Source organism: Cryobacterium sp. M91, assembly GCF_002929615.1.
GTDB classification, from domain to species: domain Bacteria; phylum Actinomycetota; class Actinomycetes; order Actinomycetales; family Microbacteriaceae; genus Cryobacterium; species Cryobacterium levicorallinum.
On the sequence record NZ_PJJT01000082.1, the window covers coordinates 1 to 56,026 of the forward strand.

57 protein-coding genes and 2 pseudogenes (1 of these 59 cut by a window edge) are annotated in these 56,026 nt (G+C 64.0%); 34 read left to right on the plus strand and 25 right to left on the minus strand.

What is annotated here, in order from left to right; translation table 11 throughout:
- Window positions 1–89: 89 nt before the first annotated feature.
- Together CXY80_RS20100 and CXY80_RS20105 are read left to right on the plus strand one after the other, a co-directional pair.
- Window positions 90–257: pseudogene (locus CXY80_RS20100) on the plus strand (IS110 family transposase); the annotation flags it as partial.
- A 265-nt stretch (window positions 258–522) separates the two neighbouring features.
- Window positions 523–657 carry a hypothetical protein gene (locus CXY80_RS20105; RefSeq protein WP_369828662.1) on the plus strand — a complete coding sequence of 45 codons (135 nt, stop codon included), beginning with the start codon at window positions 523–525 and terminating at the stop codon, window positions 655–657.
- Window positions 658–1,017: 360 nt separating this feature from the next.
- Here CXY80_RS20105 and CXY80_RS08145 read toward each other — a convergent pair whose 3' ends face one another.
- The 7 genes from CXY80_RS08145 to CXY80_RS08175 form a co-directional block, all read right to left on the minus strand.
- The gene (locus tag CXY80_RS08145; protein ID WP_104132197.1) at window positions 1,018–1,842 is read right to left on the minus strand and encodes a glycosyltransferase family 2 protein; all 825 of its coding nucleotides are present in this window, start codon (window positions 1,840–1,842) and stop codon (window positions 1,018–1,020) included.
- A complete protein-coding gene (locus CXY80_RS08150) occupies window positions 1,839–2,549 on the minus strand; it encodes a WecB/TagA/CpsF family glycosyltransferase (protein WP_158251610.1) in 711 nt (236 codons plus the stop codon). Before CXY80_RS08150 ends, CXY80_RS08145 begins: the two co-directional genes overlap by 4 nt.
- Window positions 2,550–2,604: 55 nt before the next feature.
- Entirely contained in the window at window positions 2,605–3,447 is an 843-nt protein-coding gene (locus CXY80_RS08155; RefSeq protein WP_146070708.1) for a glycosyltransferase family 4 protein, read from the minus strand.
- A gap of 236 nt (window positions 3,448–3,683) precedes the next feature.
- Complete coding sequence (locus CXY80_RS20710) at window positions 3,684–4,628, minus strand: glycosyltransferase family 2 protein (RefSeq protein ID WP_104132200.1); 945 nt, start codon at window positions 4,626–4,628, stop codon at window positions 3,684–3,686.
- Window positions 4,585–5,784, minus strand: coding sequence for an O-antigen ligase (locus CXY80_RS08165; RefSeq protein WP_158251612.1), 1,200 nt, complete (start codon window positions 5,782–5,784; stop codon window positions 4,585–4,587). Before CXY80_RS08165 ends, CXY80_RS20710 begins: the two co-directional genes overlap by 44 nt.
- 31 nt (window positions 5,785–5,815) lie before the next feature.
- The gene (locus CXY80_RS08170) at window positions 5,816–7,087 is read right to left on the minus strand and encodes an oligosaccharide flippase family protein (protein WP_104132202.1); all 1,272 of its coding nucleotides are present in this window, start codon (window positions 7,085–7,087) and stop codon (window positions 5,816–5,818) included.
- Window positions 7,077–8,156, minus strand: a complete 1,080-nt coding sequence (locus CXY80_RS08175) for a glycosyltransferase family 4 protein (protein ID WP_104132203.1) — start codon at window positions 8,154–8,156, stop codon at window positions 7,077–7,079. The genes CXY80_RS08170 and CXY80_RS08175 overlap by 11 nt, the downstream gene beginning before the upstream one ends.
- A 744-nt stretch (window positions 8,157–8,900) precedes the next feature.
- Here CXY80_RS08175 and CXY80_RS08185 point away from each other — a divergent pair.
- A pseudogene (locus CXY80_RS08185) lies at window positions 8,901–9,902 on the plus strand (ISL3 family transposase); the annotation flags it as partial.
- A gap of 76 nt (window positions 9,903–9,978) precedes the next feature.
- On the opposite strand, the gene CXY80_RS08190 reads toward CXY80_RS08185, so the two are convergent.
- On the minus strand, window positions 9,979–11,448 hold the full coding sequence (locus CXY80_RS08190) for a sugar transferase (RefSeq protein ID WP_233195148.1): 1,470 nt from the start codon (window positions 11,446–11,448) through the stop codon (window positions 9,979–9,981).
- A gap of 511 nt (window positions 11,449–11,959) precedes the next feature.
- Between CXY80_RS08190 and CXY80_RS08200 the strand changes: the two genes are divergently transcribed.
- On the plus strand, window positions 11,960–12,349 hold the full coding sequence (locus CXY80_RS08200) for an NAD-binding protein (RefSeq protein WP_104132207.1): 390 nt from the start codon (window positions 11,960–11,962) through the stop codon (window positions 12,347–12,349).
- A 365-nt stretch (window positions 12,350–12,714) separates the two neighbouring features.
- Here CXY80_RS08200 and CXY80_RS08205 read toward each other — a convergent pair whose 3' ends face one another.
- From CXY80_RS08205 to CXY80_RS08225, 5 genes are all read right to left on the minus strand, one after another.
- Entirely contained in the window at window positions 12,715–13,041 is a 327-nt protein-coding gene (locus CXY80_RS08205; RefSeq protein WP_092453178.1) for a hypothetical protein, read from the minus strand.
- Window positions 13,034–13,288 (minus strand): AbrB/MazE/SpoVT family DNA-binding domain-containing protein, encoded by a 255-nt coding sequence (locus CXY80_RS08210; protein ID WP_092453175.1) that lies wholly within the window; start codon window positions 13,286–13,288, stop codon window positions 13,034–13,036. The genes CXY80_RS08205 and CXY80_RS08210 overlap by 8 nt, the downstream gene beginning before the upstream one ends.
- Window positions 13,289–13,512: 224 nt before the next feature.
- Window positions 13,513–14,244: a response regulator transcription factor gene (locus CXY80_RS08215; protein ID WP_104132208.1), complete on the minus strand. Its 732-nt coding sequence runs from the start codon at window positions 14,242–14,244 to the stop codon at window positions 13,513–13,515.
- On the minus strand, window positions 14,237–15,529 hold the full coding sequence (locus CXY80_RS08220; RefSeq protein ID WP_104132209.1) for a cell wall metabolism sensor histidine kinase WalK: 1,293 nt from the start codon (window positions 15,527–15,529) through the stop codon (window positions 14,237–14,239). The genes CXY80_RS08215 and CXY80_RS08220 overlap by 8 nt, the downstream gene beginning before the upstream one ends.
- Window positions 15,530–15,624: 95 nt before the next feature.
- Window positions 15,625–15,918, minus strand: a complete 294-nt coding sequence (locus CXY80_RS08225) for an LPXTG cell wall anchor domain-containing protein (protein WP_104132210.1) — start codon at window positions 15,916–15,918, stop codon at window positions 15,625–15,627.
- Between the two features lie 176 nt (window positions 15,919–16,094).
- Here CXY80_RS08225 and aroQ point away from each other — a divergent pair, with 176 nt between their 5' ends.
- Complete coding sequence (gene aroQ, locus CXY80_RS08230) at window positions 16,095–16,553, plus strand: type II 3-dehydroquinate dehydratase (RefSeq protein WP_104132211.1); 459 nt, start codon at window positions 16,095–16,097, stop codon at window positions 16,551–16,553.
- A 193-nt stretch (window positions 16,554–16,746) separates the two neighbouring features.
- Window positions 16,747–18,249: an amidohydrolase gene (locus CXY80_RS08235; protein ID WP_104132212.1), complete on the plus strand. Its 1,503-nt coding sequence runs from the start codon at window positions 16,747–16,749 to the stop codon at window positions 18,247–18,249.
- Between the two features lie 115 nt (window positions 18,250–18,364).
- Here the strand turns inward: CXY80_RS08235 and pstB are convergent, their stop codons facing one another.
- The 4 genes from pstB to pstS form a co-directional block, all read right to left on the minus strand.
- Window positions 18,365–19,144, minus strand: coding sequence for a phosphate ABC transporter ATP-binding protein PstB (pstB, locus tag CXY80_RS08240; RefSeq protein WP_092449481.1), 780 nt, complete (start codon window positions 19,142–19,144; stop codon window positions 18,365–18,367).
- 20 nt (window positions 19,145–19,164) lie between these two features.
- On the minus strand, window positions 19,165–20,253 hold the full coding sequence (gene pstA / locus CXY80_RS08245) for a phosphate ABC transporter permease PstA (protein ID WP_092449483.1): 1,089 nt from the start codon (window positions 20,251–20,253) through the stop codon (window positions 19,165–19,167).
- Window positions 20,253–21,194: a phosphate ABC transporter permease subunit PstC gene (pstC, locus tag CXY80_RS08250; RefSeq protein ID WP_092449485.1), complete on the minus strand. Its 942-nt coding sequence runs from the start codon at window positions 21,192–21,194 to the stop codon at window positions 20,253–20,255. The genes pstA and pstC overlap by 1 nt, the downstream gene beginning before the upstream one ends.
- A gap of 155 nt (window positions 21,195–21,349) precedes the next feature.
- The gene (pstS, locus tag CXY80_RS08255; RefSeq protein WP_104132213.1) at window positions 21,350–22,444 is read right to left on the minus strand and encodes a phosphate ABC transporter substrate-binding protein PstS; all 1,095 of its coding nucleotides are present in this window, start codon (window positions 22,442–22,444) and stop codon (window positions 21,350–21,352) included.
- A gap of 374 nt (window positions 22,445–22,818) precedes the next feature.
- On the opposite strand from pstS, the gene infA reads away from it, so the two are divergent.
- From infA to CXY80_RS08295, 8 genes are all read left to right on the plus strand, one after another.
- Entirely contained in the window at window positions 22,819–23,040 is a 222-nt protein-coding gene (infA, locus tag CXY80_RS08260; RefSeq protein ID WP_035834638.1) for a translation initiation factor IF-1, read from the plus strand.
- 67 nt (window positions 23,041–23,107) lie between these two features.
- On the plus strand, window positions 23,108–23,221 hold the full coding sequence (gene rpmJ / locus CXY80_RS08265; RefSeq protein ID WP_035834639.1) for a 50S ribosomal protein L36: 114 nt from the start codon (window positions 23,108–23,110) through the stop codon (window positions 23,219–23,221).
- 126 nt (window positions 23,222–23,347) lie between these two features.
- Window positions 23,348–23,722 (plus strand): 30S ribosomal protein S13, encoded by a 375-nt coding sequence (rpsM, locus tag CXY80_RS08270; RefSeq protein WP_092449488.1) that lies wholly within the window; start codon window positions 23,348–23,350, stop codon window positions 23,720–23,722.
- A gap of 45 nt (window positions 23,723–23,767) precedes the next feature.
- On the plus strand, window positions 23,768–24,166 hold the full coding sequence (gene rpsK, locus CXY80_RS08275; RefSeq protein ID WP_035834641.1) for a 30S ribosomal protein S11: 399 nt from the start codon (window positions 23,768–23,770) through the stop codon (window positions 24,164–24,166).
- Window positions 24,167–24,300: 134 nt separating this feature from the next.
- Window positions 24,301–25,290 (plus strand): DNA-directed RNA polymerase subunit alpha, encoded by a 990-nt coding sequence (locus tag CXY80_RS08280; protein WP_092339419.1) that lies wholly within the window; start codon window positions 24,301–24,303, stop codon window positions 25,288–25,290.
- Between the two features lie 48 nt (window positions 25,291–25,338).
- The gene (gene rplQ, locus CXY80_RS08285) at window positions 25,339–25,896 is read left to right on the plus strand and encodes a 50S ribosomal protein L17 (protein WP_092449490.1); all 558 of its coding nucleotides are present in this window, start codon (window positions 25,339–25,341) and stop codon (window positions 25,894–25,896) included.
- Between the two features lie 136 nt (window positions 25,897–26,032).
- The gene (locus CXY80_RS08290; protein ID WP_104132214.1) at window positions 26,033–27,076 is read left to right on the plus strand and encodes a GNAT family N-acetyltransferase; all 1,044 of its coding nucleotides are present in this window, start codon (window positions 26,033–26,035) and stop codon (window positions 27,074–27,076) included.
- 36 nt (window positions 27,077–27,112) lie between these two features.
- Window positions 27,113–28,156: a GNAT family N-acetyltransferase gene (locus CXY80_RS08295; protein WP_104132215.1), complete on the plus strand. Its 1,044-nt coding sequence runs from the start codon at window positions 27,113–27,115 to the stop codon at window positions 28,154–28,156.
- A gap of 4 nt (window positions 28,157–28,160) precedes the next feature.
- Here the strand turns inward: CXY80_RS08295 and CXY80_RS08300 are convergent, their stop codons facing one another.
- Window positions 28,161–30,128, minus strand: a complete 1,968-nt coding sequence (locus tag CXY80_RS08300; protein WP_104132216.1) for an acyltransferase family protein — start codon at window positions 30,126–30,128, stop codon at window positions 28,161–28,163.
- Window positions 30,129–30,221: 93 nt separating this feature from the next.
- Here CXY80_RS08300 and truA point away from each other — a divergent pair, with 93 nt between their 5' ends.
- The 4 genes from truA (at window position 30,222) to glmM (ending at window position 33,668) form a co-directional block, all read left to right on the plus strand.
- Window positions 30,222–31,160, plus strand: a complete 939-nt coding sequence (gene truA, locus CXY80_RS08305; protein ID WP_233195155.1) for a tRNA pseudouridine(38-40) synthase TruA — start codon at window positions 30,222–30,224, stop codon at window positions 31,158–31,160.
- A gap of 144 nt (window positions 31,161–31,304) precedes the next feature.
- Window positions 31,305–31,751 (plus strand): 50S ribosomal protein L13, encoded by a 447-nt coding sequence (gene rplM / locus CXY80_RS08310; RefSeq protein ID WP_092449498.1) that lies wholly within the window; start codon window positions 31,305–31,307, stop codon window positions 31,749–31,751.
- A 50-nt stretch (window positions 31,752–31,801) separates the two neighbouring features.
- Window positions 31,802–32,287 carry a 30S ribosomal protein S9 gene (gene rpsI, locus CXY80_RS08315; protein WP_092107287.1) on the plus strand — a complete coding sequence of 162 codons (486 nt, stop codon included), beginning with the start codon at window positions 31,802–31,804 and terminating at the stop codon, window positions 32,285–32,287.
- Window positions 32,288–32,306: 19 nt separating this feature from the next.
- Window positions 32,307–33,668 (plus strand): phosphoglucosamine mutase, encoded by a 1,362-nt coding sequence (gene glmM, locus CXY80_RS08320; protein ID WP_104132218.1) that lies wholly within the window; start codon window positions 32,307–32,309, stop codon window positions 33,666–33,668.
- Between the two features lie 176 nt (window positions 33,669–33,844).
- Here the strand turns inward: glmM and coaA are convergent, their stop codons facing one another.
- Complete coding sequence (coaA, locus tag CXY80_RS08325) at window positions 33,845–34,801, minus strand: type I pantothenate kinase (RefSeq protein ID WP_092449502.1); 957 nt, start codon at window positions 34,799–34,801, stop codon at window positions 33,845–33,847.
- Window positions 34,802–34,835: 34 nt separating this feature from the next.
- Here coaA and glmS point away from each other — a divergent pair, with 34 nt between their 5' ends.
- Genes glmS through tsaE form a run of 4 tightly spaced genes read left to right on the plus strand, consistent with a single transcriptional unit; the run spans window position 34,836 to window position 38,708 of the window.
- A complete protein-coding gene (glmS, locus tag CXY80_RS08330; protein WP_092449504.1) occupies window positions 34,836–36,686 on the plus strand; it encodes a glutamine--fructose-6-phosphate transaminase (isomerizing) in 1,851 nt (616 codons plus the stop codon).
- A 6-nt stretch (window positions 36,687–36,692) separates the two neighbouring features.
- Window positions 36,693–37,043 carry a holo-ACP synthase gene (locus CXY80_RS08335; RefSeq protein WP_092449506.1) on the plus strand — a complete coding sequence of 117 codons (351 nt, stop codon included), beginning with the start codon at window positions 36,693–36,695 and terminating at the stop codon, window positions 37,041–37,043.
- A gap of 47 nt (window positions 37,044–37,090) precedes the next feature.
- Window positions 37,091–38,161 carry an alanine racemase gene (gene alr / locus CXY80_RS08340; RefSeq protein ID WP_104132264.1) on the plus strand — a complete coding sequence of 357 codons (1,071 nt, stop codon included), beginning with the start codon at window positions 37,091–37,093 and terminating at the stop codon, window positions 38,159–38,161.
- A complete protein-coding gene (gene tsaE, locus CXY80_RS08345) occupies window positions 38,154–38,708 on the plus strand; it encodes a tRNA (adenosine(37)-N6)-threonylcarbamoyltransferase complex ATPase subunit type 1 TsaE (RefSeq protein WP_104132219.1) in 555 nt (184 codons plus the stop codon). Before alr ends, tsaE begins: the two co-directional genes overlap by 8 nt.
- 11 nt (window positions 38,709–38,719) lie before the next feature.
- Here tsaE and CXY80_RS08350 read toward each other — a convergent pair whose 3' ends face one another.
- Window positions 38,720–39,421: a FadR/GntR family transcriptional regulator gene (locus tag CXY80_RS08350; RefSeq protein WP_104132220.1), complete on the minus strand. Its 702-nt coding sequence runs from the start codon at window positions 39,419–39,421 to the stop codon at window positions 38,720–38,722.
- Between the two features lie 123 nt (window positions 39,422–39,544).
- On the opposite strand from CXY80_RS08350, the gene CXY80_RS08355 reads away from it, so the two are divergent.
- The 8 genes from CXY80_RS08355 (at window position 39,545) to CXY80_RS08390 (ending at window position 46,990) form a co-directional block, all read left to right on the plus strand.
- Complete coding sequence (locus tag CXY80_RS08355) at window positions 39,545–40,912, plus strand: SLC13 family permease (protein WP_104132221.1); 1,368 nt, start codon at window positions 39,545–39,547, stop codon at window positions 40,910–40,912.
- A 39-nt stretch (window positions 40,913–40,951) separates the two neighbouring features.
- Entirely contained in the window at window positions 40,952–42,178 is a 1,227-nt protein-coding gene (locus tag CXY80_RS08360; protein WP_104132222.1) for a CaiB/BaiF CoA-transferase family protein, read from the plus strand.
- On the plus strand, window positions 42,175–43,686 hold the full coding sequence (locus CXY80_RS08365) for a carboxyl transferase domain-containing protein (RefSeq protein ID WP_104132223.1): 1,512 nt from the start codon (window positions 42,175–42,177) through the stop codon (window positions 43,684–43,686). The genes CXY80_RS08360 and CXY80_RS08365 overlap by 4 nt, the downstream gene beginning before the upstream one ends.
- An 87-nt stretch (window positions 43,687–43,773) precedes the next feature.
- Window positions 43,774–44,409: a tRNA (adenosine(37)-N6)-threonylcarbamoyltransferase complex dimerization subunit type 1 TsaB gene (tsaB, locus tag CXY80_RS08370; RefSeq protein WP_104132224.1), complete on the plus strand. Its 636-nt coding sequence runs from the start codon at window positions 43,774–43,776 to the stop codon at window positions 44,407–44,409.
- A complete protein-coding gene (gene rimI / locus CXY80_RS08375; protein ID WP_104132225.1) occupies window positions 44,406–44,927 on the plus strand; it encodes a ribosomal protein S18-alanine N-acetyltransferase in 522 nt (173 codons plus the stop codon). The genes tsaB and rimI overlap by 4 nt, the downstream gene beginning before the upstream one ends.
- A gap of 5 nt (window positions 44,928–44,932) precedes the next feature.
- A complete protein-coding gene (gene tsaD / locus CXY80_RS08380) occupies window positions 44,933–46,018 on the plus strand; it encodes a tRNA (adenosine(37)-N6)-threonylcarbamoyltransferase complex transferase subunit TsaD (RefSeq protein ID WP_104132265.1) in 1,086 nt (361 codons plus the stop codon).
- Between the two features lie 81 nt (window positions 46,019–46,099).
- Complete coding sequence (locus tag CXY80_RS08385; protein WP_104132226.1) at window positions 46,100–46,552, plus strand: DUF4190 domain-containing protein; 453 nt, start codon at window positions 46,100–46,102, stop codon at window positions 46,550–46,552.
- A 30-nt stretch (window positions 46,553–46,582) separates the two neighbouring features.
- On the plus strand, window positions 46,583–46,990 hold the full coding sequence (locus CXY80_RS08390) for a hypothetical protein (protein WP_092449534.1): 408 nt from the start codon (window positions 46,583–46,585) through the stop codon (window positions 46,988–46,990).
- Here the strand turns inward: CXY80_RS08390 and CXY80_RS08395 are convergent.
- Complete coding sequence (locus tag CXY80_RS08395) at window positions 46,987–48,192, minus strand: class I SAM-dependent methyltransferase (protein ID WP_104132227.1); 1,206 nt, start codon at window positions 48,190–48,192, stop codon at window positions 46,987–46,989. The genes CXY80_RS08390 and CXY80_RS08395 overlap by 4 nt on opposite strands.
- Window positions 48,193–48,316: 124 nt before the next feature.
- Here CXY80_RS08395 and groES point away from each other — a divergent pair, with 124 nt between their 5' ends.
- The 4 genes from groES (at window position 48,317) to CXY80_RS08415 (ending at window position 51,904) form a co-directional block, all read left to right on the plus strand.
- Window positions 48,317–48,613 carry a co-chaperone GroES gene (gene groES, locus CXY80_RS08400; RefSeq protein WP_092107311.1) on the plus strand — a complete coding sequence of 99 codons (297 nt, stop codon included), beginning with the start codon at window positions 48,317–48,319 and terminating at the stop codon, window positions 48,611–48,613.
- 121 nt (window positions 48,614–48,734) lie between these two features.
- Entirely contained in the window at window positions 48,735–49,679 is a 945-nt protein-coding gene (gene rarD, locus CXY80_RS08405) for an EamA family transporter RarD (protein WP_104132228.1), read from the plus strand.
- Between the two features lie 88 nt (window positions 49,680–49,767).
- Window positions 49,768–50,475, plus strand: a complete 708-nt coding sequence (locus CXY80_RS08410; RefSeq protein ID WP_104132229.1) for a hypothetical protein — start codon at window positions 49,768–49,770, stop codon at window positions 50,473–50,475.
- 127 nt (window positions 50,476–50,602) lie between these two features.
- The gene (locus CXY80_RS08415; RefSeq protein WP_104132230.1) at window positions 50,603–51,904 is read left to right on the plus strand and encodes an ABC transporter substrate-binding protein; all 1,302 of its coding nucleotides are present in this window, start codon (window positions 50,603–50,605) and stop codon (window positions 51,902–51,904) included.
- Between the two features lie 187 nt (window positions 51,905–52,091).
- Here the strand turns inward: CXY80_RS08415 and CXY80_RS08420 are convergent, their stop codons facing one another.
- The 4 genes in view from CXY80_RS08420 to CXY80_RS08435 are tightly spaced (at most 49 nt apart) and all read right to left on the minus strand, a layout consistent with a single transcriptional unit that may run on beyond the window.
- A complete protein-coding gene (locus CXY80_RS08420; RefSeq protein ID WP_092449545.1) occupies window positions 52,092–52,859 on the minus strand; it encodes an ABC transporter ATP-binding protein in 768 nt (255 codons plus the stop codon).
- Window positions 52,846–53,736: an ABC transporter ATP-binding protein gene (locus CXY80_RS08425; RefSeq protein WP_233195182.1), complete on the minus strand. Its 891-nt coding sequence runs from the start codon at window positions 53,734–53,736 to the stop codon at window positions 52,846–52,848. Before CXY80_RS08425 ends, CXY80_RS08420 begins: the two co-directional genes overlap by 14 nt.
- Window positions 53,737–53,785: 49 nt before the next feature.
- A complete protein-coding gene (locus tag CXY80_RS08430; RefSeq protein WP_092449549.1) occupies window positions 53,786–54,766 on the minus strand; it encodes a branched-chain amino acid ABC transporter permease in 981 nt (326 codons plus the stop codon).
- Window positions 54,767–54,774: 8 nt separating this feature from the next.
- Window positions 54,775–56,026, minus strand: the 3' portion of a protein-coding gene (locus tag CXY80_RS08435; protein ID WP_092449551.1) for a branched-chain amino acid ABC transporter permease. The gene runs 14 nt beyond the window's last position; the window shows 1,252 of its 1,266 coding nt (coding positions 15–1,266); its start codon lies off the right edge, out of view; the stop codon is at window positions 54,775–54,777.

Here is a 56,026-nt window from a genome sequence, read left to right on the forward strand (position 1 = left end):
CCCGACCACGCGACAGCCCGGCACTCGAAGGCAATACCGGTGGCCCCCGCAGGCAATACTCAGTGGCCCCTAAACACTCAAATACTCACAGAGCGGCCAACGCGGCAATCCACCACGTCGTCTCACGTCTCGCGACCGACTCCCGGACGAGAGAATATGCGGCCCGACGAACGGCTCAAGGCAAGACCAAGAAGGAAATCATGCGCTGCCTAAAACGATACGTCGCCCGGGAACTCTACCGTCAGCTCACTAACCCGCAAGCCGCGCCCGCAATCACCGACCTACGCACCATGCGCGAGGAACTCCACATCACCCTCCGCGAGGCAGCAGGCCACGTCAACACCTGGCCCGGCACCCTCTCCCGAATCGAACGCGGACTCAGCCGAGACGACAACCTCGCTTACCAATTTCGGGACTGGCTCCACGAGCAAGAAGCAGTCCAAAATATCAATTGACAACTATAGGAGCATCACGTAGGGCCTCGCCGAGGCGAAGGCCGTCGAACGGGCAGCGACGCTGGACGTGGCCAGGGCACGCTTCCCCGAGCGATTCAGCACCAGCCACGCACCAAAGATTCTGACCATTCCCGCGACGGCATGGATCAACAAACCGGCCGACAAACCGACTGAGAACGACGGGCTCGAACTAGCCGCCTAAACTCCCACTGGTCTCATTCGCCTTGACAAATTCCGTCCTGCCGGAGATACGCGCCGCCCTCGTTGCGGAGGATCGTGTCTTCGTAGCCCGCGCGAAGGTCAAGTTTCTGGGCCGGGGTGAATATTCGCCGGGATTTCGGGCCTCCGGCGTGGGGCCCGGGCTGGTGTTGGTCATAGGCATATCGTCGTGCAGAGCCGACGGGGATGAGCTGGACATGATCGATAATTCCTGGTTCTCGCCCCACATCAGACGGGAGACTTGCCCTGAGGCGTTGGCCTCATCCAACCTTAACAGCTCGGGGACGGCCGTTCCAAGTTTAGATTAGCTCGTCGGGGTAGACGGGGCATTTCAGCCGGCTATCTACTTATTTCGACCATTGCGCGACGACATCTGAACAAGGGCGCGACGGATGATTTGGCGCCAGCCCGATGCTGGGGTGATGTCTACACCGCGGCCCATTTGCAGCTCCTCCCATTCGACTAGTGAGCCGCCGAAATCGCTACGAATATGAACAGCCTGGCCCCTGCGATCCGCCCATTTTGTCTTATAAGGTTCGGGGAAGTAGTTGGCGTAGTAGTCACATTTTGCCTCCCACGCCTCCGCCGAGATTGCCTTGCCATAGTGACGAACGCGCCAGTCTCCGTCGGAGACCTTTTGGAGCAAACCCAAAGTAGGCTCGCGTTGATCCAGCCCGACAAAGGAGACGCGCGCTCGCCAGCTCCAGAGCATCAAAATGTGTCGGTATTCAATCCCGAACCTTCGCGGAAGGGACGAGATCGGCCCCGAGACATACGGACAATGCGACTCTGGTGTTAGATACGCATCAAACAACGTAAGCCGCAGGGCAGTGACACTCTTGTCCTGCTCAGCAAGCACTTGCCGCAAGTCGAAATCAAGACGCTCGTCCGCATCGATGTAGAGACACCAGTCGTATCCCGCCCTCTGTGCGTGCTCAAGGAGAAGTGCGCGATGCGCCGTTTCCTCCGAAACTCGATCTATGCGCCATGTGGATCCCCTGATGAGTCGGACCGACTCAGCGCTGAAAGATTCAACTATTGAAACAGTTGCATCATTGGAGCAATCGTCGTACACGATTATTTCGTCGCACCACTGCGCAAGGTGCGATAGTGCATCAGCGATGAGTAACTGCTCGTTCCGCACTCGCAGGAGGGCGACGATTTTCACTCCTTCTCCGCTTCGTCTCTTGGCTCAAGAGCGTGTCGAATAAGGAGAGCACACGTTGCAACAAAACCTCTGGTGTACCGGGGAAAAAGCCGCCTCGGATTCTGCAACAAACGGCCAAACCACTCGAGGGCAAAACGCTGCAGTACCCGCGGGCTTCGCTTCTCGTCTCCAGACAAGAAGGAGAACCAACCGCCGCAGGTCATGACGACTGATTTAGGTAGCGCATCTCGCCACTCCAAACACCAATACATCTCCAGCGGCGCGCCCAGCCCGACCAGCACCAGGTCTGGCGCTGCCTCCGCAATCTCACTCACCGCCGGCCTCCAGTCTTCGTGGTAGCCGTGCGTCACAAATACAACAAGTGCGTTACCTGTCTCCGCAAGCACACTCGAGGCGCGGGCCGCGAGGCCGGGTGGCCCACCGACCAGAGCTAGCCGGACGGGCCTGTCAAGTCGCTCGCGCAGTTGTGCGATTACAGTCCACCCGATGTCGGTCGTCGGCGCGCGCTCCATGCGGAACGTTGTCCCCGTTCGACGAGCGACTTGGCGCGCGATCAAGACCACCGCGGTTCCGTCTGCGTAGACCATGTCGGCCTGTGACATCGCAGAGATGAATCGTCGGTCATGTCGGAGGATCAGGCCGCCCACGTGAATCGCAAAGAAAAAGTGTGTGCGAGCTTCAAATCCCGACTGCACGATCTCGCTCACGACGAGAGACGTCGGGCGGTTCCTGACCTGAATACCCGCAATAGTCAGGGTGCTGTCAGCGACTCGCATTCTTTACCCCCGTAAGTATGATGTTGGCCAGGTCATATTTGTGCCGAGCCATTTCTAGCCACTTTCGCCCCCGGTCACCAAGCTCAGAGCACAGGACTGGATTGTCGAGCAAGAGCGACACGGCCTCCCGCCACGAGTCCTCCGAGTCCGCAAGCCTTCCAGCTTGCGAGGCGTTCAGGACCCAGATGTTCATGCCAACTGGGCTCATGACAACAGGCCAGCCCGCCGAGAGATAAAGCAGTGCTTTGTACGCTCCCTTACCCTTCCCCCACGTATCTGATGTCAAGGGCATCACCCCGACTCCAGGGACGCTCAATAGTGCGTCTTCACCGGCCTCGCTCCACCGTGCTGCCGAGACGTTCGAGGGCCAGACTCTGGATAGGGTTTGGTCTCCAGAGAGGATCCGAACTTCGGAAGACAGGTGGGCAACCGCGTCGCGGATGGGTTCGAGCCTAGTGAGCAGTTGATCTACGGTGCTGTCCGATCCGATCCACACCACAGGTACGGGGCCGTCTTCCGACCAATTGACCTGCCGGCGCGAAGGAGGCAAGGTCAGAGCCAACTCGACGTGTGGATTGAGCTTGCTCGCCCACTCCAGAAGTACCGGCGAGGCAACTGTCACGAGGTCGGCGGCCCTTACGACGTCCGAGAACTTTGCCGGATTGCGGAAGCGTCGCCGCCAATCTCGGCCGTGCGTCGGCTCCGCGAACAGAGCATCGTCGAAATCCAACACTGAGAACTCGGCTCTAGACATCGCAAGCCGCTCCAACCAGGGTGTGGCAAATGGAAACGCCTCCCGATGAATCACCAACACGTTCACTCTGCGCATGAGGACAAGATGGATAATCCGTTGAAGGAGTCGCCACGCGAGCAAGAATGAAACGAAAGCTCGAAAACGTGGGCTCCTGTTCCTCGCCTCAAACATACGTGTAGTAAAGATCGAGTAAGCATGTGCCTCATACTCACGCTCGCGGAACGCGTCAACCACAGGAAGCATACGAAGACGAAAACTTGCGTCAGCACTGGGATAGGTCGACAGTATGACCATTCGCGCCATTCGCGCCATTAGCGACTTCCCTCGAGGGGGTCATAATCTAGCGGAGAACCTAAAAGGGCGCGAAACGCATATACATATGCTGCCGACCTCTCTCGATCTTGGGACCGCCGAAGGAGCGCGCCACGGAAGCCGAACACGCCCGCACGGGATAGCGCTCTCAGGAGACCCAGAATGCGAATAGCCCCGGCCTTGGCGGGACTGTGGTTGTTCACAAAATACCGGTATCGTCCTGTAGCGATCGCAGCGGTGGTTCGAGCCCGAAAGTGCGATGCGGTCGCCTCGCCGACGTGCGTCATTGTGATTTCATGGTCATAATAGAGCGCGCCGAGCGCGCGAACTCGACGGCAGAAGTCAACGTCCTCGAAGTAGAGTGGATAATTCTCGTCGAACCCACCCGCGGCGACGAAATCTTCCTTCGATATTACGAGTGCGGCGCCGGCGGCTTGTTCAACTGCTCGACTGGTTTTATGCCCCCAAGGGCCCAGCAAGTACCCACCAAGGCCTTCTGGCAGCACACTCGCTAACCCGAGCAGGTCCGCAATTTCTCCGCGAAGTGATGGAAGTTCGCGGCACGTCCACTGAGTGGAACCATCAGGTCGAGTCAAGCGCGGGGCGATCATGGCTACACCTTCTCGGCGCCGAAGACTCTCTACCAAACTGATTAGAGTTCGCCCACTCGTGATTACGTCATCGTTCAAGACTGCCACATACTGGCCGCGAGCCTCGGCCACCCCGAGATTGACGGCGTAGGAGTATCCACCATTCTTAGATGACCGAATCCAACGTAGGGCACCTCGATGTAGCTCCCAAAGATCAATACTTCCATCAGTACTGTTGTTGTCAACAACAATGACCTCAACGTCAGAAGTATCTTCTTGCAGAACGGAATCAAGTGATCTCGCCAAGACTTCAGCGTTGTTGTAAGTCACGATTACTGCCGATATAAGTACCATTGAGCGACTGTCCGCATTTCTTGATTGTAAGGCCTGACCCAATTAGGAGCCACAAGTATACGAATTGCAGAGTATCAAGGGTGAATATGGCAACGCCCAAGCCTAGCAGTAGCGCTCCGTAGAAGTGACTCAGTGCCCATTGCCGCTTGAAAGCCGCGCCCATAAGGTAGAGGAGTCCAACGAGCGAAACGAGCCCACCCGCTAGCAAAACTTCAAGGTATGTGTTCAGCACCTGAGTTTGAAGATCTAGAGGACGCGAAGAATCGTAAAGCTGCAGCGACAGAGTCTCGAATTGTCCGGGTCCAATGCCGAGAAGTCCTGAGTTCAGCAAGGTATCGAGACCAAACTCCTGGAACTTTACTCGCGAGGAAAGACTTGCATCGGATTCAAAGATGCTGGAGAACCTAGAGGCAATCGAGGTGGCCGTATTAGAGATCGCGGGAATTAGTGCATACATAACCAAGCCAAGTGCAGAGGCAAACGCGATAGACATCACTGCCACCTCACGGGCTTGGTTTTTTCGGGCACCTTGGAACACGAAAACAAGAACTAGCGCCACCAAGCCAGCACGGGAGAATGTGAGTAACACGGTTCCAAACCCGACCCACGCAACGACCTTGTACTTTATCCCAAGTCCCAATACCCGTCGCAAGTGTGAGATCAGGCCCGACAACACGAGCAGCGCTAGCGCAAAGTAGTTGGGGTCTCCAATAGTGGATGAGACACGTGGCACTCCATTGACGTACGTGGCTTCGAGCAGCTTCCATGTCGAATACACGTAGGTTTTTCCCGTGAGGAGTTCCACATATGCAAATGCCAGGTGAAACGTAAGGACCATCGCGAGAGTCTGCGCTAGTAGTTTGGGATTACTTCGGCCCAAGAGCATGGCGAGCCCAAGAACTGACATGTAGTTCGCGATGGTGATTGTGCCTTGTAGGGCAGAGCCTGCGACCGCGGATGCCACCACAAATCCAACAAAGATAGCCCCAAGCGCAAGTGAGACGCTTGTCAGTTGAATTCTCTCCAGGCGTGTCCTCATAAGTGCTGAGACTACGAGCACGACCCAAGATGCGATGAATATCGCGTCAAAGCCAAAGATCGACACATTCAGCGCTATCCCGCGAGCCAAGAGTACGGCTAACGCAGCAGCACTCACGTAGTCGATAGTTTGGTTTGTCGACCTCTGTCTATCCTGCATCACTACCCCGCCGGCGTCGCCGATTGAAAATCTGCTTGGTGACGATTGCCACAACGATTGCGCCAAACACATACGAAACACTGGTTGCGGTGGCGGGCAGTAGCGGGCCGAACTGCTCCGGCAGGAAGAGATTCAGGGCCAGTTTCGAGGCGATGACGACTGCGCAAAGCGCGATAGTTTGAATCCAAAGGTTGTGCCCTATTAACTGTGTAAGGCGGAGCTTTGCGACGACGAATGCAATCATGCCGGGCGCGAGCACCAGGAGATTCCAGAAGAGATCGTCGAAGTCTCTTCCGAGAACGGCTTGCAGCACCGGCGCGACGACTCCCACGAGTACCGCACTCGTGAGAGTCGCTGCCAGTAGGCTCCACCAGAGACTGCGGTCCATCAGACTGGCTTGGTCCACCCCGGCGGCTTTTGCGATTCGGGGCAACATCGAGATGGCAGCTCCGTTGGCGACAAACCACGCTGTTTCGGCCAGCATTAGGGCGAGCGCAAATGTCCCGACCGCGGCAGCATCGGATCTAACTGACGCGACAATCAAATCAACGCGGAGCGCCAGAAGGAGGGCGACCGAGGTCAGGTAAGACCCAAGAAGCTGAGTTGGCTTGATGGCGAACTTGCGATTCTCGAGGTTTACCCGCTCGTCTGCAGTAGCAGTCTGCACGCCGCGCCGGGTCGCAGAGGAGAATATGACTGTCAGTATCACGCTAAGCAGCAAGTTGGAGAAAACCAGAGCCAGGAGCGCTTTCCCTAGGTCAGCGCTGATTGATGCCACAATCACTACCGCAAGGCCTGGCAATGTCACGGCCAGCAAACGCAGGACGGCTAGATCGCGAAAACGTTCAAGTCCTTGGAATAGGGAGAGGACCCACTCATTCACGGTGAGCGCAATACTGAGCAGTAGCAGGAAGGTGTAGATTGCCCAATGCGCTAGAGGCGCTTCGCCGATGACCGATCCTGGCGCCGCCACTAGTCTGAGCGCTAGCAGGGCGGTCGCGCCCACTACGAGAATCAGGAGCGGAATTCGCCTAAGCAAGTCGAGAGGCTTCGAAAGTATATTAGGATTTCTCGCAATCTGCGTTGGATAGCCGAGGGCACTGATGACAGTTATCAGCGCCACGGTCGCGTTTATTGTTGAAACCACTCCCCAGGTTGAGGGCCCCAGTAGGCCAGCAGCGACGAGGGAAGTAAATCCCGCGACAACAAACACAGGAACCTGACCGAGCGGCGCCCAGATGTGACTCGAGTTAGTGCGCATGTTGCTTCAATAGCTGTGTAAGCAACTCGGGATTGCCTACAGTCTCCAGGCTTGCAGCGAGCAGCATTCGATCGGTCACGGAGATGTGTCTCGCATCCTCGATCGCCAGCCCGAGCGATTTGACCGAAAGTTTTCGAGAGCCCGCAGCCCTCCCAGTAAAGTTCCGGAGTTCCGCGTCTGCCCGGTTACTTGGGTTGAGTGCGCCAAAGACACGGCCGTCGCTCGCAATGACCACCGGCACACCTCTGCTCGCGGCTTCGAGAGCGACACGGCCCACGCCCATGACGACAGATGCCAAGTCGTAGTAGGGTCGCGTATCCGTTCGCGAGCCTTCAAATCGCACCCGATCCGACACCTCCAAGCGTCGGACTGCGTCCTCCAATGCCGGTCTCATTGGCCCGTCGCCAACAATTACGAGCCGCCAGCGGGGTTGTTCTCGAAGCCACTCGATAGCAGTACTCACTGCGTCTGTTTTGTTCTCGGTCAACGTGCCGACAGACACTAGCAAACCCGCATTTCGAGGCCGCGGCTTTGTCCAAGGTCGAGAATCGCCCCAGTAGTCGGCTGAATTGAAAAGATTGCCGATCACCAATACTTTTGCGGTGGCGTCCACGGACAAGATTTGATCCGCAGTTTCATGGCTGACTGCGAAGTGATGGTTGATGTGTTTGAGCGTGTAATTTGCATAAGCCGGCGGGTACTCAACGGCTGTCATCCCGTGGTAAATCGCGGCTACCGGGGTTCGCCGGAAGAATACTGATGCGTAGAACATTGGCCACGGTTGGGATGCTACGACTAAGTCGAATTTGTGTCCGTGAGACAGCGCTAGGCCTAGCCCAAGAAGACCCAAGGATACGGTCGTCGCCGCTTGTTGTCGGAGTCCGCGATGGTCGAAAGCGATACCTTCTCGCCATCGCATGGCAATCACTTGTGCCCCTGCCTTCCGGAACTGTTCCGCAAGTGGGCCTCTTTTAGCCATAACTGTGACTTGAGCGCCGTCTTCTATCAGACTTCGCGCTAGCTCTAGCCCGTAAGTTTGAGAGCCTCCGGTTCGGAAGGAGTTGAACATTAGTAGTACCCGAGCAGGTTTATCCGTCCCAATCCCCCTGATGCTCAATAGCTAACCTCCAACGGATGTTGCCGACGTCCAAGGAATGTTAAGGGAACATCCACAGGTGATGTGCACTAGCTCCCGAGGTTTATCTCAAGTACGCCGCTTATGAGCGATAACCCCATCATACGTTCCTCGAGAGTCTGGTGCCGACTCCTCGCCCCGGCCAACGGGCTCGTGAATCGATAGCCTCGTTTTATGGGTTTTTGCGTTAAAATTGTCAAGGGCCGAATCTAGCAAAGTCTTTGGCACGTCGGTTCGAGACTCCGCGCCCACACTTAAACGAGTTTCAGAGTCGGCGGTGGTTGGGCGCTGAGGCTACCCACTTTGGCTCCAGCGGGGTGGTGGTTGCGTTGGCGACGGGGGTTGCCGCGGACACTGTTCGGCGTGAGCCCAAAGAGGCCACGGACGGAGTCGCCGTGGCAGTGGGCCGTTCGCGTAAGCCGGGCGGTGGCCGTAAGTGCGCCGAATCGCACGACGAGGAATTGGTGACCGCGTTTAGCGCCCTCATCGAGCCGGACACGATGGGAGATTCCATCGGACCGCTGCTGTGGACATCGCAATCGATTAGGAAAATCACGGAAAAACTGGCTCTCCTGACGTAACCGTGGGTGGTTTCCGAGCGCCTTAACGAGTGCACGCCGCTCTCCGTCTGGGTTTCTAACTGTCAAAGGCAAGAAACTTAGGATCGGAAAAAGCGGCGTGCAAAAATCAACACTATGGCGAATTCTGCTCGGAGTCGACAAAACCATCGTCGAAACCGTCGATTTCGACGTGGAAACCGGCATTCTGGTCGCGTCAGTACGCCCGACGGCATCGATGCGGAACCGTTGCGGGGCCTGCCGGAAACGTTGCCCCCGCTATGACGCCGGCGACGGGCGTCGCCGCTGGCGGTCCCTGGATGCGGGCGCGGTCCAAATCCAGGTAGAAGCCGCGGCACCCCGGGTGAGCTGCCGGGTGCACGGCGTCACCGTCGCCGCCGTCCCTTGGGCTCGGCATCTAAGCGGGCACACACTGTTCTTCGATCAGCAGGTCGCCTGGGTAGCCACGCAAACCTCCAAGACCGCGATCACCGTACTGATGCGCATCGCGTGGCGCACCGTTGGCGCGATCATCACCCGGGTCTGGGCCGACACGGAGAAGCAGTTCGACCAGTTCGCCGGACTCACCCGGATCGGCGTTGGCGAGATCAGTTGCAAGCGCGGCCACAAGTATTTGACGTGCGTTGTCGACTACGATTCCGGCCGGCTCGTCTGGGCTGCACCCGGCCAGGACAAGGCCACCCTCGCGACGTTCTTCGACGCGTTAGGGCCGGAACGCTCAGCACAGATCACGCATGTTTCCGCGGACGGCGCGGCCTGGATCGCCAGTGTTGTCAAGGAACGCGCGCCCAACGCGGTTCGTTGCGCCGACCCGTTCCACGTCGTGAAATGGGCTACCGAAGCCCTCGACGACGTCCGCCGGGCCGCGTGGAACGAAGCCCGCATAGCCGCCCGGCATAACGAGACCCGACGCGGCCGCGGACGGCCTGCCGCTGATGCCCGACCACGACCGGATAGCGCCCGAGCGGCCGGCATCAAGAACTGTCGCTACGCGCTCTGGAAGAACCCGGAAAACCTCACCGAGAAGCAACAGACCAAGCTCGCCTGGATCGTGCAGACCGACCCCCGACTGGCCCGCGCCTACTACCTGAAGGAAGGCCTCGGCGGGCACAAACCGGTGCTCCCGGGCCGGGTTTAACCCACGGAAGAGTCAGGAGAGCCATATTAAAGGCGCGTTCTTAGAAGGCGCCGTCTCGGGCTAGGACGGCTTTGGCGGTGCGCCAGAGAATAACGAGGTCGCCGGTGAGCGACCAGTTTTCGACGTAGTAGAGGTCGAGGCGCACGGTTTCGTCCCAGGTGAGGGTGGAGCGGCCGCTGACCTGCCAGAGTCCGGTGACGCCCGGCTTCACGAGGAAGCGGCGGTGCACGTGCAGCTCGTACTCGCTCACCTCGGTCTCGAGGGGCGGGCGGGGGCCGACGAGCGACATGGATCCGGCAAGCACATTGAACAGCTGCGGCAGCTCGTCGAGGCTGTAGCGGCGCAGAAACCGGCCAGCGCGGGTGACGCGGGGGTCGTTTTGCAGCTTGAACATGACCGTGTTGCCGACGACCCGCGGAGTGTCTTGCAGCGCGGCCAGGCGAGCTTCGGCATCCGCTACCATCGACCGAAACTTGAGCATCTGAAAGCGTTGGCCGTTGTGGCCCACGCGTTGCTGGCGAAACACTACCGCACCCGGGCCGCTGAGCCGCACGGTGAGCACGATGGCCGCCAGCACGGGCGAGAGCGCCACAATGAGCAGCGCCGAGCCGACGATGTCGAATGCGCGCTTGGTGAAGAGCGTGCGGCCTTCGTAGCGGGGGGTCTCGACGTGGATGAGTGGCAGGCCGGCGACGGGCCGGGTATGAATGCGCGGGCCGCCCACGTCGATGAGACGCGGAACCATGATGAGGTGGTGGCGGCCGGGCTCGAGGCTCCAGCTGAGTTCGCGCATGCGCGTGGGGGAGATGGCGTCGCTGCTGGTCACGATCAGCGTGTCGGCGGTGAGGGAATCGAGGGCGGCGTGCACATCGTCGATGCCGCCGAGCACGGGAACGGTACCGCCCGGCAGGTGGGTGTCGGCCGGGCCGGCCGTGACGCACGCGCCGACCACGAGGTAGCCCGCGCCGAGGCGGGTCTGCAGCTCGCTGGCGATGCGGGCCGAGGACTCCTGGGTGCCGATCAGAATCACCCGGGAGGTGTACCGGCCTTGTGCGCGCTGGGCGACCAGCCACTGGCGCCACATCCACCGGGAGAACACGAGCACGACGATGCCGAGGGGAAAGGCGAGCAAAATGTAGCCGCGCGCCACGTCGATCTTAAACAGGTACGCGACGATGGCGAGGAGACCGAATAGCCGAACGGATGCCCCCACGATCAGCTTGTACTCGTCGAATCCGGTGCCGAGCACCCGGTCGGTGCGGGTGCCATAAATGCTGAGCACGGCCATCCAGCTGACGATGAGGATGACCGAGACCGAGGTATACGAGACGGCGAGGTTCGTGGAACGCACGGCCAGGTTGGCGCTATCGAAGCCGAACCAGGCGATCTGCACGCCGGAGACCACCCAGACGAGCACGAGCAGGTCGGTGAGGGTGAGGCGTGCCGAATAAACGGCGTGCCAGTCGTGGGTTGGTTTGGTGGGCTTTCGCGTGTGCGTCGTGTTCGACAAAATGCGGTCACCTCCCCCGAGTGTGCGTGCGTGCTGTGGCAAGTAGCCAGTGTCTCTAATACTACGCGAGCGGGTTTTCCCCATTGAGGGGGTTGTTCCACGGCGGGATGAATGCGGCTTTGCTACCCTTGAACGGTCGAATGGGTGAGTTGGGCGATCGCGACGGTGTCTGCGGAACTCGGCCATTCCGCATCCGCTCAAAGAATTGGCGTGTATTCGACGATGCCACCGGGGCGAAGATGAATGCTTTCTTCGATATGCGCGTTGAGTCGTGCACACACCGGTGCTGCACCTTCTTGAGTCGAAGCGGGTTGAAGTACAGTGCGAAGAGGTGCCGCAGTGGGGGCATCGGGACCTGTCCAGAGCAAGGCTCGGCCTTCTCGGTGTTGCCTCCCCATCATTCGCGTACCGGTGACGCGAACCCTTCTATGAGTCAGGCAAGAACATGAGCGCGGTTGCACTATCGGTTTAGACACCATGGGGCAAGGCGTGGTCACCAACATCGTTGGGAATGGCGCGAAGAGAAATCTCGTGGGAAACCTCGCCGTTGCCGCCCAGTTGGAGGCGCGGGGGAGTCACTGTCGCTTGCGAAAAGGCCGGCCTGGATCTTCAGGACGTTCTCGGAGTATTTGCCGTCACTGACTTTCGGTCGCCCATCTTCGACGGTGTCGGTTCTGCGGTTGTCGCAAATGACTACTCGCCGAGCTTTGCGCTCCAGCTCATGCTCCAGGACGGCAACCTCGTGAAGGACTTCACCGAAAGCCTTGGCGTGTCGGTGCCCGGCACGATCGCTACCGTTGGCACCATCGAGCGAGCCTGTGACGCTGGCTACGGCGAAGAGAACGCATCCGCTCTCATCAAGGTTCTGGCTTCTGACGCCGGAGTGGACCTGGCGAAGTAGCGGGCCACGTTTCTTATATTGCACCTGGCGCCTCGACCGGCGGGGATGGGCGAGCCGCCTCCGGAACTCAGCCATCACGCATCCGCTGGCATGCGCCTATGGACAACCGATTCGCAACGGTCGTCGGCCGCAACTGACACCGCCGCACGCCGGCGGCGCATAGTGAGGTGGCCCTCCCGCATCCGCTCTCAAGAAGAAGGATGGTGCAGCGCGGTCTGCCGCGCCAGCCGGCGATTTACGGGACTGTTTTGACAACTGAGTGTCAAGACCCGCTCTTGGTATCAGTGAACCGTGCACGCGCTGCCGCAGCGCAGTTGGGTAGGTCAGCAGCGTCAACGGCCACCATGCATCCGCGCTCCCACGGGCTAGTCCATATCCAAAACCTTGTGCGTCCCGATAAGTAGGAACGCCAGGGTGGTGCCGTCGAAGCTCCAGGCTAGTCGGCCATCCGGCGCGAACGTGGCTTCGAATCGTTTCGGGCTGATCGACTTGAAGCGCTGAATGACCTTGATACGCCGTCTGGTCGCGATACTTCGAGACTCACTCTCGCTACCTTTTCCGGCTGCTTGCAACTGCAGCAGGTGAAGGATGTCCCTCTGCGCCTCCAGAGCCTGTTTTCGCAGGTCATCGGATTTCAGTTTTCGGAATTGCCGCTGATAGATGGTGGAGAGGGCTATCTGAATTTCAGCCATTCAGTGCGCGCTCTGCCTCGTCGAGCGACGTGAACGTCGTGAATGGCCCCTTGGCCGCGGCGTCGATCTCGGCGAGTGTCTCGTCGGTCAGCCAATCCTCCTGGGCGACGGGAGCCATCCGCTTGATGACGATCGTGTCGCCGACGATCAGGACGTCGAGCGGATCCCCGACACTGAGCCCGAGCTCGCGGGTCAGTTTGGCGGGTACGGTGATCTGGTTATGCGTACGGAGTGTGAGTATGGCCATGTCAACCTCGAAATTCTTGTTTTCTTAAATTCTAATATATCTGGCCATCGTGAGTCCGTCTAGCTCACGCCGGAACCGGGTCGGGTACTGCCGGGGCCGGCGACTTGGCTCAGCACGCGACGGCGAGACGTCTCGAGGGCATCGCCGCTCGGCATCCGTTTCAAGCGGGTGCAAGTACTTTCACCCTCTTGTTTACTTATCGACGGATGCGATCTCAAGAAGGCCTAGGAGGCCGCCGCCAGGCGGTAACCGACGCCGCGCACGGTTTCGATTCGCTCGGCCCCGGAGCTCGTGCGCCCGATCTTTCTGCGCACATTGGCCACGTGTACCTCGAGGGAGCGCCGGTCGGAATCCGTCACGAGACCGCTCGTGACGTAGCTCTCCCCGCGCAACTCCAGAATGAGCTCGGCCTTGCTGTGCACCCAGTTGCTGGGCTGGATCAGGCTCGCAAGCAGGTCGAATTCGCTGCGCGTCAGCAGAACGGATGCCCGTTCCACCTCAACGAGGCGCCGCTCGGGGTTGAGGCGCAGGCCATCGTGCTGCAGCCATCCGCTTTCCAATAGGTCGGGCTCAGCCGCGGCCGGCGCTCGGCGCAGCACGGCGTCGATGCGGGCGCGCAGCTCTCCGGTGCGAAACGGCTTGGCCACGAAATCGTCGGCTCCGGCGCTCAGGCCGCGCACGACGTCGATCTCGTCGAAGCGGGCGGAGATCATGATGATGCTCCGGTCGGTGAGCAGGCGAATGCGCTTGAGGGTTTCGAAACCGTCCATGCCGGGCATGTTGACGTCGAGGGTCGTCAGCGTCGGATTCAGGTCTCGCACGAGCTGCACACCCGCGGCGCCGGTGCGGGCGATCTTCACGACGAATCCGGCCTCGCCGAGGATGGCCTCGAGTACCTCGCCAATGTCGGCGTCATCTTCGATCACCACGGCCACGCGTTCAGCGGTCTCAGCCATGGCGCCCTCCCTGCAGTGCAGAAACGCTGAGCGGCGGCGGCGCCACGGTCACCCCCGCGAGCGGCAGCGTGAGCTCAAACCGACTGCCCGCAGCCGACGAGTGGGCCAGGCGCAGATCGCCGCCGTGCCGCTGGGCGATGTCGCGACTGATGCCGAGGCCCAGCCCGGTACCGGGCTGGGTCGACAGCCGCGCCGACTCGGTGCGAAAGTACGGCTCGAAAACCCGCGCGCGATCGGCCGCAGCGATTCCGCATCCGCTGTCGGTGATCGCAAACGTCACCGTGTCACCGTCGCGGGTCTCGCTCACGGTCACCGTGCCGCCGACGCGGTTGTATTTGACGGCGTTGGTGAGCAGATTGTCGAGCACCTGACGAATGCGACTCGGGTCGACCTCGGCCCAGGCCGGGGCGGCCGCGGTGACGTCGATGGTGATTTGGCGCGCATCGGCGGCAGCACGGCTCGCCGCATGGGAATGGTCGATGAGTACCCGAATGTCGGTCGCCGCCCGGTGCAGCTCCAGCTGCGAGGTGCCGGTGCTGCGCGCCAGCAGCAGATCGGCGAGGATCATCTCCATTTGTTCGGCGTTCCGCACGATCACCCCGGCCCGCCGCTCGACGGTCTGCGCGTGCTCGCTGGCGCGCTGCACCAGCTCGGCATTGCCCAGAATGGAGGTGAGCGGAGTACGCAGCTCGTGGGTGACCGCCTCGATCAGGTCGTCGCGGGCCCGCACCGCCTGCTCGGTGAGGGCGGTCTGCGCGGCCAGTTCACGACGTTTACGACGGATGCGGGTGCCCGACACCCCCGCTGCCGCCGACATGATGACCATGGTCAGCGGGAAAGCGACGAGACGGGTGAACTCCTTGGAGTCGAAGTCGGCGTAGCCCGCGAAAAAGCTGCTCGGGCTCGTCGCTGCCACGAGGGCGAGGCAGATCACGAAGCCCCAGGGGCCGAAGGAGTAGGCAATCCAGATGATCGGCAGCATGAGCAGCAGCGCCCCACCCGACAGCATGGGATCGTCAGCTAGTGCGGTCAAGCGGATGCCCACAATATCCACCAGGGGCACCAGTAGAGAGAACCGCTGGAACAGCACTGTGCGGTTCCCGAGCACGGTCGCGAGCGTCGTGAGAGCGATGAGGCCCGCCCCGGTACCGTACAACATCGGGTCCAGGCTGTTCGGACGGCTGAGCAGTAGGGCCGTGCCCACGACGAGCAGCGCCCCAAACACCACAATCTGAAATTCCAGCAGGGATCGGGCGTAGCCCTCGTGGTGCCTCGCCATGCCCATTTACCCCCTGGTTGTAGCCTAACGACCGGCGGCGCCAGTGGGAGCCCCTGAACGGGGCGCAGGGCGCGCGGTCCGCGCGGCGTCGTTCAACCGGGTCACGCGGTGGCGCGCTGTCGCCTGCTCGTGGTCACCAATGCGAGGCCGAGGAGGAGCGCGGCACCACCACCCGCGAGCAGCAACACGGGAGCGTCGTAACCGGTGGAGGCGAGCCCGCTGTAGCCGACATACACCTCATCCGTCGGGACCAGGGTGCCGGTCACGGCCAGGGGTGACCTGCCTTCGGGAACGTAGGTGGCAGCGGATGCTGCGGCCGGCACGGTAAAGATGGTGAGCGCGGTCAGCGCGGTCAGCGCGGTCAGCGCGGTGAGGGCGAAGAGCTTCTTGAGCATGAGCGAATTCCTGTCAGAACGGTCGTTTTGGCACCAGTGGAGGCGTCGGGTGGGCCTTGAAGGCCTCACCGTACCGACCTTCACCGTAGATATCTACGGGTAGCTGATGATTTCTCACCTATTTGTGCTGACTGTTATGCTCTCCTGGCGCGTTGCGCGACGTGGAACAATTGCGTATGACCAACGAGACTTCGCCCCTGCCGCTCTTCCTCGTGCTGAATGGCCCGAATCTCAATCTTCTCGGCACTCGCGAGCCCGAGCGGTACGGATCCGAAACCTTGCTCGACCTCGAGACGCGCGTCACCGCCGCGGCCGCCCGGCTGAACGTGCGGGTTGAGTTTTTTCAGAGCAACCATGAGGGCGCGCTCATTGACGCCATCCACGGCGCCCGCGGTGGGGCCACCGGAATCATCCTCAACGCAGGGGCCTACGCCCACACCTCGATCGCCATTCGCGATGCGATCGTCGGCGTCGCCATCCCCACCGTCGAGGTGCACGTCACCAACGTGCACGCGCGCGAGGAGTTTCGTCACACCTCTTATATCGCCGAGAAAGCGGATGCCGTCATCGCCGGCGCCGGCCTGCTTGGCTACGTCTTCGCACTGGAGCTCCTGGTCGCCAAGTACGGGCGTTGACCCGCTGCGTCAGAGCTAACCGGGGTGCACTGACTTTCGGTGCTGCAATCTTGCTGATGTGGCGGTTGCTTTGGCACGCCCGCCTTGCGCAACTTGTCGCTCGTTGGCCGTCATTGCGAAGCGATACCAGCCGCCGCCGATTGCACACTGCCCGCCGGTAGGGTGGCAGGACGCCCCGACCGAAAGCCGAACCATGCCCGATCTCGTTTTGCGCTCCGTCAGGCAGCCCGGCGACACCACATTCTCGGATGTGCACATAACCGGCGGCATCATCACGCAGATCGTGCCCGCCGGCACAGACTCAACCCGCCCGGCCCCCGCCGTTGCAGGCCCGACCGGCAGGCCCGCCGCCGTGGATCTCGAGGGCCGCACCGTCATCCCCGGCCTCTGGGACGAACACGTGCACCTCACCCAGTGGGCGCTCACCGGCGCCCGATTCGACCTCTCGGCGGCAGCATCGGCTCGCGAAGCCCTCGAGCTCGTGCGCGCGCAGACCATTGCTGCGGCGCGGCCGACCCCGCTGATCGGCGTCAGATTTCGCGATGCGATCTGGGCCGACGCACCCACGCTACGCGGTCTCGATGAGGTGACGCGGGGGCATCCGACCGCTTTGATCAGCCACGATCTGCACTGTGTCTGGCTCAACAGCGCGGCCGCCGAGCGTTTCGGCGTGCGGGTCGACGAGTCCGGACTGCTGCGCGAGCAGGCCGCGTTCGCCCTCACGATTGCGCTCGGGCAGCTGCCCGATGCCGAGGTTGACGCCCTGGCCACCCAGGCCGGAGCCCGGGCTGCCGCCCGCGGCGTTGTCGGCATCGTCGACTTCGAAATGACCTGGAACCCGGGCGTCTGGCAACGCCGCATCACCGACGGATTCGACTCCCTGCGCATCGACGCCGGCATCTACCTGGCCGACCTCGACCGCGCCATTGCCGAACGGATGCACACCGGCGACCGCATTGCAGGCACCCGCGGCCTGCTCAGCGTGGGGCCGCTTAAGATGCTCATCGACGGTTCGCTGGGAACCCGCACGGCGTTCTGCGTCGACGAGTATCCGGTCGGCGGGCACGGCGTACTCACCGTGAGTGAAGACGACCTGGTCGAGATTCTCGTGAACGCCACCGCGGCCGGGCTGCTGCCCGCGGTGCACGCGATCGGCGATGCGGCGAACACGATCGCGCTGAACGCCTTCGAACGCGCAGCGGCCACCGGACGCATCGAGCACGCCCAGTTTCTGCAGGCCGACGACTTTGCCCGCTTCGCCCGCCTCGGCGTCATCGCGAGCGTGCAGCCGGAGCACGCGCTCGACGACCGCGACACCGTGGAACTGAACTGGGCCGCCGGAGCCGACCGCGTTTTCGCCCTGCGCTCGCTGCTCGACGCCGGGGCGACACTCGCATTCGGATCCGACGCCCCCGTCGCACCCCTCGACCCGTTCACCACCATGAGCGCCGCGTCGTCGCGGGCCCGCAGCGACGGCCGCGAACCCTGGCGCCCCGACCAGGTCGTGACTCGCACCCAGGCACTGGCCGCCTCAGCCCGCGGACGCACCCGCCTGCGCGTCGGCGACGTCGCCGACATCGCCATCCTCGACGGTGACCCGCTGACCGTCTCCGACGCAGTCTTCGAACGGATGCCCGTCGCCGCGACGCTCCTGGCCGGTCGCGTCACCCACGGTGGAGCCCTCTTCGCGGGCTAGCTGTCCCTGGACGGGTCTCAGTGGACAACTTCGGTGGGTGAAGGTCGGTCGTCACCCACCAAAGTTGTCTACTGAGTCGATGCCCTGAAACTCACGACTCCGACCAGCGGGCGACCTACCCGAACCGACCTGACACGTAGTCCTCGGTCGCCTGCACGCTGGGGTTCGAGAACATCGTGGTCGTATCGTCGTACTCGATCAGCTTGCCGGGCTTGCCGGTGCCCGCAATGTTGAAGAACGCGGTGCGGTCAGACACCCGCGAGGCCTGCTGCATATTGTGCGTCACGATCACGATCGTGTACTCGCTCTTCATCTCCTCGATGAGGTCTTCAATGGCGAGCGTCGAGATCGGGTCGAGCGCGGAGCACGGCTCGTCCATCAGAATCACATCGGGCTCTACCGCAATGGCGCGCGCGATGCAGAGGCGCTGCTGCTGCCCGCCGGAGAGGCCCGATCCGGGACGCGCGAGGCGATCCTTGACCTCGTTCCACAGGTTGGCGCCGCGGAGGGCTTTTTCGGTGAGGTCGTCGGCATCCGTTTTGCTCATGCGACGGTTGTTGAGCTTGACGCCGGCCAGCACGTTGTCCTGAATCGACATGGTCGGAAACGGGTTCGGCCGCTGAAAGACCATGCCGACCTGGCGGCGCACGAGCACCGGGTCAACCCCGGGTCCATAGAGGTTGTTGCCGTCGATGAGCACTTCACCCTCGACGCGCGCGCCGGGGATGACCTCGTGCATGCGGTTCAGCGTGCGAATGAACGTCGATTTTCCGCATCCGCTCGGCCCGATGAACGCGGTCACCGTGCGGGGTTCGATCACGATCGACACGCCTTCGACGGCGAGAAAGTTGCTGTAGTAGACGTTGAGGTCGTTGACTTCGATGCGCTTGGACATGAGTCCCTTTCTAAGAAGTGTTAGCGGCCCAGCTTGGGCGAGAACCAGTGGGCGATGAGGCGGGCGAGTCCGTTGAGCAGCATCACGATGAGAATCAGGGTGAGCGCCCCGGCCCAGGCCCGGTCGATATATGCCTGCGAATCCGCTCCCTGGTTGGCGTATTGCGTGTACACGAACACCGGCAGCGTCATCATCCGCTCACCGAACAGGTCATAGTTCATGCTCGAGGTGAATCCGGCGATGATCAGCAGCGGAGCGGTCTCACCGATGACCCGGGCGATCGACAGCATCACACCGGTGACGATTCCGGCAATGGATGTCGGCAGCACGACCTTGAGAATGGTCAGCCATTTCGGCACCCCGAGGGCAAAAGCGGCCTCGCGCAGTTCGTTCGGCACGAGCTTGAGCATCTCTTCACTCGAGCGCACCACGACCGGAATCATCAGCACCGACAGCGCGATCGCCCCGCCGAATCCAAAGCGGATGCCCGGGTCGTCAAACAACAGCGCGAACAGCGCGAAGGCGAACAGCCCGGCAACGATCGAGGGGATCCCGGTCATCACGTCGACGAAGAAGGTGATGGCCTTGGCGAGCTTGCCACGGCCGTACTCGACCAGGTAGATCGAGGCCAGCAGCCCGATCGGCACCGAGATGAGCGTGGCCATTCCGGTCACCATGAGCGTGCCGATGACCGCGTGCAGCACGCCGCCGCCGGCACCGACCACGTTGCGCTGCGAGGAGGTGAAGAACGTCGGCGTCAGAAACGCGGGCAGCCCGTTGACCACGGTCGTATAGATGATCGACACGAGGGGCAGCAGCGCGATGACGAAGGCCGCTGTCACGAGCGCCGTCATCAAACGGTCCTTGGCCTTACGCGAACCCTCGACTAGGCGGGAGAGCACGTAGATGGCCACGCAGTACAGCACCGTGCCGAACACGACCGTGCCGACGACGTTGAAGCCGTCGACGCTGCCCGACAGAAACAGCATGGCGAAAAACGCGGCTGAAACGGCCCAGCTGGCCAGCAGTACCCAGAGCGAGGAACGGCGGGGCAGCTTGCCCGCGGTAAGCGAGTTGGTCAGCGGCGAAGCTTCCAAAACGGATGTCATCAGTTGGCTCCCGAAAATGCCTTACGGCTGTTGATAATGACGCGGGCCAGCATGTTCACGAGCAGGGTGACCACGAACAGCATGAGGCCGGTTGCCAGCAGAATATTCACGCCGACGCCGTGCGCCTCCGGAAAGTTCAGCGCGATATTCGAGGCGATCGTGTTCGAATTCTGTGAGGTCAGCAGCTGAAAGATGACCTCGGAACTGGGGGAGAGCACCATGGCCACGGCCATGGTCTCACCGAGGGCCCGGCCGAGGCCGAGCATCGAGGCCGAGATAATGCCGGGCAGTCCGAACGGCAGCACCGCCATGCGGATCATTTCCCAGCGCGTTGCACCGAGGGCCAGAGCGGCTTCCTCGTGCAGCAGCGGCGTCTGCAGAAAGATCTCGCGGCAGATGGCGGTGATGATCGGCAGAATCATGACGGCGAGCACGATGGCCACCGTGAAGATGGTGCGACCGGTGCCCGAGACGGGGCCCTGGAACGGGGTGAACCACCCGAACCACTCGACCAAGGTGGTGTAGAACGGCTGCACCATCGGGGCGAGCACGCCGATGCCCCAGAGCCCGAAGACCACCGAGGGAACGGCAGCGAGCAGGTCGACCAGGTAGCCGAGGCCCTGCGCGAGCTTACGAGGGGCGAAGTGCGAGATGAACAACGCAATGCCGATAGCGACGGGCACTGCCATGAGCAGGGCCAAAATAGCCGAGTAGATGGTGCCGAAGACCAACGGGCCCACGTACGACCAGAAGTTGGTCACGTCACCGCTGAAATCATCGGGTGCGGCGACAAACGCCGGCAGGCTCTCCACGAGGAGGAAGACTGCCACGGCAGCGAGCATGGCAAGAATCAGGCTGCCGGCAATGACGGTGGCAGAGGAGAAGATGCGGTCACCCGGTCGTTGCCTGGCCTTGATGGTCGTGGCGGCAGCTGTGGTCATGCCGGGGTCTCCCTAGAAAACAAAAACTGGTGAAATCCTGATGCCGGGTATCGGTGTTGGGGTGCGAACGTCAATAAAAAGACGTGCACACCCCAGTCTGCCCGATCAGCTCCCGCACATGTGCGAAAAGCTGACCGGGCAGGTGTGTCCAGGTGTTACTTGACGGTCGCGAGAACAGCGGCGACGTTGGCTTCGAGCTCGGAAGTCATCGGTGCAACGCCGGCGTTTTCTGCGGCAACGGCCTGCCCTTCGGCGCTGGAGATGAACTCGATGTAAGCCTTGACGAGCTCGCCCTGGGCGGCATCGGCGTACTCGTTGCAGACGATCGCGTAGCTCACCAGAACCAGCGGGTATTCCGCCGGGTTGGTGGTCTTGCGGTTCAGGTCAAGCGCGAGGTCGTCGGCTGCGCGGTCGGCCACGAGGGGTGATCCGGCAACAACCTCGGCCGCGGCCTCGGGGGTGTAAGCAACGAAGTCGGTGCCGACCATGAGCTTGGCGGTGCTGAGGTCTCCGGCCTGCGAAGCGTCGGCGTAGCCGATCATGTTCGTGCCGTTGGTGACAGCGTCAACAACGCCCGAGGTGCCCTTGGCGCCTTCACCGTCGAACGGGAAGGTGTCGGAGGCCTCTTCGGTCCACACGCTTGGTGCGGTCTGGCCGAGGTAATCGCTGAAGTTCTTCGTGGTGCCCGAGTCGTCCGAGCGGTGCACGGCGTTGATCGTTGCGGCCGGGAGGGTCGCGTCGGGGTTCAGCGCGACGATTGCGGCGTCATCCCAGCTGGTGATCGCGCCGGAGAAGATCTTGGCGAGCGTGTCAGCGTCGATGTTGAGTTCGTCAACACCCTCGACGTTGAAGATCACGGCGATGGGGGAGATGTAGACCGGCAGGTCGACAGCCTTGGTGTCGGGAGCGCAGGAAGCGAAGGTTCCCGCGAGCTCGTCGTCGCCCAGGTAGGAGTCGCTGCCGGCGAAGTCGGTGCCGCCGGCGATGAAGGCTTCGCGGCCGCCGCCGGAGCCGGAGGGCTCGTAGTTGATGGTGACGCCGTTGTTGGCGATCTGGAAGGCAGCGATCCAGGCCTGCTGGGCGGCGTCCATTGCGGAGGAACCGGCGCCGTTCAGGGTGCCGGTGAGCGTGCTCGCAGATGCCTCGTCGCCGGTGGTGGCAACATCGCCTTCATTTGCTGCACAGGAGGAGAGTGCGAGGCCTGCGGCAATGGCGATGACCGCGGGGCGGCCGAAACGCTTGAAGTTCACGTGAATCCCTTTCAAGAAGAACAAGACATGATTGCTGGTGCATGGGCCGGTGCTGACCCGTAGACGACGCTAAGTAAATGAAGTAACCGCCGACCGACGCCAAGGTAAACGGAAGGTTAACGGGCGATAACGTTTCCGGCGTGGGCGGGCCGTGATGCGGGGCATCCGTTCTATGAAGCGGTCGCCAGGCAGATGGCCGAGGCGGAGTCGGTGAGCATTTGGGATGCACTGCGCCGGGGCCGATTATAGGACTGAATTGCCAAAAGGCAATCTCATACCATAAGCTTGATCCTTGGTGTCTGGTGTCGTCTTTTGTGGCGTGTCTGGCACCAATCCCGCGTGACCAGCATTCAATACAGAGCGACAGTGAGGGTATGGCCAAAAAAGACGGTGTCATCGAAATCGAGGGCGCGGTAGTCGAAGCTCTGCCCAACGCGATGTTTCGCGTTGAGCTGTCAAACGGCCATCGAGTTCTTGCCCACATCTCGGGCAAGATGCGTCAGCACTACATCCGTATCCTCCCAGAGGACCGCGTGATCGTTGAGTTGAGCCCGTACGACTTGACCCGCGGCCGGATTGTCTACCGCTACAAGTAACGACTGCTGTAAGTAACGGCCGACGGCATCCCGTTGGTACGAAGACAGCGAAAAACAAGGAATCACCATGAAGGTCAAGCCCAGCGTCAAAAAGATCTGTGACAAGTGCAAGGTCATCCGCCGCAACGGCAACGTGATGGTCATCTGCGAGAACCCGCGTCACAAGCAGCGCCAGGGATAATCTCTCTCTTCGAGATTCACCTGCATAAGTAAATAGCAGTTCCGGGAGCCCTTCGGGGTGACACCATCGGTTGGAGGCCGGTGTACAGGAACTGTTACAGACCTCCATCACTAAACAGGAGACACAATGGCACGTCTAGCCGGCGTCGACATCCCGCGCGATAAGCGCGTGGAAGTTGCATTGACATACATTTACGGTGTTGGCCGTACGAGGGCCCTCAAGACCCTCGCCGACACTGGAATCGACGGAAACATCCGCGTCAAGGATTTGAGCGACGACCAGCTCGTCCTTCTCCGCGACTACGTCGAGGGAACCTTCAAGGTTGAGGGTGACCTCCGCCGCGAGGTTGCCGCTGACATCCGCCGCAAGGTTGAAATTGGCAGCTACGAGGGCATCCGCCACCGCAAGGGCCTGCCCGTTCGCGGTCAGCGCACCAAGACCAACGCTCGCACCCGCAAGGGCCCGAAGCGCACCGTAGCCGGCAAGAAGAAGGCGCGCTAGGCCTCGGCCTAGCCCGCTAACGCCTTTAGGATTCAGGAGAAATTCATGGCACAACCCAAGTCGGCCGTACGGAAGCCGCGTAAGAAAGAAAAGAAGAACATTGCTGTGGGCCAGGCTCACATCAAGAGCACCTTCAACAACACGATCGTGTCGATCACCGACACGACCGGTGCCGTCATCAGCTGGGCCTCTTCGGGCCAGGTTGGTTTCAAGGGTTCGCGCAAGTCGACCCCCTTCGCAGCACAGCTGGCCGCCGAATCGGCCGCCCGCCAGGCGCAGGAACACGGCATGAAGAAGGTTGACGTCTTCGTCAAGGGACCCGGCTCAGGCCGCGAGACCGCGATCCGTTCGCTGCAGGCCGCTGGCCTCGAGGTCGGATCGATCAACGACGTGACGCCCCAGGCTCACAACGGATGCCGTCCGCCCAAGCGCCGCCGCGTCTAAAGCACTCGCTGTCATCTCGACGGGCTCGGCACTTGAATGGCGCCGAGCCCCGTCGGGACTCTTTTCTTTCAACTTTTCACACTCTCGTCATTGCAAGTGTCATATAGCGGACACTTAGCCGAAAGGAATCAACAGTGCTTATTGCACAGCGTCCAACGCTCACCGAAGAGAACATCTCGGAGTTCCGTTCACGGTTCATCATTGAGCCGCTCGAACCTGGCTTCGGCTACACCCTCGGCAACTCGCTTCGCCGTACTCTGCTCTCCTCGATTCCCGGCGCTGCTGTAACCAGCATCCGTATCGATGGCGTGCTGCACGAGTTCAGCACCGTCCCCGGTGTGAAGGAAGATGTCACCGAGATCATCCTGAACATCAAGGGCCTCGTCGTCTCGAGCGAGCACGACGAGCCCATCACCGCGTACCTGCGCAAGCAGGGTGCCGGCCAGGTTACCGCCGCTGACATTTCGGCTCCGGCCGGCGTCGAGGTGCACAACCCGGAACTGGTCATCGCAACCCTCAACGACAAGGCGAAGTTCGAACTCGAACTGACCATTGAGCGTGGCCGTGGTTACGTGTCCAGCACCCAGAACCGCAACGAGTTCTCCGAAGCCGGCCAGATTCCGGTCGACTCGATCTACTCGCCCGTGCTCAAGGTGACTTATCGGGTCGAGGCAACTCGTGCCGGAGAGCGCACTGACTTCGATCGCCTCGTCGTTGACGTGGAGACCAAGTCGGCCATCTCGCCGCGCGACGCCATCGCCTCCTCTGGTCGCACCCTGACCGAGCTGTTCGGCCTGGCCCGCGAGCTCAACACCGCAGCCGAGGGCATCGAGATCGGCCCAGCGCCGGTTGACGCTGTGCTCTCGACCGAGCTTTCGATTCCGATCGAAGACCTCGACCTGTCGGTGCGCTCGTACAACTGCCTCAAGCGCGAAGGCATCAACAACGTCAGCGAACTGGTCGCCCTGTCGGAGACCCAGCTGATGAACATCCGCAACTTCGGGCAGAAGTCGGTTGACGAAGTGAAGGACAAGCTCGTTGAGCTCGGCCTGTCACTGAAGGATTCGGTTCCCGGATTCGACGGCGCGCACTTCTACAGCGGCTACGAAGAAGAGACCAACTAAGGCTCGGCTTCCCGCTGCCTTTCGATTTTTTGATACTGGAGATTACCAATGCCTAAGCCCACAAAGGGCCCCCGTCTCGGTGGCGGCCCGGCGCATGAGCGCCTCATGCTTGCGAACCTGGCCGCGGCCCTGTTCACCCACAAGTCGATCAAGACGACCGAGACCCGTGCCAAGCGCCTGCGTCCGCTCGCCGAGCGCATGGTGCAGTTCGCCAAGCGCGGCGACCTGCACGCCCGTCGTCGCGTTCTCGCGACGATCACCGACAAGTCCGTCGTGCACGAGCTGTTCACGGTCATCGCCCCGCAGGTCAACGAGCGTCAGGGCGGCTACACCCGCATCACGAAGCTTGGTTTCCGCAAGGGTGACAACGCGTCCATGGTGCAGATGGAGCTCGTTCTCGAGCCCCTGACCCCCAAGGTCAAGCGTTCCAAGACCGCGACCGTTGCCGCGACCCCCGTCGGGTCCGAGAACGTCGTTGTCGAAGACGTAGTTACTGAAGACGTAGTTACTGAAGACGTAGTCGTCGAAGACGCTGCCGTCGAAGAGACCGTCGTAGCCGAAGATGCAGCCGTCGAAGACGCTGCGCCCGAGGCCGACAAGAAGTAGCACCACCACCGAAGGGGGGCCCACGAAAGTGGGCCCCCCTTTTGCGCCCACCAGGTCGTCGAGAGCGCAAAAAGTGCCCGATTGGACGCCTCAATCGGGCACTTTTTGCGCTCTCGACGAAAGATAGGGTGGGGGGATGGTTGATTACGAGACATCGTTGACGGAACGCGTTGGGGATGCCCCGGCGCCGGTGGTTCCGTCGCACCCGGACGTCGCTGGGTGGCGAGCGGCTACCGAGAGCGACATCGACGGCATCTGGCAGCTGCGCCAGGCCATGGGCGAGGTCGATCACCCCAACTACCTCACGGCCCGCGGCGCGATCGCCGCCGACTTCGGCTACTCGCACTTTCACCCTGAGCTCGATTCGCTGGTGGGTCTCAACCAGACCGGCCGCATTGTCGCTGTCGGCATGGTCATGTTCCCGCCACGCCAGGTGACCCTCGCACGCTCGCTGCCGATCGGCGGGGTACACCCGCTGCTACGCGGACGCGGCATCGGACGCCAGCTGCTGGACTGGCAGCTCGCGCGAGCGAAGCAGCAGCTCGCCTCGTCGGCCAGCACTGTGCCCGGCTGGATCCTGACCTATGCCGACGAACGTTCCCCGCAGAACGCCGCCCTGTTCGAGCACGCTGGCCTCAGCCTGGCGCGCTATTTTCTCACCCTGGAACGACCGCTGGATGCCCCGGCGCGGGCAATCGACCCGGCCGACGGCATCCGTATCGCCGCGTTCACCACCGAGGCCTCGGCCGAGGTGCACGCCGCCCGCGACGACGCATTCATGGACCACTGGGGCAGCCAGCCGATGAGCGATGAGAACTGGAATGCCTTCGTCGGCGGCAAATGGTTTCGCCCCGACCTGTCGTTCGTGGCCTACGGCACAGACCGCGCCAACATCGAGCAGGTTGTCGGCTTCGTGCTCTCGACCGCGAACGAGAACGTCTGGGCCACCCAGGGGTTCACCGGCAGCTATATCGACCTGGTCGGCGTCTTGAGCGGATGGCGCGGCCGCCACATCGCGCAATCCCTCCTGGCTGCCCAGCTGGCCGCGGGGCAGGCGCTCGGCCACGAGCGGGTGACCCTCGCGGTCGACTCCGCGAGTCCCACCGGCGCTCTTGGCCTGTACACCGGAATGGGCTTCGTGCCTACCCACAAGAAGATGGCGTACTCGCTCGAGTTCTGAGTCTGGCCCCGTTCAGGGCGGCGGATAGGGTGAAGCATGACCGATCACACGACTCCACTCTCTACGCGCGTGACCGCTCCCGCGCAGCTCCCCGTTCCCGAGCACGCCGAGGTCGCGCTGTGGCGCCCGGCGACTCCCGCCGATATCGACGCCATCTGGGAGCTGGAGAAGGCGATCGGCCGCGCCGACCACCCCAACTATGTGCTGGAGCGCGATCAGATCGCCGAGATCTTCGACTTCTCGTTCGTCGACCCGGCGACCGACACGCTCGTCGCTCTCGACGCCGACGGTCACGTCGTCGCCGACGGCCTGGTCGTGCTGCAGCCCGGGCAAGAAAGCCTAGTGAAGTCCAACCTGAGCGGTGGGGTGCTGCCCGAGATGCGCGACCGGGGCATCGGGCGCGAGCTGCTGGGCTGGCAGGTCGCCCGGGCCCACCAGCAACTCGCGACCTCCGACAAGCTGCTGCCCGGCTGGATCTCCACCTTCTGCGACGAGCGCGCCCCGCAGAACGGGCGCCTCTACGAACGGTTCGGTTTGGCCTGCACTCGCTACTTTCTCACCCTCGACCGCATGCTCGCCGACCCGATCCGCGAGGTCACGGTGGGCGCGGGCATCCGCTTGGCCGGGTACACACCCGAGCTGTCAGCCGCCGTACACGCCGCGCGCAATGCCGCCTTCATGGACCACTGGTCTAGCCAGCCCATTCCCGACGAGAGTTGGAACGCGTACGTCGCCGGGCCGTCGTTCCAGAACGACCTCTCCTTCGTCGCCTTCGCAACCGAACCCGATGGCACCGAGCACGTCGTCGGTTTCGTCATGACGAGCGTCAACGAAGAAGACTGGGCAGCGGCCGGCTACCGCAGCAGCTACATCGGCCTGGTCGGTGTGCTGAGCGGATGGCGCGGCCGCCACATCGCGCAGGCCCTGTTGGCCGCGCAGCTGGCCGCCAGCCGCACCGCCGGGCACGAGCGGGCCACCCTCGACGTGGACTCGGCGAGTCCGACCGGCGCGCTCGACCTGTACACGGGCATGGGCTTCTTCGCCACCCAGCGTGAGCTGGCCTACGTGCTCGAGTTCTGAAGCGTCAGCGGTACGGCGGCGCGGTGGGCGCGTCGGCGTCACGCAGCAGCCAGCTCATGTCGGCCAGCGGCGGCAGCGCAGCCAGACGTTCCAGCGCCGCCAGCACCTGGTCGGCGTAGAGCTGCCCGCCGCTCGGGCCCGGATGCACCTGGTCGCCGGCGAGCAGGTCGAGGCGCCCGGCGATCGTGTCGTGCCAGTTGGCGAGCTCGACCCGGCGATTGCCCGCTGCGAACTCGGCCAGGGTCGCATTGACCCCGTCGGTCCAATCGCGGTCGGCATAAGCGTTCACGAGCACGAGCTGCCGGTCCGGGCCGAGAATGCGCAGAATGGACACGAGCTCGCTCGCCGTGATCGGGCCGTTGGTGCCGAGACCGATCACGACCACCGGATGCAACTGGCCGGCAGCCTTGAGCGCCAGCAATATGTCGTCTGCGGAATACATCCCGCGTGACACCGAAGCATCGATCGTGATGCCCGTGAGGGTCTCCTGCAATTCCGGCGCAGAGGCGAGCATGACCGAGTCACCGACGGCGGTGATCAGTCCCTCGGCTGGGACCGGGGTCACCGTGGCCTGGCGGGCCGCCTCGGCGGCCGCAGCCTGCGCGGCGGCGCGCGCCGCAGCATCCACTGCCCGTTGGCCGCGTTCGATGCGCAACTGCGCCGAGGTCTGGGCGGGGGCGGTCAGGACGGCGGCCGTGGTGCCGCCGACCAGCAGAAGCGAGAGGGCTGCGGCGGCCGCGACCAGGCGGCGTCGCTGCACGGGGCCGGTCATGACCGTGCCAATCAAACGGATGCTGCCGCGCAGGCCGATCCGCCGGATCGGCTGCTCCAACCAGCGGTACGACAGGCCCGCGCAGGCCAGCGTGATCGCCGTGGCGAGCAGCCCGATCGGCAGCAGGCCGCCGGTCGGCCAGAGCAGCTGCACCAAGACGAGCAGCGGCCAGTGCCACAGGTAGATTCCGTAGGATCGTTCGCCGACGTAGCGCAGCGGCGCCCGGTCGAGCAGCTGGCCGAAGCGGCCGCCACGCACACCGGCCCAGATGGCGACGGCTGTGGCCAGGCTCACCGCGACCAGGCCGCCGCGGTAGGTTGCGCTGCCGTCCTCAGGCAGCCAGATGGCGAACGCGATGATCGCCCCGACCGCGGCCGCGCCGAGCCAGGGCCGCAGCCGGGGCAGCTCGTTGCGGTGCCCGCTCGGACGGCGCAGCAGCAGCGCGAGGGCCGCCCCGGCAAACAGCCCGAAACTGTGCGTGTCCGAGCCGTAGTAGACCCGGGTCGGGTCGGCGCCGGGCTGATACAGCACACCCATCCAGATCGCGGAAGCGACGAATAGTGCGGTGACGATGGCCAGCCGCAGACGCGGGCGGCGAAGGAGCAGTACGGCCAGCAGCATGAGCGGCCAGACCAGGTAGAACTGTTCCTCGACGGCGAGCGACCAGAGGTTGCGCAGCAGCTCGGGCTCGTTCACGCTGAAGTAGCTGTTGTCCGTCGCGATCGACACCCAGTTGTAGCCGAAGGTCGTGGCCCCCAGCAGCTGAGCGCCGAGGCCGACGAGAACATCGCCGCCGATCAAAAATGCCACGGTGCAGCTGATCAGAATCACCGGAACCAGCGGCGGCACCAGGCGCCGGGCCCGCCGCTGCCAAAACCGGCGCAGCGAGATACGCCCGGTGCGGGTGTGCTCGGAGACGAGCAGACCCGTGATTAGAAAACCGCTGATCACGAAGAAAACGTCGACGCCGATGAAGCCTCCGGGCAGCAGCACCGGAAAGAAATGGTAGACCACGACGGCGATCACGGCGAGGGCGCGCAGGCCGTCGAGACCGGCTAGACGGCCACGGCGCACGAGCGGCGCTGCGGCCGCCCGAGCCGGACTGTTTTGCGGCCCGATCACGGGTTCTTCGAACACGGCGGCGCCGGTCGACGACGGAGTCCTCCCGGCAATGGGAGACGGTGCGACAGGGCGGGTCATGGGTAAGACGAGCATTCGGATGCCACGCACACGGGGGTCATGCGCTGGGCCGGATTCAACGATAACCCGCACGCGCCGCCTAGGCTTACCCTCGTGAATCTTTTCGTACCCCGCGCCGGCCATGCCGCGCCAGGGTCCACGCGCATCAGACTTGACCTTGCCTACGACGGCACGGATTTCACCGGCTGGGCCCGCCAGCCGGGCTTTCGCACCGTTCAGGCCGACATCGAAAACGGGCTCGCCGGCATCCTGCAGAGCTTCCCCCCGCACCCCACGCTGATCGTCGCCGGTCGAACGGATGCCGGGGTGCACGCCCGCGGGCAGGTCGCCCACTTCGACCTCACCGCCGAGCAGGCACACTCCCTCGTGCGCATTCAGCGCGGCACCGGAAACCGCCCGCCGGTCGACCTCGGCACTGCCGTGCTGCGCCGCCTCGGCGGCATCCTGGTGACCAAGCCGGACATTGTGCTGCGCCGTGCCACGGTCGTGCCCGGCGGTTTCGACGCCCGATTCTCGGCCATGTGGCGCCGCTACGAGTACCGTCTCGCCGACCCCCTCGCGCTGCACGACCCGCAGCAGCGACTGCGCACCACGTGGCATCCGTTTAAACTCGATCTCGCCGCAATGGACGCGGCGGCGGCGACCCTGGTCGGCCTGCACGACTTCGCCGCCTATTGCAAGCCGCGTCCCGGTGCCACGACCATCCGCACGGTGCAGGACTTTCGCTGGCGGCGCGACGACGACGGCCTCATCATCGCCACCATTAAAGCGGATGCCTTCTGCCACAGCATGGTGCGCGCCATGGTCGGCGCCTGCGTCGCCGTGGGGGAGGGGCGGCTCGACGGCAGCACCCTCGCGCACCTGCACTTCGACAAACACCGCATCAGCGAGTTCAAGGTGATGCAGGCGCACGGTCTGACCTTGATCGACGTCGGCTACCCGGAAGACGCCGAACTGGCGCTGCGCGCCGTCGCCACCCGCAACCGGCGTTCGCTGCCCGGCCCCGTCGAAGTTGCGTCCGCAGCACTCTGAGACTACTGTTGACCCTTGGTGTCTGTGCGTTGCAGCGCGGCGCCCGAACGTGAGCCCTCCATCGACAGTGTTCTGCTTGACAGAACACGCCCGGAGCGGGATTCACGAACACCTCCGTTCGAAAAAGAAGAAAGCAGCACACTAGTGACGCGCACTTATAGCCCCAAGGCAAGCGAACTCCAGCACGACTGGGTAGTCATCGATGCCACCGATATCGTCCTCGGACGTCTGGCCAGCCACGCGGCAATCCTGCTGCGCGGCAAGCACAAGGCCACCTTCTCCCCGCACATGGACGGTGGCGACTTCGTCATCATCATCAACGCCGAGAAGGTTGCCCTCACCGGCAAGAAGCTCGACCTGAAGATCGCTTACCGCCACTCGGGTTACCCGGGCGGCCTCACGGCGACGAACTACTCCGAGATGCTCGAGAAGCACCCGACCCGTGCGGTTGAAAAAGCGATTCGCGGCATGCTGCCGAAGAACTCGCTCGGTCGCACCCAGCTCACCCACCTGAAGGTTTACGCCGGCTCCGAGCACCCGCACTCCGCTCAGCAGCCCACGCCGTACACCCTCAGCCAGGTCGCGCAGTAGCGCCGGCAACCAGACTTCTCGACTCTTAGATAAAAAGGATTCCCATCATCGTGGCGAAGATCGCAGACCAGATTGACCAGGCTCCGGAGAGCTACTCCACCGAGACTCCGGCCGAAACCGTAACCAAGGCGCCCCGCGCCGTCCTCAACGTTCCCGGCGCAGCCGTCGGCCGTCGCAAGCAGGCCATCGCCCGCGTGCGCATCGTCCCCGGCTCCGGCACGATCGTTGTCAACGGCCGCGAGTTCGCTGACTACTTCCCGAACAAGCTGCACCAGCAGCTGATCAACGACCCGTTCAAGGTTCTTGACTTGCTCGGCTCGTACGACGTCATCGCGCGCATCACCGGTGGTGGCCCGTCCGGCCAGGCTGGCGCGCTTCGCCTCGGCATTGCCCGCTGCCTCAACCTGATCGACGAAGAGAACAACCGCGCCATCCTCAAGAAGAACGGCTTCCTCAGCCGCGACGCTCGAGTCAAGGAGCGTAAGAAGGCCGGACTCAAGAAGGCCCGCAAGGCACCTCAGTTCAGCAAGCGCTAATCCGATTGCCGACGACGATATGACTCGTCTGTTCGGCACGGACGGCGTTCGGGGCCTGGCCAACCGTGATCTCACGGCTGGCCTGGCCCTGAGCCTTGCCCAGGCCAGCGCCGCAGTGCTGACCAAGGGTCGTCGTGCTCAAGCACGCCTCGAACAGGGCCGCCGCCCCGTTGCTGTGGTCGCCCGCGACCCGCGAATTTCCGGCGAATTCTTGACGGCTGCCGTTTCGGCCGGCCTGGCCTCCAGCGGTGTCGACGTGCTCGATGCCGGAGTCATCCCGACGCCCGCCGCCGCATTCTTGATCAACGACATCGGTGCCGACTTCGGTGTGATGATTTCTGCCTCACACAACGCGGCGCCCGACAACGGCATCAAGATCTTCGCCTTTGGCGGAACCAAACTTCCCGACGACGTCGAGGACCGCATCGAGTCCTACATTGGACGCGACACCCTGATGCCGATCGCCGGCGACGTTGGACGCATCCGTCGTTTCGCCGACGCCGAAGACCGCTACGTCGTGCACCTGCTCGGCACCCTGCCGCACCGCCTCGACGGCATTCATGTCGTGCTCGACTGCGCCCACGGTGCTGCCGCTGGCGTTTCGCCGCAGGTGTTCACGGATGCCGGCGCTCGCCTCACAGTGATCGGCGCCGACCCCGACGGGCTCAACATCAACGATGGCGTGGGGTCGACCCACCTCGACAACCTGGCGCGCGCCGTGCTCGAGCACGGTGCCGACATCGGAATCGCCCACGACGGCGACGCCGACCGCTGCCTCGCAGTGGACCGCGACGGCAACATTGTCGACGGCGACCAGATCATGGCGATCCTCGCCGTGTCGATGGCCGAGCGCGGTGTGCTCAAGGACCGCACGCTCGTGGCCACGGTCATGAGCAACCTCGGTCTGCGCAAGGCGATGGCGGCCAACGACATCGCGATGGTGCAGACCAAGGTCGGTGACCGGTATGTGCTCGAAGAGCTAAACGCCCACGGGTATTCGCTCGGCGGTGAGCAGAGCGGCCACGTGATCATGACCGAGTTCGCCACGACCGGCGATGGTATTCTCACCGGGCTGCACCTCGTGGCGGAAATGGCGCGCACCGGTAAAACGCTCGCCGAACTCGCATCCGTTATGACGGTCTACCCGCAGATTCTGGTCAACGTGCGTGGAGTGAACCTCAAGGGGCTCGCTGCCGATCAGGTTATTTCTGACGCTGTCGTGGCCGCGGAGACCGAACTCGGCGACACCGGTCGTGTGCTGCTGCGCCCGTCCGGCACCGAACCGATGGTGCGGGTCATGGTGGAGGCCGCCGACCAGCCGACCGCCGACCGCCTGGCGCACTCCCTCGCCGACGTAGTGCGGTCCCGTCTGGCCCTCTAGCCCTACCGACCGGGCCCGGTCGCATTGTCATGAGTCGAGACGGCCGGGGAACGGACCGGGCGCGCCTGCGTACGCTTCACCCGTCGGGCCCAGGTTCGGGAACTGGGTCCATGTTCTATCATGGGCCCCGTTTCCGGGCCCGGGCCCGGTCACAGGGGACCTCGCGGAAGCGCGGGTCAGACCTTGCGCAGGAGCACCTTGGAGACGGCGTGTGTGGGGTCCTTCCGCAGCACGAGTGTCGCCCGCGACCGGGTGGGACGGATGTTCTGCAGCAGGTTGGGCTCGTTGATGCTGGTCCAGATACTGCGCGCCTTGGCACGGGCCTCATCCTCGGTGAGCGCGGCGTAGCGGTGAAAGAACGAGTTCGGGTTCGCGAACGCGCCGCGCTGCAGCTTGAGAAAGCGTTCCTCGTACCAGCGGGCGATGTCCTGGGTGCGGGCATCCACGTAAACCGTGAAGTCGAACAGGTCGCTCACGGCCAGGCCGCGGCCCGGCCCGGGCGGCTGCAAAACGTTCAGCCCCTCGACAATGAGGATGTCCGGCTGGCGCACAACGATCTGCGCGTCGGGCACGATGTCGTAGCTCAGGTGCGAGTAGAACGGCGACCGCACCTCGGGGGCGCCGCTCTTGACGGCACTCACAAAGCGCAGCAGGGCGCGTCGATCGTAGGACTCCGGGAATCCCTTGCGCTCCATCAGCCCCCGGCGGTTCAACTCCGCATTGGGAAACAGAAAACCGTCCGTCGTGACGAGCTCGACCCGGGGAGTGTCGTCCCAGCGGGCCAGCATCTCCCGCAGCAGCCGCGCGGTGGTCGACTTGCCGACGGCGACTGAACCGGCGACACCGATCACAAACGGAGTGGGCCGGGCGCGCTGACCGAGGAATCCGCTGGTCGCCCGATGCAGTTTGCGAGCGTTCGCCGCGTACAGATTGAGCAGCCTGCTTAACGGAAGGTAGACATCCGTCACCTCGTTAATGTCGAGCGGCTCACCGAGGCCGCGCAACTGCACAATCTCGGTCTCTTTGAGCGGCAGCAGGGTGGTCGGCGCGAGGGCCGCCCAGTCGGCTCGGTCGAGTTCCACGAAGGGGGTACCGTGGCCGTTCATTACAGGGGCCAGCACCAGATCGGACATTCCACCAAGCTTAGTCCGGCTAAAATCGACTTCTATGTGCGGAATCGTAGGTTATGTCGGAAGCAACAAGACCGTTGACGTTCTCATGGGAGGGCTCGGACGGCTCGAATATCGCGGGTACGACTCCGCGGGTATCGCCGTGATTGACGAGTTCGGGGTGCTCAACACGGCCAAGAAGGCCGGCAAGCTCGTAGCCCTCACCAACGAGCTCAAAGCCCACCCGATCAACGACGGCGCGACCGGCATCGGTCACACCCGCTGGGCCACGCACGGCGGCCCCAACGACGAAAACGCGCACCCGCACCTCGGCGACAATAACAAGCTCGCCCTCATTCACAACGGCATCATCGAGAACTTCGCCCCGCTGCGTGACGAACTGCTCGCCGAGGGCTTCACCTTACTGAGTGAAACCGACACCGAAGTGGCCGCTGTGCTGCTCGGACGCGAATACCAGCGCGTCGGCGACCTGGCCGAGGCTTTTCGCACCGTCGTTGCCCGCCTCGACGGCGCCTTCACGCTGCTGGCCGTGCACCAGGACCAGCCCGGCGTCGTCGTCGGCGCCCGCCGCAACTCGCCGCTCGTCATCGGGCTCGGCGACGGCGAGAACTTTCTCGGCTCCGACGTGGCCGCTTTCGTGGAATACACCCGTCGCGCCGTCGCCATCGGCCAGGACCAGATCGTCACCATCACAGCGGATGCCGTCACCGTCACCGATTTCGATGGTCACCCGGTCGAGACCGAGGAATTCGATGTCGCCTGGGACGCCTCGGCGTCGGAGAAGGGCGGCTGGTCCAGCTTCATGGCCAAGGAGGTCTCCGAGCAGCCGGACGCCGTCGCCAACACCCTGCGCGGCCGCATCGCCGACGGCCACGTGGTCGTACCCGAACTGAGCGCATTCGGCGATGACGTGCTCGCCGGCATCCGTCGGATCGTCATCATCGCCTGCGGAACCGCCGCCTACGCTGGCCAGGTCGCCAAATACGCCATTGAAAAGTGGGCGCAGGTGCCCGTCGACGTCGAGCTTAGCCACGAGTTCCGTTACCGCGACCCGGTGCTCAGCGACGACACCCTGGTCGTGTCGATCAGCCAGTCCGGCGAAACCATGGACACGCTCATGGCCGTCAAGTACGCCATGTCGCTCGGTGCCAAGGCGATCTCGATCTGCAACACGCAGGGCGCGACCATCCCGCGCGAGAGTGATGCCGTCATCTACACCCACGCCGGCCCCGAGGTCGCGGTCGCGTCGACCAAGGCTTTCGTCGCGCAGATCACGGCGCTCTACCTGTTTGCGCTGCACCTGGCCCGGGTGCGCGGCAGTCTCACCGAGGCCGAGCAGGCCGCGCAGGTCGCCGAACTGCAGGCCATCCCGGCGAAAATCGAGACCGTTCTGCAGGTCGAAGACGAGGTGCGTCAGCTGGCCCGCTGGATGAGCGACACCCGCGCCGTGTTGTTCCTCGGCCGTCACGTTGGTTTTCCGATCGCGCTCGAGGGAGCACTCAAGCTTAAGGAGCTCGCCTACATCCATGCCGAGGGCTTCGCTGCCGGTGAGCTCAAGCACGGTCCGATCGCGCTGATCGAACCCGGTCAGCCGGTGTTCGTCGTGGTGCCGAGCCCGCGCGGCTCGGCACACCTGCACCCCAAGGTCGTCTCCAACATTCAGGAGATCCGCGCCCGCGGTGCCCGCGTCATCGCCATCGCCGAGGTCGGCGACGCCGCCGTGCTGCCGTTTGCCGACACCGTCATCCGCATTCCGCTCGCAGCTCCACTGTTCGAACCGCTGCTGGCCGTGGTGCCGCTGCAAATTTTCGCCATGGAGCTCGCCATCGCCAAGGGCCTCGACGTGGACCAGCCGCGCAACCTCGCCAAATCCGTCACGGTCGAATAGTCCGCAGTGATCAAGGGCATCGGGGTCGACGTGGTCGACCTGGCGCGGTTCACCCGCCAGGTCGCGCGCACGCCGGGCCTGGTACCACGCTTGTTCGCCCAGAGCGAACGCGGTCTGCCGGTACATTCCCTCGCTGCGCGTTTCGCCGCTAAGGAAGCTCTGATCAAGGCCCTCGGCGACAGTGCGGGGGCCACCTGGCAGGAGATGGAAATCGTGAACGACCCACACGGCAACCCCGAATTCAAGCTCAGCGGGGCGGCCCTGCAAGCGGTGAAAGATCGCGGCATCAGCCGCGTGCACGTCACCATGACGCACGACGCCGGCGTGGCCTGCGCCTTCGTCGTGGCCGAGTCGTGAGCGGGTTTCGCGAGGCCGTGATCAACCTCGCCGCGATCCGAAGCAATATGGCGCACCTGCGTGCGCTGGTCGGCACCCCGCACGCCATGGCCGTGGTCAAGGCCAACGCCTACGGTCACGGCGCCGTGCCCGTGGCCCGCGCCGCCCTCGCCGGTGGCGCCGACTGGCTCGGCGTCGCCGACATCGACGAAGCCCTGCAGTTGCGTGACGCCGGAATCGACGCGCCGATCCTGGCCTGGCTGCACGATCCAGGCGCCGATTTCAGCGCCGCCATCGACGATGACATCACCCTCGGCCTCTCGTCAGCACGCCAACTGCAACGGGCAGCGGATGCAGCGGCGGAACTCGGCCAGACGGCATCCGTTCATCTCAAACTCGATACCGGCCTGAGCCGAAACGGTGTGCACGAGAACGACTGGGCCGAGGTATTCGCGCTGGCCGCGGCCCTCGAGCAGGTGGGGCTGCTGCGCGTTGACGGCGTGATGAGCCACCTCTCCAACACCTCAGCCACCGACGACCAGCAGGCGCTGGAGTGTTTCGAGCGCGGTGTCGCCTTAGTGCGTGCCGCCGGATTGGCCCCGACCCTCGTGCACCTTGCCTCCTCCGCGGCCGCACTGCGGCTGCCAGCCGCGCGCTTTTCGATGGTTCGCCTGGGCATCACCCTGTACGGGCTGTCGCCGTTTGATGATGCCAGCAGCGCCGACCTCGGCCTGGTGCCGGCCATGACCCTGCGCGGCCGGGTCGCCCAGGTGCGCCGGGTGGCCGCGGGCGCCGGCGTCTCCTACGACTATCTCTGGCGGGCGCCGGAAGACTCCACGCTCGTGCTCGTGCCGCTCGGCTACGCCGACGGAATTCCGCGGCAGGCCTCCGGCAGTGCGCTCGTGCAGATTCACGGCGCGACCTACCCGCTGGTCGGTCGTGTCGCGATGGACCAGTTCGTGGTCAATCTCGGAGCCGACAATCCAGGCGTCGCCGTGGGCGATACCGTCGTGCTGTTCGGAGACCCGGCCACGGGAGCGCCGAGCGCGACCGACTGGGCCGACGCGGCCGGCACGATCAACTACGAGATCGTCACCCGCATCGGACACCGGGTGCCCCGGCTGCACATCCATGGCTGAGTCGGGTCGGTCTGAACTGCGGCGAACCATCCCCGATGCCGCCGCGATGCACCGCTTCGGTATCGGACTCGCGGCCACGCTGCGGGCCGGCGACCTGATCGTGCTCACCGGGCCGCTCGGCGCGGGCAAGACCACCCTCACCCGCGGCGTCGGCGAGGGGCTGCAGGTGCGTGGCGCCGTCACCAGCCCGACCTTCGTGCTCGCGCGCACGCATCCGAGCCTGGTTGGTGGCCCACCGTTCGTGCACGTCGACGCCTACCGCCTTAACAGCGCCATGGAGCTCGACGACCTCGACATCGACTTCGCCCACTCCATCGTGGTCGTTGAATGGGGTCGCGGCCTGCTCGACGGCATCACCGAGTCCTGGCTCGACATTGAAATCGAGCGACCGCAGGGCCGGTCTGACGCCATCAGCGAAGCGGATGCCGCGGTATCCGTTATCGATCTGGATCACGACCTCGACGAACCGCGCACCGTCACGTTGATCGGCCACGGGCCGCGCTGGACGGATGCGACCGACTTCGGGCAACTGCGACCGCGGCGCTGAGCCCCAGGCCGCTACTTCAGCAGCGCGACGTCCGAGACGAGTTCGATGTGTGCGAGCATCTTCGCCGCGGCCTCGTCGGCATCCTGCGAGCGGATGGCCGCCGTGATCGCTCGGTGCGACGCCAGGGACTGCTCGGGTCGTCCCGGCTGGGCGAGTGACTCGAGCCGCGTTTCGAGGATCATCTCGGCGATGAATGCCATCAGCTGGGCGAGCACGGGGGAGTGCGCAGCCGTCGTGACGGCTTGGTGGAAGAGCTCGTCGCCGTGCGACCCGCGGTCACCGACGGCGATTTCCTCGGCCATGACTCGGAGCGCATCCTCGATCGCGAGCAGGTCGGCATCCGTTCGGCGTTCCGCGGCGAGCTCGGCGAGTTTTACCTCGAGGGTGCTGCGGGCTTCCACGATCTCGGGGAGCCGGTTGCGATGTTCGCGGAGCCCACTGATCACCGTTGCGATGCTCGGACGGTGGACGAGAACGGCGCCGGTGCCGTGTTGAACGTCGATGACACCGAGCACTTCCAGGGCCACGAGGGCCTGGGCGAGGGTGGCGCGGGAGACACCGAGCCGTTCCGCGAGATCGCGTTCGGCGGGTAACAGGTCACCGGGGCCGAGGTGGGCGGACTCGATGTAGGCGAGAAGCTGGGCCACGAGCTGTTCGTAAAGGCGTGGTTTCGTGACGCGCATAAGCGGCTGGGGTATTGCGTCCCTCGTCATGTCTGCCTCCCTAAGATCTCTGGGCTCAACTTTACACGGCTCTTGACAAAGTCACCTACTGTCTAGGAGGCTAGTCCAGTGAGCCAATAGCCCACATTCATCTGAACCTATGGAGGAACAACGATGTCCGCTCCCGTTATCTCAATCATCATCCTGGCGGTGATGTTTCTGATCGCCACGCTTTTGCCCGTCAACATGGGTGCGCTGGCCTTCGTGGGTGCCTTTCTACTCGGTGCTGTCTTCCTCGGCATGGAGACCACCGATATTCTCGCCAACTTCCCGGGCGGGCTGTTCCTCACGCTCGTCGGCGTTACGTACCTGTTCGCGATTGCGCAGGGCAACGGCACGATCGACCTGCTGGTGCGCGGTGCAGTGCGGCTCGTCGGTGGTCGGGTGGCCCTCATCCCCTGGGTGATGTTCGTGATCACCGCCGTGATCACGGCCGTCGGTGCGCTGTCCCCGGCCGCGGTGGCCATCGTGGCGCCGATCGCGCTCGGCTTTGCCCGCAAGTACAAGATCAGCCCGCTGCTGATGGGCATGATGGTGATCCACGGCGCGCAGGGCGGCGGATTCTCGCCGATCGCCGTCTACGGCGTGATCGTGAACAGCCTCATCTCGACCACCGGGCTCGACGCGAGCCCGACAGCGGTGTTTCTGTCGAGCCTCATCTTCAACTTTCTGATCGCCGTCGTGCTGTTCATTGTGCTCGGTGGCCGAAACCTGATGTCGAGCCGGGTCGGACATTTCGTGGAGCAGGCCGCCGAAGCGCGCATGGCCGTGAGTGTCGGTGCGCGCGCCGGCGGTGATGTGGCGTTCAAGGGCTTCGGCTCCGGCATCTACGGCCCCCGCGACCCCGCAGGCGACGGAGTGCTGGCCACGGCCACCCGCGGAGAGCGCATTCCGCAGCTTGTGACGGTGGCCGGCCTCATCGCCCTCGCCGTGATCGCGCTCGGCTTCAAGGTTGACGTGGGCTTCGTTGCCATCACTATCGCCGTCATCCTCGCCCTCGTCTCGCCTGCGGCGCAGAAGGGCGCGGTCAACAAGATCAGCTGGTCCACCGTGCTGCTCATCTGCGGCATGCTCACTTTCGTCGGTGTTCTCGAAGAGGCAGGCACCATCGAATACGTGTCGGAAGCGGTGGCCAACCTCGGCATGCCCCTGCTTGCCGCACTCTTGATCTGCTACATCGGTGCCGTCGTCTCGGCCTTCGCCTCGTCAACGGCCATTTTGGCCGCGCTGATTCCGCTCGCCGTGCCGTTCCTCGCGACCGGGGAAATCAGCGCCATCGGCGTGATCTGCGCGCTCGCCGTCGCGTCGACCATCGTGGACGTGTCGCCGTTCTCGACCAATGGCGCGCTCGTGCTCGCCAACGCCCCCGACGACGTGGACAAGGACCGCTTCTACAAGCAGATCCTCGCCTACAGCGGAATCGTCGTTGTGGCCGGGCCGGCCATCGCCTGGGCGGTGCTCGTGCTGCCCGGGTGGCTGTAACCCGTCACCGACCCCACGCACCTCGAGAAAGGACCGATCATGAGTACCGAAACCGACACCCGTTCTGAAACCGACCGACAGGGCCCCCTCGCGGGCTACCTCGTTGTGGATCTCAGCCGCGCGCTCGCCGGTCCGCACGCGAGCATGATGCTCGCCGACCTCGGCGCACGCGTGATCAAGGTGGAGAATCCAGGCACGGGAGACGATACCCGCGGCTGGGGCCCGCCCTTTGTGGGCCCCGCGAACGATCCGCAATCCACGTACTTTCTCTCGTGCAACCGCAATAAAGAATCCATCGTCCTCGATCTGAAGAGTGACGACGGCCGGGAGGTGCTCAGCGAGCTGCTGCTGCGCGCGGACGTTGTGGTGGAGAATTTTCGTCCAGGGGTGCTCGACCGGCTCGGATTCTCGCCCGAGGCGATGCACGCTCTCAACCCGGCGCTGGTGATTCTCTCGATCACCGGTTTCGGCCACGACGGCCCGGAATCCAGTCGAAGCGGCTACGACCAGATTCTGCAGGGCGAGGCCGGCCTGATGTCCCTCACCGGCTCCGCCCCCGACGACCCGCAGCGTGTGGGCGTGCCGATCGCCGATCTGCTCTCGGGCATGTATGGCGCGTTCGGACTGCTCGCCGCGCTGCTTCAGCGCGAGCGCACCGGTCAGGGACAGATTGTGCGCACCTCGCTGCTCGCCGCACTGGTGGGAGTGCATGCCTTCCAAGGCACCCGCGCCACGGTGGCCGGCGAGGTGCCGGAGGCCCAGGGCAACCACCATCCGTCGATCGCTCCCTACGGGCTCTTTCCCTGCCGCGGCGGGAGCGTGCAGATCAGCATCGGCAGTGAGAAACTCTGGGCCACCTTCGCAGCCGAGTTCGGCCTCGATGCTGCGCAATCCGAGTGGGCCACCAACGCGCACCGTGTGCGCAATCGGGAGGGCCTCAAGGCTGCCATAGCGGATGCCTTCGCCAACTTCGATGCCGTGACTCTGCTGAAGAAACTGACCGACGCCGGAATCCCGGCCGGCAAGGTGCGTTCCCTGGATGAGGTCTATCAATGGGATCAGGTGCTCTCGCAGGGGCTGCTGATCGACGTTGAACACGAGGTGCTCGGCCGGATCAGCCTCCCCGGGCCTCCGCTTCGGTTCTTCGGACCCGCCGATACGGTCGAGACAACGCACACGATGCACTCCGCTCCGCCCGTGCTCGATCAGCACGGCAACGACATTCGCACCTGGCTCAACCGTTCACTGGAAGGTATCTCACTTTGATTTCTCAACCCGCGCTCGCAACTCGCCACCTCAATGCCACAGAGCTCATCGACGTGGTGCTCGATAACGGGTCCTTTACGAGCTGGGATCAGCCCGTGGTTGACCCCGACCCGAACGAGGCGTACCGGGCCGACCTCGTGAAGGCACGAGCGAAGAGCGGCACCGACGAGGCGGTGCTCACCGGCGAGGGGCTGATCCACGGACGCCGGGTGGCGATCGTCGTGAGCGAGTTCGCGTTTCTTGCCGGATCGATCGGGCTTTCTGCTGCTGACCGGATTGTGGACGCGATCGAACGGGCCACACGCGAGGGGTTGCCGGTCCTGGCCGGACCGGCATCCGGCGGTACCCGCATGCAGGAGGGCACGTTGGCCTTTTTGTCGATGGTGAAGATCACCGCCGCCGTGCGCGCGCACCGCGAGGCCGGGCATCCGTATCTGGTGTACCTGCGGCACCCCACCACGGGCGGGGTGATGGCCTCCTGGGGCTCACTCGGGCACGTGACGGTGGCCGAGCCGGGCGCGCTGCTCGGGTTTCTCGGCCCGCGGGTCTATGAGGCGCTGTACGGCAAGAAATTTCCGGAAAACGTGCAGGTCTCTGAAAACCTGTTCAACCAAGGGCTGATCGACGCCGTTGTGCCGCCGGAGCAGCTGCCGGAGATCGTGCACCGCGCCCTCACAATTCTCACCGACCGGGCCTCCATGCCGGTGGCGGCACCGGAGACCCTGAACGTGCGGCCGGCAGCGAGCGGCGCGTGGGCATCCATTCAGATTTCGCGCAACCCGCGGCGACCAGACCTGCGCCAGCTGCTCGCCTACGGCGCGCACGACGTGCTGCCGCTCAACGGCACGGGCGAGGGTGAGAAGGACCCGGGGCTCATGCTCGCCATGGCACGGTTCGGGCAGCAGAGCTGCATCGTGCTCGGGCACATCCGGGCGCGGCCTTCGCAAGACACCAGGATGGGCCCCGGATCGCTGCGGGAGGCCCGTCGCGGTATGCGCCTTGCGGAAGAACTCGGGCTTCCGCTGCTCACCGTGATCGACATCGCCGGGGCCGCGCTGTCGAAGGAGGCCGAGGAGGGCGGCATGGCCGGGGAAATCGCGCGCTCTTTGCACGAGCTGATCGGCCTGCGGTCGGCAACCGTGTCCGTGCTGCTCGGACAGGGTGCCGGCGGCGGGGCGCTCGCGCTGCTGCCCGCCGACCGTACGATCGCCGCCCAGCACTCCTGGCTGTCGCCGCTTCCTCCCGAAGGGGCAAGTGCCATCGTGCACCACAACACCGAGTTCGCACCGGCCATGTCGGAGGCTCAGGGCGTGAACGTGGCCTCGCTGTACGCCAATCGGATCGTCGACCACATCGTGGACGAGCGCCCCGACGCCGCCGACGAGGGACGGGCGTTCTGCCAGCGGCTGGCTGAAGCCATCGAATACGAGCTGTCCACGCTGTCCACGGTGCCCGTTGACGAGCTACTTCCGCGTCGCTTGGCCCGCTACCGTTCCCTCGGTCGCTGACTCTCGTCCTTTCGACGGATGATTTGACCCTCCAGCCGCAGCGGCCGACGCGCGCAGCGCCTGCCGCATCAAAGCTAGGCTGAGCGGGTGCTACTTGCCATCGATACCTCTGCCGGCACGAGTGTCGCCGTGGTCGACCTTGACCGCGGGATAATCGCCGAACGCGGCGAGGCTGACACCATGCGCCATGCCGAAATCGTCGGCCCGTTCATTCTCGACTGCCTCCTTGACGCGAAGATCACCCCGGCGGATCTCTCCGGCGTGGTCGGCGGCATGGGCCCGGGCCCGTTCACCGGCCTGCGCGTCGGCATCGCCTCGGCGCGCGTGTTCGCCCTCGGCGCCGGCAAGCCGCTCGTGCCGGTGATCAGCCACGACGCCATCGCCTACGGCCACTACCGTCGCGGCCACACCGGCCCGCTCGTCGTCGTCACCGACGCTCGCCGCCGCGAAATCTACTGGAGTGCTTACAGCGAAGCGGATGCCGTCGGCCTGCCCGTGCGCGTCGGCCTACCCGGACTCGCCAAACCGGCCGAACTCGACGAGCCCGCCTGGCAGCACGCGCTCTGGCCGCGCCTCGACGCCGCCACGGTGTCGGCCGGGGAACTCGGTCTGGTCGCCGAACTCAACTATGCCCATCGGCGCCCGTTCGCCGCGAACGAGCCGCTGTACCTGCGCTCACCCGACGTCACGCTCTCGAATGGACCCAAGCGGGTCAGCCGATGACGTGGCAGCTGCGCCGTGCGCACGAGGCAGACCTCGCGGCGATCATGCACCTCGAAACCAGTATCTTTGAAAACGATGCCTGGTCACAGCCGATGATGGCCCGGGATCTCGGCGACCCCGCCTGCTATTACCTTGTTGCTTTTCCCCCGGACGACCCGGATAATATCGAGGCCTACGCCGGACTGCTCGCCCCGCAGGGAGCCAGCGAGGGCGACATTCAGACCATCGCCGTCGCCGACTCGGCCCGCGGCCACGGCCTCGGACGCACCTTAATGCAGGCCCTCATCTCCGAGGCCCGCAAACGCGGCGCCCGGCTGGTGTTTCTCGAAGTGCGCGCCGACAACCCCAGCGCCCAGCGTCTCTACGATCGGCTCGGATTCGTGGAGGTCGGCGTGCGCCGCGGCTACTACCAGCCCGACAACGTCGACGCCATCGTCATGCGCCTGAATATTCCAGAATTGGAATCTATGCTCACCGCCCCAGAATCAGCCGTGCCCACCTCCGCGGAGAATCCGTGACCACCATGAACCGCACCGCCCTAAATCGATCAGAACCGCTCGTACTCGGCATCGAAACCTCCTGCGACGAGACCGGCATCGGCATCGTGCGCGGAACCACCCTGCTCTCCAACACCATCGCGAGCTCGATGGACGAACACGCCCGCTACGGCGGCGTCGTGCCCGAAATTGCCGCGCGAGCCCACCTCGATGAGCTCGTGCCGGCCATTGACGCGGCCGTCGCCGAGGCCGGCATTCGCTTGAGTGATCTCGATGCCATCGCCGTCACCTGCGGTCCGGGGCTCTCCGGAGCTCTCATGGTCGGGGTCGGCGCCGCCAAGGCGCTCGCCGTCGCTCTCGACAAACCGATTTACGCGGTCAACCACCTGGTCGGCCACGTCGGCGCCGACCTGCTGCGCGGCGCTTCCAATACCAACGACACCGAGCCACTCGAGTACCCGACGATCGCGCTGCTCGTGTCGGGCGGGCACACCTCGCTGCTGCTTGTGCGTGACCTGGTCAGCGACGTCGAGCTGCTCGGTGAGACCATCGACGACGCCGCCGGGGAGGCCTTCGACAAGGTCGCCCGGCTGCTCTCGCTGCCCTACCCCGGCGGGCCGCAGATCGACCGGGTCGCAGTCCTCGGCAACCCGAAGGCCATCCGCTTTCCGCGCGGACTCAGCCAGCCCAAGGACATGGCCGCGCACCGCTACGACTTCTCCTTCTCTGGCCTCAAGACCTCGGTCGCCCGCTTCGTCGAACAGCGCCAGGACGCCGGCGAGCCCGTGCCGACAGCCGACGTCGCGGCGAGCTTTCGCGAGGCGGTGGTCGACATTCTGCTCACCAAAGCTCTCGCTGCGTGCGCCGACCACGACGTGCCGCGGCTGCTGCTCGGCGGCGGCGTCATCGCCAACGCTCGACTGCGCCAGGTCGCCACCGAGAGAACGGATGCTGCCGGCGTTGTCCTGCGCATCCCGCCGCTCTCGCTCTGCACCGACAACGGCGCCATGATCGCCGCCCTCGGCGCGCAACTCATCATGGCCGGGCATGGGCCCTCGACCCTCGAATTCGGCGCCGATTCCACCCTGCCGGTCGGGCAGATCCAGGTTTGAGCAACGCCCAGTCGCCGGGTACCCGCTAACGGGATAATCTGGCAGGGCGAGCACCGAACGAAATTATGAAGGAGACCGCAGATGTCTGATCCCACCCAGCCCCCCGTCGAACCGACGAACAGCGGCCCGACGAACTCGAATCCGGCCGGTGCCAGCGTGCCCCCCGCCGCGCCCGCCTATCCAAGCTATCCGGCGGCGGGTACGCAGCCCCCCGCTTACGGCCAGGCTCCCGCGTATGGCCAGAATCCCGCGACCGGTCAGAACCCGTATGGCCAGCAGAACCCGCAGGACAAGTACAACGTTCTGTCGATCATCTCCCTCGTCACGTCGATCCTCGCGATCTCGATCGTGGGCATCATCACCGGCCACATCGCCCTGAGCCAGATCAAGAAGACCGGCGAAAAGGGCTACGGCGTCGCCCTCGGTGGTCTGATTGTCGGCTACCTCGGGTTCGTCGTGGGAATTTTGGTGCTCATTGGTTCCATCGGGCTGCTCGTCGGAATCGCCAACAGTGGTGTGAGCGAGCCCTACTAACCCCACCCGGTTCGCAGCACGAGGACAGCAATGAGTACACCGCACCAGGATTCCGACACGCATCGGGATTACACCCGTGACCCCGCGCCCCCGGGCGGCCAGCTCAGCTGGGAATCGACCGTCACTGCGCCCACCGAGTTCGTGCCGTACACGTACACCGAGGCGGAGGTGCGGCGCATCACCGGCCGTCGCCGACTCTCGGTCGCCTCCGTCGTCTGCGGGTTCATCGGGCTCGCGCTCGGCGTACTCGGAGTGTTCGGCCTGCCGGTCGCGCTCGTTGCGATCGTCCTCGCCTTGATTGCGCGCACCACCGAGCATCGGGCGCGTGCCCTCTGGAGCAGCGGCCTGGCGAGCGGCATCGTCGGGATTCTGCTCGCGGCTGGCTGGTTCGTCTACATCAGCCAGACCGTGCTGCCCCTGCTGGAGGCCGACCGTTAGCGCACGCGCTCCACGAGCAGCGCGACCCGATGTCCGGCCACCCGGGTCAAGATCAGCGTCGCGACTTCCGGCCCCTTGAGCTTCAACCGGGTGCGCAGCGTCGCGGGATCAACGTCGACGCCGCGCTTCTTGATCTCGAGCGTTCCGATGCGGCGCTCGAGCAGCGCGAGCCGCAGCTTCTTCTCGTCGAACGACAGCGTTTCGAGCACCCGAAAGGCGGTTGCGAACGGCGTCGGCGTCAGCGTGTCGTTGGTCAGGTAGGCGATTCCCTCGCTCAGCATGCTGGCCTTCATCGAGCGGGCCAGATCGCCGATCAGTCGCGCCCGAATGACCGCGCCGTCGGGTTCGTAGACGTAGTGACCGAGTTCGCCGACCGGCTCGTCTTCGCTGTCGGCATCGTTGCTCAGCTCCTGCACGCCATCCCGGGTCAGCAGCAACGCCGATCGACGGATGCCCGGGCGGGCGAGAGCGCCGAACCACAGTCCCATCTCCACCAGCTGGCCATCCACCGACACCCACTGGGCCTCCGCGTCGACCGGAATCTGGTCGCGATCATGGCCGGGACCGAGCTTCATGCCGAGCGGCAGCGTCGTTGCCAGCAGGTAGGCGAAGTCGAGGGGGGGGGAGTAATCTTCGGAGCGGGTGAGTCGCTTGGTGTTGCTGTGTCCGCCCGTGCGCCGGGCTGGATCGAGCCAGACCGCGTCGAAATCGGTCAGATCAACCGTCTCGGCGTCGGCCTGCAACGCGGAGGCATTGGGGAACGGGGCCAGGTTGTAGCTCGCAACCGTGGCCGTGACCTCGTCGGCGTCGACGGCCACGACCGGTAGATCCATCGCGGCGAGGGCCATCGCGTCGCCGCCGATGCCGCAGCCGAGGTCGGCGACCCGCGGCGCGCGGCCGAGGGCGGCTCCAAGCCCGGCGAATCGCCCGGCGTGCAGTGCGGCAACCCGCAACCGAGTCGCCTGTTCCAGACCGGCCTCGGTGAACAGCATCCGCTCGGCAAATTCTCCGAACTTGGCCACGGCTTTCGCCCGCAGTCGCGACTGGCTCAACACGGCCGACACGAGCCCGGGGGCGTGCCCGGCCTTGCGCAGCTCGCTCACGAGCTTCAGCACATCACCGTTTGCCTCGTAGGGCGGCAGGGAATCCAGCAGCCGTAAACTCGCGGGGGAGAGCAGCTCAACGAGCTCGGTTCGATCCATTCTGTAACGGTACCAAACGGCCCGATCTGGCACTCACGTTGCGCGAGTGCCAGCATCCCCCCTAAACTTCACTTGGCACTCTCGCTGTGAGTCTGCTAACCCAAGTCTTAGAAAGAGGTCAACCGTGTCGGTCTCCATCAAGCCGCTCGAGGATCGCATCGTCATCAAGCAGGTCGACGCAGAGCAGACCACCGCATCAGGTCTGGTCATTCCTGACACCGCGAAGGAAAAGCCCCAGGAGGGCGAAGTTGTTGCAGTCGGCCCCGGCCGCATTGACGACAACGGCAACCGCGTTCCCCTCGACATCGCCGTCGGCGACAAGGTCATCTACTCCAAGTACGGCGGAACCGAGGTCAAGTTCGGCGGCGATGACCTTCTGGTCCTCTCCGCTCGCGACGTCCTCGCTGTGGTCGTGCGCTAAGTAGGTTTCATCACTACCTAGCCTTCAGACTGAAATTGGTCTTTAGACTGAAACTCCCGGATGGCCTGGCCATTCGGGAGTTTTTGTTTGCGCAGTTAGTGTCTCGGTAGGGAGAATATTTATGACGGATGCCGCCGCACCGGCCGATTCGGCCGCTCGCGCCACCCACCGCACCGGCCTCGTCTTCGGCGGCCTGGCCTATGGCCTCTGGGGCGTGCTGCCGCTCTACTTTCTGCTACTCATCCCCTCCGGCGCCTTCGAAATCGTGGCCTGGCGGGTGCTGTTCTCCCTCGTTTTCTGCGCCCTGATCATTACCGTGACCCGCACCTGGACCGTGCTCGGGCGTGCGTTCAAGCAGCCGCGTCTGGTTTGGACCATGGGCCTGGCCGGTGCGTTCATCTTCGTCAACTGGCAGACCTACGTGATCGCCGCGACCACCGGGCACGTCGTCGAAGCAGCCCTCGGCTACTTCATCAACCCGATCGTCACGGTGCTTCTGGGCGTCTTCGTGCTGCGCGAACGGTTGCGCCGCCTGCAGTGGGTGGCCATCGGCATCAGTTTTATCGCCGTGATCGTGCTGGCGGTCGGCTACGGCTCGCTGCCGTGGATCTCGCTCATCCTCGCGTTCTCCTTCGGCTTCTACGGGCTGATCAAGAAGCGCGTCGGCCCGAACGTCGACGCCGTCACCGGCCTCACCCTCGAAACGGCCTGGCTGGCCCCGGTCGCCATCATTCAGCTTCTGGTCGTTTCCGGCATGTCCGGCCTCACCTTCGGCACCGTCTCCGGCTGGCACACGGCTGGTCTGCTCGCGGCCGGGGTCATTACCGCTGTTCCCCTGCTGCTCTTCGCCGCCGCCGCCCGGCGCCTGCCGCTGACGGTACTCGGACTCATTCAGTTCGTCGCGCCGGTCATTCAATTTCTCGTCGGCGTAGTCCTTCTGAAAGAGGCGATGCCGCTCGAACGCTGGGCCGGATTCGCCCTGGTCTGGGTGGCCTTGATCATACTGATGGTCGATATGGTCGCCTCCGGCCGCGGACCCCGTCGCAGCTCGCTTGAGCCTGCCTAATACCGTCCGACTTGGCTCCGAACCCCCGTCCGGCCCAGCCGATACGCTGAACCGACACGTCACCTCAGCTCGTACCAAAGGATTTTAGATGCCCCGTCGCACGCTCACCGTCGTCGTTCTGCTCGGCGCCCTGGCCCTCACCGGCTGCACCAGCACGACCCCGGCCGCGCCGAGCACGACCCCGGCCGCGGTCGTCACGGCCGCTCCGAGCGGTGACGGAACCTTGAGCATCGGCACCCTCTTTCCCACCACCGGGGACAATGCTGCGAGCGGCGCAGCGCAGGTGGCAGGCACCGAGCTCGCCCTGCGCGACATCCTGGCCGAGCAGGCGACGCCGACGCAGCCGATCCAACTCGTGCATCGCAACTCGGCCGGTGACCTCGCCGCCGCCTACGCCGACCTCGCCGCTCGCGGCGTTGACCTGGTCTTGTGGGACGCGACGACCGCGCTGCCAGCGGATGCGCACAGCTCCGTTGGCAGCGCCGCTCTGGTATCACTGGGTGACTTCGCCAACGGTGGCACACCGCTCGCCGCAGACGAGACATTCACCGCGCATCTGAAGACCGCCGACCCGGGACTAAACGCCACCGCTGGCGGCGCGGAGGCCTACGACGGCCTGATCACGGCTGCCCTGGCCGCCGTGATCACCGGGGACGACGGCGGCGCATCGCTCGATGCCGGCTGGCCGCAGGTGATTTCGGGAACGGCCGTCTGCCTCTCCTGGGGCGAGTGCGTGTATGCGCTGGGGCAGGAGCAAACCATTGATTATCAGGGTGTGACCGGTCGCCGTTCGTAACGATTTGATCGCTTTACCCGGTTGTAACACGCACAGGTAGGTTTCTGTGCCGTTGATTGCCTAATCTGTCACCACGGCAGTCAATCGGCTGACCAGACTTACCTCTCGTTATCTATCAAGGAGCAACATGAGCGTATTCGCGAAGGCCTCCGCCTCCCGCTCCGTTCGTACCCTCGTTACCGGTGTCGCGCTCGTCGGCGTGAGCGCACTTCTGCTCACCGGCTGCAGCAACGACGCTGTTACGGCACCCAGTGATTCTGCGGCGCCGTCTGCGGATGCCGCAGACTTCAATACGGTTGAGGCCGGTGACCGCGACCTGACGCTGAAGATCGGCACCGCCCTTCCGCAGAGTGGTGGACTGGCGTTCCTCGGCCCGCCCGAAGAAGCCGGTGTACAGCTGGCTGTCAACGACATCAACGCGGCCGGCCTCGGCATTACCGTCGAAGCCATCTTCCGCGACTCGGGTGACACCACGACCGACACCGCCACCGTTTCGGTGACCGACCTGCTGTCGCAGGACGTCTCGGCGATCGTCGGTGCGGCCTCTTCTGGTGTCTCCAAAACCATAATCGACCAGATCACCGGCGCCGGCGTAGTGCAGTTCTCCCCGGCCAACACCTCGGACGCCTTCACGACCTACGACGACAACGGTCTGTACTGGCGTACGGCTCCGTCTGACGTTCTGCAGGGCGAAGTGCTCGGCACCCAGATCGCTGACGATGGCAACGCCACCCTCGGCCTGATCGTGCTGAACGATGCCTATGGAACCGGCCTCGCCAAGTACACCAGCGACGCGTTCACCGCTGCCGGCGGCGAGGTCGTTGCGGAGGTACTCTTCAACGAGGGCGATTCCAACTTCGCCTCGCAGATCGCCGAAGTGACCGCGGCAGATCCCGACGCGATCGCGCTTGTCACGTTCGACCAGGCCAAGGTCATCGTCCCGGCGCTCGTCGGTTCCGGTTTCCCCGGCGACAAGCTGTACTTCGTCGACGGAAACGTCGCCGACTATAGCGCCGACTTCGCAGCCGGCCTCATCGAGGGCTCCAAGGGCACGTTGCCCGGCCTCGACACCGCCTCGCTCGGTGACTTCACCACCCGCCTCCTCGAAGTAGACCCGACGCTGACCGACTACAGCTACGCTGCCGAGTCCTACGACGCCGTGATCCTGATCGCCCTGGCCGCCTATGCGGGCAACGACGTGTCGGGTGAACCTATCGCGAGCTACCTGCGTCAGGTCTCCGGCGGAACCGGTGATGGCACCAAGGTCACCGACTTCGCCGAGGCTGCTGCAGCCTTGAAAGCTGGCGATCAGGTCGATTACGACGGCTTCTCCGGCCCGATCACGTTCGACGAGAACGGCGACCCGACCGGCGCTAGCATCGGCATCTACGAGTTCGATGCTGGCAACAAGTACACCCGCATCAACTAGCTCCACCGTTTAGCTGAATGATTGAAGGGCCCCGGCTTCGGTCGGGGCCCTTCTGCGTACCGCGTTGATTCACGCGAGCGGATGCGGCGACCCGGCCGTCAGCATCCGCTCAGCAAGCCCACACACAGAAGCGGCGCCCGAGAGAGTCTCGGACGCCGCCACGGGCTGGTACGGGTTATTTCGGGAGCTAATCCTGCCCGAGGGTGCCCAGGTAGAGGCCGATCACCTTGGGGTCGTTCAAAAGCTCACGTCCGGTGCCGGTGTACGCGTCCCGGCCCTGGTCAAGCACATAGCCGCGGTCGCAGATCTGCAGGCAGCGGCGGGCGTTCTGCTCGACCATGATCGTGGTCACTCCGGCCTTGTTGATCTCCTTCACCCGCAGAAAGGCTTCATCCTGGCGCACCGGGGACAGCCCGGCACTCGGCTCGTCGAGGAGCAGCACGTGCGGGCCCATCATGAGCGCGCGGCTCATGGCGACCATCTGTCGTTCGCCGCCGGAGAGCGAACCGGCGCGCTGGGACATCCGCTTGCCGAGCTCTGGAAAGATCTCGGTGACGAACTCCAAGCGTTCCACGAGCCCCTTGGGCTTGAGAAAGATGCCCATTTCGAGGTTCTCTCGAATGGTCAGGGTGGGAAAGACGTTGTTGTTCTGCGGTACGAAACCCACACCCTGTGCGACCAGCTTGTTGGCCTTGAGGTTGGTGATGTTGTTGCCGCGGAGCAGAATTTCGCCCTCGCGTACCTTGACCAGCCCGAAGATCGACTTGAGCAGCGTGGACTTGCCGGCGCCATTCGGGCCGATGATGCCGATCAGTTCGCCTTCGTAGGCGGTGAGCGAGCAGGAATTGAGAATGTTCACGCCGGTCACATACCCCGCGGTCACGTTCTTGACCGCGACGACCGCTTCCCGAGTCTCGGCCGGTGCTGGCGGGGCCAGCGGATTAGCGTTCGTCATCGAGCAACTCCTTTATGGCTGAGACGTTTTCGGCTTCGGCGGCCTGGTCTTCGCCGATGTCTTCGTCGTGGTGCTGCCCGAGATAGGCGTCGATCACGGCCGGGTTTCTCATGACCTCGTGCGGGTCGCCCTCGGCGACCACCTGGCCCTCGGCCATCACGATGACCCAGTCGGCGATGTGCCGCACCATGTGCATGTCGTGCTCCACGAACAGAACGGTCATGCCCTGGGACTTGAGGTTCAAAATATGGTCGAGCAGCGACTGGGTCAGTGCCGGGTTTACGCCGGCCATTGGCTCGTCGAGCATTACCAGGGTCGGGTCGCTCATCAGCGCTCTGGCCATTTCGAGCAGCTTGCGCTGCCCGCCGGAGAGGCTCGCCGCGTAGTCGTCCTTCTTGGTATCGAGCTTGAACCGGGTGAGCAGATCGAGTGCTTTGGCCCGGTTCTCCTCCTCCTGGTTGCGCCAAAGAAACGGCATCAGCGCGCGGAACATATTCTCGCCGGTCTGGCCCTTGGCGCCGAGCAGCATATTGTCCATGACGGTCAACAGCCCCAGGGCCTTGGTGAGCTGGAACGTGCGAATCTGGCCCATGCGGGCGACCCGGTAGGCGGGAACGCCGGCCAGGGAGCGGCCGTCGAAGGTCCATTTGCCGGCGTCGGGCTTGTCGAAACCGGTCAGCAGGTTGAACAGGGTGGTCTTGCCGGCACCATTGGGGCCGATCAGCGCGGTGATGGCGCCGCGCGGAACTTCGACGTGGTTGACATTCACCGCGGTCAGGCCGCCGAAGGTGCGGCGCACGCCGTCGACGACGAGAATCGGGTCGACCTTGCGGCAGCCCGGTTCGGCCTCGCCGATGTGCAGGCCGGTCGTTTTGATCGGCTTCTGGGTGGGAACGGGCGGCTCGAGCGGAGCGGCCGAAACAGCGTTATCGGACAAAAGCCAACTCCTTCTTATTGCCGAAGATGCCTTGCGGTCTAAAGATCACGATTAACATAATCGCGAGTCCCACCAGGATGAAGCGCAGCTGGCCGCCCTGAATGGCCGTCATGAACGGCAGCCAGCCGGCCTCGACGGCCCGGGAGATGAAGCCGGAGAAGAACGACAGCAGCACCCAGAAGATCATCGAACCGATGATCGGGCCGAGCACCGTCGCAGCCCCGCCGAGCAGCAGGATGGCGTAGATGAAGAAGGTCAGCGTGGTCTGATAGTTCGACGGCACGACCGCTCGGGGCAGGGCGAAGATCATGCCGGCGATGGTGCCGAGTACTCCACCGAAAATGAGCGACTGCATTTTGTAGGCGTACACGTTCTTGCCGAGCGCACGCACGGCGTCTTCGTCTTCGCGGATGCCCTTGATCACTCGGCCCCACGGGCTGCGCATGATCTGCCAGACGAACAGCGCCGCGAGAATCACGATCGACCAGGCGACGATGCGCAGCCAGGTGTCGTAGGCGTTGTTCTCAAACGGCCCGAATCCGTAGCTGCCCTCGGCAAGCGGGTTGAGCGCCGCGAACTCGTTCTTGTAACCGCTCAGGCCGTTGGCCGACCCGGTCACTGCGGCGAAGGTGTTCGTAGTGAACAGCAGCCGCACAATCTCGGCGGCGGCGATCGTGACGATCGCGAGGTAGTCAGCGCGCAGTCGCAGTGTCGGAATACCCAAAATCAAGGCGAAAATAACGGATGCTCCCACCCCCACCAAAAAGGCGCCCCAGACGGGAAAACCGAAGGTCAGGATGGAAATGGCGTAACCATAGGCGCCGAGGGCCATGAAGCCGGCCTGGCCAAAGTTCAGCAGGCCGGTGTAGCCGAAGTGCACGGCGAGCCCGAGGGCGGCGAGTGCGTAAGCGGCAGTGGTCGGGCTAATCAGCTCGACGGCTGCGTTGCCAAAGATTGCTCCCCAGTCCATGTGAACCCCTAACCAATTCTCTCTTTACGACCCAGAATGCCTTGCGGTCGAAACAGCAGCACCAGGATCAAAATAACAAGGGCGCCGACAATCTTCATGTCGGACGGAAGCCAGAGCGTTGACAGCTCAACGAAGAGCCCAACGATGAGGGAACCGACGAGGGCTCCAAAGGCGGTACCGAGACCACCCAGGGTGACGGCCGCGAAGACGAGCAGCAACATTTGAAAGCCCATGTCCCAGCTGACCCCCGGGCGGAAGTAGGCCCAGAGCACCCCGCTGAGCCCGGCCAGTGCTGCCCCGACCACCCAGACGATGCGAATGACGTTGTCGACGTCGATGCCGCTGGCCGAAGCCAGGCTGGGATTGTCGGAGACGGCACGGGTGGCTTTGCCGATGCGGGTGCGCAGCAGAAAGTAGGCCACGGCGAGCAACACCACGATGCTGATGCCCATGCTCGCGAGGTCGATCGGGGAGAGCGAGATCGGGCCGAACTTGAGGTCCGCCATGCCCGCGCCGGGCAGCTGACTCGTGCTGCCGCCGAAGAAATACTGGTACAGGTAGCGCAGCGCCAGCGAGAGTCCGATGCTCACGATCATGAGGGGGATCACCGCCACGCCTTTACGGCGCAACGGTTTCCAGAGCACCGCATCCAGGCTGAATCCGAGCGCGCCGCTCAACGCAATGGCGATGAGAATGGCGAGCCAGATCGGCAATCCGAAGTTGACCGAGAACACCAGCGTCATCAGCGCACCGAAGGTGATCAGCTCGGCGTGCGCGAAGTTGCTCAGCCCAGTTGTGCCGAAGATCAGCGACACGCCAATCGCCGCGAGGGCGAGCAGCAGACCAAAGTTCAGGCCGTTGAAGAACCGGTTCACAAACTGGTCGAAGAAGCTCACCGTATTGCGGACGCCTTCGCCGAGGAAGAAGTTGACCGAGCGACGGTCGGTCAGCCCGAACTCCGTTTCGATCACATTGCTGCCCTCGGTGACGACGACGCCCTCCGGAAGGGTTTCTTCGTCAAGGGTGACCTCATAGGTACTCTTTTCGGGAACCCCGATGGCCCATCGGCCATCAGCATCCGTTACCGTGTCGGCCTCGTAGCCGTTGCCGGACACGGCGATCGCTACGTCGCCGAGGGCTTCCCCGTCGAATTGCACGTTGCCGGAGATCGTGAAATCGAACTCGGTGCCGACCTCGTCGGCGTGCGCGCTGCCCGCCGAGAAGGTGGCCATGGTGAGGGCCGCGAGAAGTGTCACAAAC

What these genes read in the sequence shown, in the direction of transcription:
- CXY80_RS08175 (WP_104132203.1), bottom strand. Translation starts at nt 8,156, where the DNA reads ATGTTCAACTCCTTCCGAACCGGAGGCTCTCAAACTTACGGGCTAGAG.
- pstC (WP_092449485.1), bottom strand. Translation starts at nt 21,194, where the DNA reads ATGACCACAGCTGCCGCCACGACCATCAAGGCCAGGCAACGACCGGGT.
- CXY80_RS08215 (WP_104132208.1), bottom strand. Translation starts at nt 14,244, where the DNA reads ATGGCTGAGACCGCTGAACGCGTGGCCGTGGTGATCGAAGATGACGCC.
- CXY80_RS08420 (WP_092449545.1), bottom strand. Translation starts at nt 52,859, where the DNA reads ATGACGAACGCTAATCCGCTGGCCCCGCCAGCACCGGCCGAGACTCGG.
- pstA (WP_092449483.1), bottom strand. Translation starts at nt 20,253, where the DNA reads ATGACATCCGTTTTGGAAGCTTCGCCGCTGACCAACTCGCTTACCGCG.
- glmS (WP_092449504.1), top strand. Translation starts at nt 34,836, where the DNA reads ATGTGCGGAATCGTAGGTTATGTCGGAAGCAACAAGACCGTTGACGTT.
- rpsK (WP_035834641.1), top strand. Translation starts at nt 23,768, where the DNA reads ATGGCACAACCCAAGTCGGCCGTACGGAAGCCGCGTAAGAAAGAAAAG.
- CXY80_RS08235 (WP_104132212.1), top strand. Translation starts at nt 16,747, where the DNA reads ATGCCCGATCTCGTTTTGCGCTCCGTCAGGCAGCCCGGCGACACCACA.
- alr (WP_104132264.1), top strand. Translation starts at nt 37,091, where the DNA reads ATGGCGCACCTGCGTGCGCTGGTCGGCACCCCGCACGCCATGGCCGTG.
- CXY80_RS08390 (WP_092449534.1), top strand. Translation starts at nt 46,583, where the DNA reads ATGAGTACACCGCACCAGGATTCCGACACGCATCGGGATTACACCCGT.
- glmM (WP_104132218.1), top strand. Translation starts at nt 32,307, where the DNA reads ATGACTCGTCTGTTCGGCACGGACGGCGTTCGGGGCCTGGCCAACCGT.
- rpsM (WP_092449488.1), top strand. Translation starts at nt 23,348, where the DNA reads ATGGCACGTCTAGCCGGCGTCGACATCCCGCGCGATAAGCGCGTGGAA.
- CXY80_RS08385 (WP_104132226.1), top strand. Translation starts at nt 46,100, where the DNA reads ATGTCTGATCCCACCCAGCCCCCCGTCGAACCGACGAACAGCGGCCCG.
- CXY80_RS08300 (WP_104132216.1), bottom strand. Translation starts at nt 30,128, where the DNA reads ATGACCCGCCCTGTCGCACCGTCTCCCATTGCCGGGAGGACTCCGTCG.
- rarD (WP_104132228.1), top strand. Translation starts at nt 48,735, where the DNA reads ATGACGGATGCCGCCGCACCGGCCGATTCGGCCGCTCGCGCCACCCAC.
- pstB (WP_092449481.1), bottom strand. Translation starts at nt 19,144, where the DNA reads ATGTCCAAGCGCATCGAAGTCAACGACCTCAACGTCTACTACAGCAAC.
- CXY80_RS08220 (WP_104132209.1), bottom strand. Translation starts at nt 15,529, where the DNA reads ATGGGCATGGCGAGGCACCACGAGGGCTACGCCCGATCCCTGCTGGAA.
- CXY80_RS08155 (WP_146070708.1), bottom strand. Translation starts at nt 3,447, where the DNA reads ATGCGCAGAGTGAACGTGTTGGTGATTCATCGGGAGGCGTTTCCATTT.
- CXY80_RS08170 (WP_104132202.1), bottom strand. Translation starts at nt 7,087, where the DNA reads ATGCGCACTAACTCGAGTCACATCTGGGCGCCGCTCGGTCAGGTTCCT.
- rimI (WP_104132225.1), top strand. Translation starts at nt 44,406, where the DNA reads ATGACGTGGCAGCTGCGCCGTGCGCACGAGGCAGACCTCGCGGCGATC.
- CXY80_RS08290 (WP_104132214.1), top strand. Translation starts at nt 26,033, where the DNA reads ATGGTTGATTACGAGACATCGTTGACGGAACGCGTTGGGGATGCCCCG.
- CXY80_RS08200 (WP_104132207.1), top strand. Translation starts at nt 11,960, where the DNA reads ATGGCGCGAAGAGAAATCTCGTGGGAAACCTCGCCGTTGCCGCCCAGT.
- CXY80_RS08210 (WP_092453175.1), bottom strand. Translation starts at nt 13,288, where the DNA reads ATGGCCATACTCACACTCCGTACGCATAACCAGATCACCGTACCCGCC.
- rplQ (WP_092449490.1), top strand. Translation starts at nt 25,339, where the DNA reads ATGCCTAAGCCCACAAAGGGCCCCCGTCTCGGTGGCGGCCCGGCGCAT.
- CXY80_RS20710 (WP_104132200.1), bottom strand. Translation starts at nt 4,628, where the DNA reads ATGGTACTTATATCGGCAGTAATCGTGACTTACAACAACGCTGAAGTC.
- CXY80_RS08295 (WP_104132215.1), top strand. Translation starts at nt 27,113, where the DNA reads ATGACCGATCACACGACTCCACTCTCTACGCGCGTGACCGCTCCCGCG.
- CXY80_RS08205 (WP_092453178.1), bottom strand. Translation starts at nt 13,041, where the DNA reads ATGGCTGAAATTCAGATAGCCCTCTCCACCATCTATCAGCGGCAATTC.
- CXY80_RS08430 (WP_092449549.1), bottom strand. Translation starts at nt 54,766, where the DNA reads ATGGACTGGGGAGCAATCTTTGGCAACGCAGCCGTCGAGCTGATTAGC.
- aroQ (WP_104132211.1), top strand. Translation starts at nt 16,095, where the DNA reads ATGACCAACGAGACTTCGCCCCTGCCGCTCTTCCTCGTGCTGAATGGC.
- rpmJ (WP_035834639.1), top strand. Translation starts at nt 23,108, where the DNA reads ATGAAGGTCAAGCCCAGCGTCAAAAAGATCTGTGACAAGTGCAAGGTC.
- tsaD (WP_104132265.1), top strand. Translation starts at nt 44,933, where the DNA reads ATGAACCGCACCGCCCTAAATCGATCAGAACCGCTCGTACTCGGCATC.
- CXY80_RS08360 (WP_104132222.1), top strand. Translation starts at nt 40,952, where the DNA reads ATGAGTACCGAAACCGACACCCGTTCTGAAACCGACCGACAGGGCCCC.
- CXY80_RS08410 (WP_104132229.1), top strand. Translation starts at nt 49,768, where the DNA reads ATGCCCCGTCGCACGCTCACCGTCGTCGTTCTGCTCGGCGCCCTGGCC.
- CXY80_RS08350 (WP_104132220.1), bottom strand. Translation starts at nt 39,421, where the DNA reads ATGACGAGGGACGCAATACCCCAGCCGCTTATGCGCGTCACGAAACCA.
- CXY80_RS08415 (WP_104132230.1), top strand. Translation starts at nt 50,603, where the DNA reads ATGAGCGTATTCGCGAAGGCCTCCGCCTCCCGCTCCGTTCGTACCCTC.
- CXY80_RS08395 (WP_104132227.1), bottom strand. Translation starts at nt 48,192, where the DNA reads ATGGATCGAACCGAGCTCGTTGAGCTGCTCTCCCCCGCGAGTTTACGG.
- CXY80_RS08355 (WP_104132221.1), top strand. Translation starts at nt 39,545, where the DNA reads ATGTCCGCTCCCGTTATCTCAATCATCATCCTGGCGGTGATGTTTCTG.
- tsaE (WP_104132219.1), top strand. Translation starts at nt 38,154, where the DNA reads ATGGCTGAGTCGGGTCGGTCTGAACTGCGGCGAACCATCCCCGATGCC.
- CXY80_RS08225 (WP_104132210.1), bottom strand. Translation starts at nt 15,918, where the DNA reads ATGCTCAAGAAGCTCTTCGCCCTCACCGCGCTGACCGCGCTGACCGCG.
- coaA (WP_092449502.1), bottom strand. Translation starts at nt 34,801, where the DNA reads ATGTCCGATCTGGTGCTGGCCCCTGTAATGAACGGCCACGGTACCCCC.
- infA (WP_035834638.1), top strand. Translation starts at nt 22,819, where the DNA reads ATGGCCAAAAAAGACGGTGTCATCGAAATCGAGGGCGCGGTAGTCGAA.